The sequence below is a fragment of the Sinorhizobium sp. 22678 genome (assembly GCF_052044265.1).
Taxonomy (GTDB): domain Bacteria; phylum Pseudomonadota; class Alphaproteobacteria; order Rhizobiales; family Rhizobiaceae; genus Sinorhizobium; species Sinorhizobium meliloti_A.
The window spans coordinates 414923-471016 of sequence record NZ_JBQEMS010000001.1; the positions used below are offsets into that span (position 1 = coordinate 414923).

Below are 56094 nucleotides of genomic sequence, written 5' to 3' on the forward strand. Positions count from 1 at the left end.
TCATCCGCCATCAATACCGCCAGTGCAGCCGCCGTGGTACCGCCGGGCGAAGTGACGTTCTGGCGCAGGCGCGCTGCATCGTCGGGGGACTGATGGAGGAGTTCACCAGCCCCCGCGACGGTTTCCCGAGCAAGACGCATGGCTAGGTCCGCCTCGAGTCCGGCCTTGCGCCCGGCCTCCGCCATGCACTCGACGAGATAGAAGACATAGGCCGGGCCGCTGCCGGAGACGGCGGTCACGGCATCGATATCCGCTTCGCTCCCGACCCATTCGACGGGGCCGCTGACTTTCAGCAGATCATGCACAAGGGCGCGCTGAGCATCGCTGACGCGCGCATTCGCGAAGGCGCCGGTCACACCACGTCCGATCATGGCCGGCGTATTCGGCATGGCGCGCACCGTCGCCGCCTCACCCAGGTGCCGCTCGATGAAACCGAGAGTCTTGCCGGCGGCCACCGAAACGATCACGGTTTGCGGACCGACGAGCCCTTTCAGAGGAGGCAGCACTGTTTCCATCACCTGCGGCTTGACCGCGATGAAGATCGCGCCCGCCTCGGCGCCCGCCGGAGCGGAGGTCGCATGTTGCACACCGCTATCCGTGAGCAGCTTTGCCATCGCCGGTGACGGGCCCGGATCGATGACGAGAACGTCGTTGCCGCGCACTCCGCTCTTCAGCCAGCCCGCGAGCATGGCGCCGCCCATATTGCCGGCGCCGACGAGCACGATCGGACCCGAAACGGCAAAGCTCACTTCATGCCTCCCCAACGGTCTCGAACAATACCGCGTCGACCGCGCGCTGCGCGTCCATGCCCGACCAAACGACGAACTGGAACGCTTGGAAATAGGATTCGCAGGCGTCGAGCGCGTTCGACAGGAGCACCTCGACCTGCTGGTTCGTCGGTTCCGCTCCACCGGCGAGCAACAGAGATTGCCGGAAGATGATGACTTCTTCTTGGCGCCAAAGATCGAAATGACCCATCAGCACCTGGCCGTTGATATGGGACAGAAGTCGTATCACCTCGTTTGCGCGGCTGTCCGGCACCTTGATGTCGAAGGCACAGGCCAGATGCAGCGCCTCGAACTCCTCCATCCAGGAAAAGGAAACATGGTAGTCCGCCCACCTGCCTTCGACGGTCATGGCAATTTCGTCCTCGCCGGATCGCTCGAACGACCAGTCATTGTTCGCGGCAACGAACTCGATCATATCGACCGGGTTGGACTGGCGCTCGACTTCCATTTCCAAAAGGCTCATGCATCACCCTAAAGGCGCGGCTAAGGCGCGCAAAGTCACGCTCACAGGACGCAACACTGCAAACCCAATACCGGATACGAACACACTATGATTGCTGGACCTGCGACTATCCTGGCTTACTCACCCTGCCCGGAGCTTGCTTGGTCCGTGTCGAATCATCATTTAAAATCAGTGTATAACGGCAGAGTCAGCGTGCCAGCCCCTGAGCCTAAAAATTGCCGGGAAGAATTGCGCCCCGCGCTATGAATCTGATTCAGCGCGGCTGCTTAAACGACTCTGCGATAAAGGTTTTTTGCCAGTGTCCACAGGTGGAAAACTTTTCAGTTTTTGTTAACCGTGACGCTGACGAAGTGAAATGCGCCGGGCGACGGCGGGGTGGCCGATTGGCCCCGCGCCGCATTCGCATCCGTGAGAACCGGAAAGGCACACGGCTCGAGGGTAGACGGCGACCGAAGGCCAACCTGCGGCAGGTTTTTTACTTGCCCGTCGTGATGTCGCCGGCTGCCGGACCGGTCGCGGCCAAACGTGCTTCCAGCGCTTCGATACGAGTAAGGAGAGCGTCGTTTTCGTCCCGTGCCCGTGCGGCCATCTCCTTGACCGCCTCGAACTCCTCGCGCTTCACGACATCGAGCGAATTCAGCCAGTTTTCGGTTTGCGCCCGGAATGCCGCCTCGACCTCGCGCCGCACCCCTTGGGCCGCGCCCGCCGCATCCGTCATCAGCCGAGCGAGATCATCGAGAATACGGTTGGCGCCTGTGCTCATCTTTCTGGTCTCCATTTCCAACCCGCCACATGCGGCGGAGCTCATGATTTCAGGTAGGGTCCCCGGCGTGAGGATGCAAGGAAAATGACGTCCGTGACGCCGCTCAACGTTCTCCAGGGTCCTTGAATTTGCGATGGGGCGATGGGGCAGTATAGCGTACTGCGGGAACCTTTCTACGTTCGAAGAGGCGGGGGCGTCGCTGCGCGGCGGCAGCGGGTGCTTGACCGCGCCGGATTCGCTCGTCATGTTCCGCCGAAATCATCGGTCCGGCACGAGAGAAGACCTTGGAAACAATCGCGACCCGCCTCGCCATCCTGCCCTTCCCCGAAATCGACCCCGTCATCTTCACGATAGGGCCGCTCGCCGTGCGCTGGTACGGGCTCGCGTATGTCGCGGGGATACTCCTCGGATGGCTCTACGCGCGCCGCATAATCCAGAACGCTTCGCTCTGGCGCAACGGCATCGCCCCCCTCAACCTGGCGCAGCTTGACGACTTCCTGCTCTGGGCGGCCGGCGGCATCGTACTTGGCGGGCGCATCGGCTACATCCTTTTCTACGATCTCGGCTCCATCCTCGAGAATCCCGTCCGCGCGATCCAGATCTGGAACGGCGGCATGTCCTTCCATGGCGGCCTTCTCGGCACCACGCTGGCGATGATCATCTTTGCGCGCAGGAACGCCATCCCCCTCTGGAGCCTGTTCGACGTCGTGGCAGCAGTGGTGCCGATCGGGCTCTTCTTCGGGCGCATCGCCAATTTCATCAATGGAGAACTCTGGGGCCGCCTGTCCTCGATGCCCTGGGCGGTCGTCTTCCCGACCGGAGGCCCCTTCGCCCGTCATCCCAGTCAGCTTTACGAGGCGGCCCTCGAAGGCATTGTGCTTCTGGTCGTGCTCGCCTGGTTCGTCTATCGCCGGAGAGCCTTGAAAATACCCGGCCTTGTCACCGGCATCTTCGTCTGCGGCTATGCCGCGAGCCGCATTTTCGTGGAATTCTTCCGCGAACCGGACGCACAGATCGGCTATCTTGCGGGGGACTGGCTTACCATGGGCATGGTACTTTCACTGCCGATGCTACTGGTCGGAATCTGGGCCATTGCGCGGGCGCGCAGCGCGGCTGCCGCCGCTTGACTGGACAAGTCATGACGAATCCTCTCGCCGACAAGGTCAAGGCGCTGATCCGGACCAACGGACCGATCAGCGTGACCGACTATTTCTCCCTCTGCCTTGCCGATCCGCAGCATGGCTATTACCGCGTCCGCGAACCGTTCGGGCCGGCGGGAGATTTCACCACCGCGCCGGAGATCAGCCAGCTCTTCGGCGAGATGATCGGCATATTCCTCGTGCATGCATGGCAGCAGCACGGCACGCCTGAGGACGCGATTATCGCCGAGATCGGTCCGGGCCGCGGCACGATGATGTCCGACATGCTCCGCGTCATCCGGCGGCTGGCGCCGGCGCTGTACCGGACCGCAACCGTTCATCTCGTCGAAACCAGCGACCGGCTTCGCAAGCTGCAGGCCGAGACCTTGGCTGAACACGAAGGCAAGGTCCGCTGGCATGAGAGCTTCGACAGCCTTCCCTCCGGATTCCTGCTCCTGGCTGCGAACGAGCTTTTCGACGCAATTCCGATCCGTCAGTTCGTGCGGACCGCACTGGGCTTCCGTGAGCGCATGGTCGGCCTCGATGCGGAGGGCCGATTGACCTTTGCCGCAGGCATTGCCGGCATTGATCCCGCATTGCTGCCCTCTCCCGCGCCCACCGTCGCGGAAGGCACGGTCTTCGAAATCTCCCCCGCCCGCGACGCGGTGATGGCCGCGCTTTGCGAGCGCCTCCGGGCCGGCAGCGGCACGGCGATCATCATCGACTACGGCCATCTGGCGACCGGCTACGGCGACACGCTGCAGGCCGTCCGCAATCACGAATATGATCCGCCGCTTGCCAATCCCGGTCTCGCCGACCTGACCAGCCATGTCGATTTCGAGCAGTTGGCGAGCCGTGCGAAAGCGGAGGGTGTGCAGATCAACGGACTTGCCCGTCAGGGTGATTTCCTGGTCGGCCTCGGACTCCTGGAACGCGCTGCGGCACTCGGCCGGGACAAGGACGACACGACCCAGGAAAGCATCCGCGACGATGTCGAGCGGCTTGCGGGCTCCGGCGCGGGCAGGATGGGGGAGCTGTTCAAGGTGCTGGTGGTAAGCAGTCCGGAAGTCGCCTTGGCGCCCTTCCGGAAGAAGGCGTCTTAGCGCCGGCCGTGCACCGCCTCGGGTCTCTCGGCTCGGCAGGGCGATTGACAGTCCCCGCCTGCCGGGTCAACATCGCGCCGGCAAATCAGCTGCAAGTCGACGGGCCGCAACGCGCCCTCAATTCCAACGAAGCTTAGAAAATCACGAGGGCGAAAACACCGAATGCAGGATGATGCCTCGCTATCCCCTGTGCAGAGCCCGCTCTTCGCCGCAAAGGCAGGCCCGGCAATCGCACATGGTTATTTCACGCGCCAGGGAGGCGTTTCCGAGGGCATCTACCGCGGTTTGAATGTCGGTCTCGGCTCGAACGACGAGCGGGAACGGGTCGGCGAGAACCGAGCCCGGGTCGCCCGCTGGTTCGACGCGGAGCCACGACAACTTGCCACGGTGCACCAGGTCCATTCGCCGGACGCGATCATCGTCGACGCCGGTTACGACGGCGCGCGGCCGGATGCCGATGCGCTGGTAACGGCAACGCCCGGCATCGTCCTCGGCGTTCTCTCCGCCGACTGCGGTCCGGTCCTTTTCGCCGATCCGGAAGCAGGCGTCATCGGTGCCGCCCATGCCGGATGGAAGGGCGCGCTCGGCGGCGTGCTCGAAAGCACCGTCGAAGCGATGATCTCGCTCGGCGCCCGCCGCGAGCGCATCATCGCCTGTCTCGGACCGTCGATCAGCCGGAGCCACTACGAGGTCGGCCCCGAATTCGTAGCCCGCTTCGTCGCCACCGAGGCAAGCTATGCGTCGTTTTTCACGCCGTCGGGCCGCGACGGCCACGCCATGTTCGACCTTCCCGGATTGACGGTCCGGCGGCTGACCGAGGCCGGCGTGACGGCGGAACACCTCGGCATCTGCACCTATGCGGACGAAGACCGCTTCTTCTCCTATCGCCGCACGACGCACAGGCAGGAGCCTGATTACGGGCGGCAGATATCAGCGATTTCCATACGGGAGGTTTGAGATGGCGCTTCATTTCGCCGAAGAAGAATATGCGGCCCGCCTGGCGCGGCTCACGGCCAAGATGCAGGAAGAAAAGCTCGACGCGATACTGCTCTTCGCGCAGGAGAGCATGTACTGGCTGACCGGCTACGACACCTTCGGCTATTGCTTCTTCCAGTCGCTGGTGGTCAAGCGGGATGGTTCCATGGTCCTGCTCACCCGTTCGGCCGACCTGCGCCAGGCGCGTCATACGTCGAATATCGAGCGCATCGAAATATGGGTGGATCGAGTCAATGCCGATCCGGCCATGGACCTCAAGAACCTGCTCAGTGAACTCGATCTCCTCGGCCGCCGCATCGGCGTCGAATACGACACCCACGGCATGACGGGAAGAACGGCGCGCCTCGTCGACCACCAGCTCTCCACTTTCGGGGAACTGGTCGACGCGTCGCTGCTCGTCAGCCGCCTTCGTCTGATCAAGAGCCCGGCGGAGATCGCTTATGTCGAGAAGGCGGCGAGCCTTGCAGACGACGCGCTCGACGCGGCGCTGCCACTCATCCGCCCGGGCGGCAGCGAGGCGGATATCCTCGCGGCCATGCAGGGTGCCGTTTTCGCCGGCGGCGGCGACTATCCGGCCAATGAGTTCATCATCGGTTCCGGGGCCGACGCACTGCTCTGCCGCTACAAGGCCGGCCGGCGCAACCTCGACGCCAACGATCAGCTCACGCTCGAATGGGCCGGTGTCAGCGCCCATTACCATGCGGCGATGATGCGCACGGTCGTGATCGGCGAGCCCACCAACCGCCACCGCGAGCTTTACAGCGCCTGCAGGGAAACGATCCAGGCGATCGAAATGGTGCTTCGACCCGGCAATACCTTCGGGACCGTCTTCGACGTGCATGCAAAGATCATGGACGAGCGCGGCCTTGCCCGGCACCGTCTGAACGCCTGCGGCTATTCGCTCGGCGCACGCTTCTCGCCCTCCTGGATGGAACACCAGATGTTCCACATCGGCAATCCGCAGGAGATCGAGCCGGACATGTCCCTCTTCGTCCACATGATCATCATGGATTCGGACAGCGGCACCGCCATGACGCTCGGCCAGACCTATCTCACCACGGCCGACACCCCCCGCCCGCTCTCGCGCTACGGACTGGACTTCATATCTGCGTAAGGAAATCGCCCTATGATTTCCGTCGAAAGTGAAGAACGCGCCGGCGGCTGATCCTGCTGCAGCGACCTTTGCGCGTCCATAGGGCGCGCGGCGCTGCAGCCGGCGCCGGGATGTTCGAGGGCGGGATGAGGAAAAGTGCGTGCGGTTTTCCGCCCGCGTCCCGCTCTCGCTCTTTGGAAGCGATCACGGTCACGATTTTAGGTCGGCTCGACCTCAAATCATCGTGATCTAGCGGAGACGGTGGGAACGATGCGCAAGCAGATCAATCCGATCGCCAGCCTTGGCCTTGCCGCCGCCTTGGCCGGCTGCAACACGACCGACGCCCTGATCCCGCAGGTGGATGTGGGCGAAGGCACTTTCCGCTCCCCTCCGGTGACCCAGTCGGATCTCGACTCCATGTCGGCGCAGACCGCGGTGATGCCGGTGGAAAGCGTGCCGCCGGGCCGCTCCGCCGCCTTCGCGGCACAGCCGAACATTTCGAGCCCGCCTTCGCAGCACGCCGCCGACAATGTCGGCTATAGCGACTACACCGACCCGGCCGGCACGCTGGAAGGCCAGGCAAACCGTCTCGCCGGCGGTGAAGCACCGGTACAGACGATGCAGCCTCAGTCGGCGCCTGCCCGGATCGCCCGGCATCAGGCACCGCCCGTGGAAGACGCGACGCAAGACAATGGCGGCGAGGAGCAGCCCACACCGGTCGAAACGACGCAGGCGCCCGCGCCGACGCAGCAAGCCGCCGCATCGCCTGCGGCAGCTGCGACCGGCTCGGGCGGAATCCGTTTTCTGCCGATCATCGGCGCACCGGTCCAGGCGGTCACGCCGCTCTCGAAGCAGCTCGGAGCCTCGGCGCGCAGTCAGGGCCTCGCGATCAAGAGCTCGACCGACAAAACCAGCGACCATATCCTCAAGGGATATTTTTCAGCGCTCAACGACGGCGGCAAGACGACGGTCGTCTATGTCTGGGACATACTCGACGGCAGCGGCAATCGCCTGCACCGCATCCAGGGACAAGATTCCGTTGCAAACACAGCGGCCGACCCCTGGAGCGCGGTCCCGGCAGAAACGATGGAGGCGATCGCCAGCCAGACGATCGACGCCTACATCGAATGGCGTCGGTCGACTGCGGGATAGCGTCTCCGCTCGGGCTCCGCTTGCCGCGCTTTCCGATTTTCGGCCAATCGGCCCGGAATCGCCGTCATCTTGGGCGGCTGGCGCAAAGTTTTTCGGATATTGAGCGTTGCGCCGCAGCAATCCCCTTGCATTCACCTTCAAGGACGCTAAAAAGCGGCCGATCAGCTCTGACAGCGGCCGTCCGCAGTGATTGCCCGCAATCGGAATGGCTCACGGAATCTGCGCGGAGAACCCACCCCCCGGACGACCGGACGTGGCCGCGCCAGCTCAAGGCGGACCGTCAATGAAGGTTTTCGCAGGCAATTCGAACCGGCTGCTGGCCGAAGCGATCTGCAACTATCTCAACCTGCCGCTCGGCAAAGCCACAGTAAGGCGCTTCGCCGATCAGGAAATCTTCGTCGAGATCGGCGAGAACGTGCGCGGCGAGGACGTCTTCATCGTCCAGTCGACTTCCTTCCCGACCAACGATCATCTGATGGAACTCCTCATCATGATCGACGCGGTCCGGCGCTCCTCGGCTCGCCGCATCACCGCCGTCCTTCCCTATTTCGGCTATGCCCGGCAGGACCGAAAACCCGGTCCTCGCACGCCGATCTCCGCCAAGCTGGTCGCCAATCTCATTACCGAAGCCGGTGCGGACCGCGTTCTGACCCTCGACCTGCACGCCGGGCAGATCCAGGGCTTCTTCGATATCCCGACCGACAACCTCTACGCCGTTCCGATCCTCGCGCGAGACGTCAAGGAGAACTACAATCTCAAGAACGTCATGGTCGTTTCGCCGGATGTCGGCGGCGTCGTGCGTGCCCGGGCGCTCGCCAAGCGGCTGGACTGTCTGCTGGCGATCGTCGACAAGCGTCGCGACCGCCCCGGTGAATCGGAAGTCATGAACGTCATCGGCGAAGTCAACGGCAAGGACTGCCTTCTCATCGACGATATCGTCGATTCCGGCGGTACGCTCTGCAACGCCGCCGAGGCACTGCTGAAGAACGGCGCGACCAGCGTCACTGCCTATATCACCCACGGCGTCCTCTCCGGCGGCGCTGTCGCGCGCGTCACCTCCTCGATGCTGAAAGAACTGGTGATCACCGATTCGATCCAGCCGACGACGGCAGTGCAGTCCGCGCACAATATCCGTGTGATCTCGACCGCCGCGCTGCTCGGCGAGGCGATCAGCCGCACGAGCCAGGAAGAATCGGTATCGAGCCTGTTCGATTGACGTTTACGACGCCGCGCGTCTCATCAGACGCGGACGTCGTTCATCTCTTGACGTCCAGCATGTATGATGCCGCCTCGCGGGCCGGCATGGCACTTTTCGCATAGGTGAAAGTGCCGTGCTCCTTGACCTCTCGCGCCGCGCTCATGAGTGCGGCAAGGGCCGCCCGTGCAAAAGAGCCGCCGACACTGATGCGCTTCACGCCCGCCTCCTGCAGTTGTTCCACTGTGTAGACCTGCCCGGCGAGCCCCATGACCACATTGACCGGGCGCTTGACGGCGGAGCAGACCGTTCGGATCGCCTTGATGTCAGGCAGCCCCGGCGCATAGAGGACATCCGCACCGGCCTCCTCGAATGCGACGAGGCGCCGGATGGTATCGTCGAGGTCAGGCCGTCCGCACAGGAAGTTCTCGGCGCGCGCGGTGAGGACGAAGGGGTGCTTGCGGGCTTCCTCTGCGGCAGCGGCAACACGTTCCACGGCCAGGCCGAACTCGAAGACGGGATCGGCCGCATCACCGGTTGCGTCTTCGATCGAACCACCGACGAGCCCGACGCCTGCCGCAAGCGAAATCGTCTCGGCACAGCACAGCGGATCCTTACCGAAGCCGTCCTCCAGATCCGCGGACACCGGCAATTCGGTCGCCTCGACGATATCGCGGGCATTCTGCAATATGACGTCGCGCGAGAGAGCCGCCGCCGAATCCCTCCGGCCGATGGAAAACGCAAGCCCCGCGCTCGTCGTCGCCAGCGCCTCGAAGCCGACCGCCGCGAGAATGCGCGCAGAACCTGCATCCCAGGGATTGGGGATTACGAAAGCGCCCTCGCGATCGTGCAATGCGCGGAATTTCAGGTGCTTGTCTTGCTGCTTGTCCATGCCCGCCATCCATCGCTTGAAGATAACCAGCGATAGCATGAAACGAAAACACGCGAACAAATTTCCCGTGGTCAACCGCGGGGCTGCACCAGGCAAACCTCGCCCCCACCAAACAGGCGCGAGCGGGTGAGGAACCGCTTCTCCCGGCCGTTATCCAGCGAAAACATGCCGCCCCTGCCGGGCACGACGTCGATGATCAGCTGCGTGTGCTTCCAGACCTCGTACTGACTCGAGCTGATATAGACGGGCACGCCGTCGATCTCGCCGAGCTTCACGTCGTTGTCGCCGACGATGTAATCGTCCGCCGGGTAGCACATGGGCGACGAGCCGTCGCAGCAGCCGCCCGACTGGTGAAAGAGTATATCCGGATGATCGCGCCGGATTTCGCGGATGAGGTCGATCGCCGCATCCGTCGCAAGCACGCGCGACTCCGTTGCTCCGTCGCTCAATTTTCATCTCCTCATTCGCGGAAGCCGGAAGGCCCCCGATGAAGCATCGGGAGCCCGCCGCGGGGATCGGGCCGGCACGGGCCCGGCCGGATCAGAAGAAGCCGAGCGCTTTCGGGCTGTAGCTTACCAGCATGTTCTTCGTCTGCTGGTAGTGGTCGAGCATCATCTTGTGCGTCTCGCGCCCGATGCCGGATTGCTTGTAACCGCCGAAGGCGGCGTGCGCCGGATAGGCGTGGTAGCAATTGGTCCAGACACGGCCGGCCTCGATCGCGCGGCCGAAGCGGTAGCAGCGATTGGCATCGCGGCTCCACACGCCGGCGCCGAGCCCGTAGAGCGTGTCATTGGCGATTTCCAGCGCCTCGGCTTCCGTCTTGAAGGTCGTCACCGAAACGACCGGCCCGAAAATCTCCTCCTGAAAGATGCGCATCCTGTTGTGGCCGTGGAATACGGTCGGCTTGACGTAGTAGCCGCCCGAGAGATCGCCTTCGAGCACATTGCGCCCGCCGCCGGTCAGCACCTCGGCGCCTTCCTCCTTGCCGATTTCGATATAGGCGAGGATTTTCTCGAGCTGTTCGCTCGAAGCCTGCGCACCGATCATCGTTGCTTCATCGAGCGGATTGCCCTGCCGGATCGCCTCGACCCTCTTTACCGCCCGCTCCATGAAGCGGTCGTAGATGCTCTCCTGGACAAGCGCGCGGCTCGGGCAGGTGCAGACCTCGCCCTGGTTCAGCGCGAACATGGCGAAGCCCTCGAGCGCCTTGTCGAAGAAGTCGTCGTCCTCGCTGGCGACGTCCGCGAAGAAGATGTTCGGCGACTTTCCGCCGAGCTCCAGCGTGACCGGGATGAGGTTCTGGCTGGCATATTGCATGATAAGCCGCCCGGTCGTCGTCTCGCCGGTAAAAGCGATCTTGGCGATGCGCGGGCTGGTGGCGAGCGGCTTGCCCGCTTCGAGGCCGAAGCCGTTGACGATGTTGAGGACACCCGGCGGCAGGAGGTCGCCGATAAGTTCCGCCCAGACCAGGATCGACCCCGGCGTCTGCTCGGCCGGTTTGAGCACGACGCAGTTTCCGGCGGCAAGCGCCGGCGCAAGCTTCCAAGCGGCCATCAGGATCGGGAAGTTCCAAGGAATGATCTGGCCGACGACGCCGAGCGGCTCGTGGAAATGGTAGGCGACGGTGTCGTGGTCGATCTCGCCGATCGAACCCTCCTGCGCACGGATGCAGGCAGCGAAATAGCGAAAATGATCGATCGCCAACGGAATGTCGGCGGCCATCGTCTCGCGGATCGGCTTGCCGTTGTCCCAGGTTTCGGCCCGTGCCAGAAGCTCCAGATTGTCCTCCATGCGGGCGGCGATCTTCATCAGTATGTTGGACCGCTCCGTCGCCGAACTCCGGCCCCATTTCTCCCTTGCGGCGTGCGCCGCGTCGAGAGCAAGCTCGATGTCGGCGGCGTCTGAACGCGCGACCTGGCAAAGCGTGCCGCCGGTGATCGGCGTCGTGTTGTCGAAATAGCGGCCCGCAACGGGTTCGCGCCATTCGCCGCCGATGAAGTTTCCGTATTTCTGCTTGTAGGGGTTCTCGACGATCTTCTGATGCAGCATGGACTTCCTCCCTTGGATGACAGCGGTGCGGTTGCTGTGGAAGGAGAGTGAGGCCCAACGCGCTTTTCCGGTAGGGCGGCGCCGCGGTTGATGGCACCGACTGTTTCAGAATTGCGACAGGTCGACGTCCATATCGATCAGTTGAGAGAAAGCCGCTTCATCTTGCGGTAGAGGGTCGCGCGGCTGATGCCGAGGAGATCGGCCGCCATCGACACATTACCCTTCGCCCGAGAGAGCGCGCGGCGCAGCGCCGCACGTTCGGCGTCCGGCAATTCGCCGCCCTCGCCAGGCAGGTCTTCCTGAAGCAGGTCGGAAGCCGGGACGCCGGCGGCGATACGCTCGTCGTCGAGTCCGAGCCACAGCCGGGCAGCCCGCGTCGCGCCGAGAACGAGATCGTCACGGTCGACCGCAAGCAGTGCAGGTCCCGTCCGATCGACCGGGACGAGAACGATGCGAGCGCCGACGAAAGCGCGGCGGAAAAGATTGGCCTCGATTCGCGCTGCGGCATCGCGCACCGCCTGCGAGAGGATCGAGAGCGTCACCTCGGATGCGTCGTCGCGGCAGGTGGAGATGTCTATCGCTGCGGCGAGCTTGCCGCTCTCGTCGCGGATCGGTGCCGTCGCGCAGCTCAGGCCAATATTGCGGCTGAGAAAGTGTTGGTCGCGCTGGATGAGGACCGGACGCTCGTCCGCGATCGCCGTACCGATGCCATTGGTCCCGACGCTCGCCTCGCTCCACACGGTTCCCGACCACAACCCGATACCGCGAAAGTCCGCATCGTCGCCGCCGGCGCCGCGTCGTTCCAGCGCAACGCCCTTTCCGTCGGTCAGCAGCAGGCAGCACCCGGCCTTTCCGACCGTGGCGAACAGCCGGTCGAGCTCGCCTTTCGCCTCCGCGATCAGGACGCCGGAGCTTTCGCGCGCCAGCCGGAACTCGCTCTCGGAAAGCCGCCAGGGCGAACGCGCCTCCTCGGGCGCCAGGCCGTGCAGCGTCATGCAGCGGCGCCACGATGCAGCGACCGGCGAAGTCACCGCAGCGGAAGACTGATGTGCGATGCGGTAGACCCGCTCGGAGTGGTCCCTGATCGAAGGCATTCGCTCCCTCCCTGGATCGCGGCGATCGGGCCTGCCGGCCCGTGGACGTGATCAACGCTTGCAAGCAAGGCACACGGGCGAGACCCGCGCCCCCTCCTCCGCTTGGACAGCGTTCTTCGGCGGAACAGGCGCCGAACTCCCCCACGGCGCAATTCCCCCGGCCTGACTATAGGCATCGATGCTGCGGGAGGTCCAGCTAGACGAAGGTTTTTTCGTTCCGCCCTCGACGCGCGCCGTCAGATCGGTATCGACAGGCGGCGAGGATATGCTACTCGACACGGAACCTCGCTTATCGCAACACCCGGTTGTCCGCCATGCTCCGAGATTTCTCCGTCCAAAGCCTCTTCATGGGCGTGCTGATTGCATTCGTGGGCTTTGCCAGCTCCTTCGCCGTGGTCCTGCACGGGCTCGCCGGCGTCGGTGCGAACGAGACGCAGGCAGCCTCCGGACTGATGGCGCTGTCGGTCTCGATGGGCATCTGCGCTATCGTCATCAGCGCCGTCACGAGACTTCCCGTCAGCGTCGCCTGGTCGACACCGGGCGCGGCCCTGCTCGCGAGTTCCGGCGCAGTGGAAGGCGGCTTCAGCGCTGCCGTCGGCGCCTTCCTCGTCTGCGGAGTGCTGATCATCGTCGCCGGCCTGTGGAAGCCCCTCGGCCGGATGGTGTCCGCCATCCCCGCGGCATTGGCAAACGCGATGCTCGCCGGCGTACTCCTGAGCCTTTGCTTCGCTCCGGTCAAGGCGATCGCCTTCAACCCGCTCTTCGGCCTGCCTATCGTTCTTGCCTGGGCCGTCGTCGGCAGCTTCAGCAGGCTCTATGCCGTTCCCGCCGCGCTCGTCGCCTTCGTTCTCGTCGTCGCCTTCGGGATCGAGATGCCGGAGGGCGCCGTGGCCGGGCTCTCCGCCGCGCTCGTTCCGAAGCTCGAGTTCGTTCCGCCTTCCCTCAGCACCTCCGCCCTGGTCAGCATCGCTCTGCCGCTTTTCATCGTTACGATGGCATCGCAGAACATTCCCGGCATCGCGGTCCTGAAGGTGAATGACTACCACCCCGATCCGGGTCCCCTCTTCGCCACGACCGGGCTTTTCACGCTGCTGAGCGCCCCTTTCGGCGGACATGCAGTCAATCTCGCGGCGATCACCGCGGCGATGTGCGCCGGCTCCGATTCTCATCCCGACCGCGCCCGCCGCTACTGGTCGGCAATCAATGCCGGCATCGCCTACGTCGTCTTCGGCCTCCTGGCCGGAGCCGTCACGACCTTCGTCAGCCTTGCCCCATCGGTCCTCATCGAGGCCGTTGCCGGACTTGCGCTGATCGGCGCCTTTTCTGGTTCCGCAGTTGCCGCCTTCACGAATGCCGAGACCCGCGAAGCAGCCGCCATCACGTTTCTCGTCACCGCCTCGGGCGTCGGTTTCGCCGGCGTGTCGGGGGCCTTTTGGGGGCTTGTCGCGGGCGGCCTCATGCTGGCGCTCGCGCGTCTAGCCAAAAAGAGGGCCTGACGCCGCGCCTTGCATTCGCGCCGGTTCTCGGTTATGGACCCCGCGTCCGCGCAGACACCCTTGGAGGCAACGCGGATGAAGCCGCATGGCGGCTTCAGGTTTTTCCGCATTCTTGACGGACGAACTCTCCAAACAACATAGAAAGGTCTACCTATGAGCGAAACCTACGAGCTCAAGGCCGAGACGCGCGAACGGGTTGGTAAGGGGTCCTCCCGTGAACTTCGCCGCAACGGTCTTATCCCGGCTGTCATCTACGGTGACAAGCAGGCCCCGCTTGCCATCGCACTCTCCACCAAGGAAGTGACGATGAAGATCCACGGCGGCGGTTTCATGACCACCGTTGCGACGATCAACGTCAACGGCGAAAAGATCCGCGTCCTGCCGAAGGACTATCAGCTCGATCCGGTGCGTGACTTCACCATGCACGTCGATTTCCTGCGCGTCACCAAGGGCAGCCAGGTATCCGTACAGGTTCCGGTTCGCTTCGAGAACGAAGAGAAGTCGCCGGGCCTGAAGCAGGGCGGCGCGCTGAACATCGTCCGTCACGAGGTCGAACTCAACGTTTCCGCCGACAACATCCCGGAATTCCTGACGGTCGACCTCACCGGCCTCAAGATCGGCGACACCGTTCACATTTCGAACGTCGCGCTTCCCGCAGGTGCGACCCCGGTCATCACCGACCGCGACTTCACGGTTGCCACGATCGCCGGCCGCACGCAGGAAGTCGAACCGACTGAAGAAGAAGCTGAAGGCGGCGAAGAAGAGGCTTGATCTCTGTTTCCGGCGGACGCCCTGTTCCACGCCGGATCGCCCCCGAGTGAAAGAACCCGTCCCATTTTCGTGGGGCGGGTTTTCTTTTGCCCGTCAAATGCTGCCCCCCGCCCGCGAACCGGATAAGGTGGTATCGGAAAAAGGCCGTTGACTTTGGGTGATGGCGGTGATTTTGGGCTGAGGGAACTGGGCGTGGCGATTGCCACTCAAATATATCGCCACAGGGCGAATGCAGGAGTTTGGCCGCATGCTGATCATCGCGGGACTTGGCAACCCCGGCCCGAAATATGCCGGCAACCGCCACAATATCGGCTTCATGGCCGTCGACGCCATTCAGCGGCGCCAGGGCTTTTCCGCCTGGTCGAGGAAATTCAAGTCGGAGATCTCCGAAGGCGAGATCGACGGCGAACGCGTTCTGCTGATGAAGCCGCAGACCTTCATGAATCTCTCCGGCGAAGCGCTCGGCGAAGCGATGCGCTTCTACAAGCTCGCGCCGAAGGACATCGTCGTCATCTATGACGAACTGGACCTTCCCGCCGGCAAGGCCCGGATCAAGACCGGCGGCGGCCACGGCGGGCACAACGGCATCAAGTCGATCGATGCCCATTGCGGCAAGGAATACCGCCGCCTGCGCCTCGGCATCGGCCACCCCGGAGTCAAGGATCTGGTCCACGCACATGTCCTCGGCGATTTCGCCAAGGCCGACCAGACCTGGCTGTCACCGCTGCTCGAAGCGATCGCCGACAATGCGGACATGCTGGTGAAGGGCGAGGATTCGCAAATCATGAACAAGATCGCCCTGGCAACCGGCGGCAAGCCGGAGGCGGAAAAACCCGTCGCTGCGAAGAAGCAGGCGGGGCAATCCCATATCCATCAGGCGCGTGTCACGGCCCAGCCGAAGAAGCTGCCGGCGACCGGGCCGATGGCCGACATGCTGAAGAAGATGTTCGGGCCGAAGGGGGATTAAGGCCTGTTGAGATCCGTCTTGAGTTTATGACAACTGCTGCGAGATGGATAATGGCGTTGAAGCTCTCGTCGGTTTGTCGGCACGCATGGCGATGCGCTTGAATTCCTCGAGTACCGACCGTGCGCCGCTGCGACCTCTGCGCGTCTCATAAGACGGGCGGCGCTGTAGGAACGTATCGGAGGACTGCAATCTCTCCTCCCCTCATCCCTGTGCTTGTCACAGGGATCCAGCAGCGCCGCGTCTGCGGCGCGGGAAGAGTTCTTTCAGCCCAAGGACTTGGTCTGGCTGGATTCCTGTGACAAGCACAGAAATGAGCGGACCGGGATGCGCGGTTTCGCTCCAACCGGGCAGGCCGCCGCCTCACTCCTCGGGCTCTGCGGTGAACAGCAGCGGAAAGCCCGCCTCCTTGCCGAGGTCGGTCGCTTCCTTGGCTTTGGTCTCCGCAACGTCCTTTGCACACACCACCACGACCGAAGTGCCCATCTTGTGGGCCGTCATCATCACCCGGTAGCCTGCCTCCTCGCTCATCCGGAAAACCGCCTTCAGCACCATGACCACGAATTCGCGCGGCGTGTAGTCGTCATTGACCAGCAGCACCTTGTAGAGCTTCGGCCGCTCCAGCTTCGGCTTGGTCAGGCGCTTTGCGGCTACATCATTGTCGCTCATGGGTAATCCGCCGTCGATGGCATGAGAAAAGCGTTGGCGATCAAGCGGGCGAAGGTGGCAAACCGCCCACCTTTTTCCTCGCTCCGCTACCGCCAATATCGCGCTCCGTCCCCCGGCATTCAAGTGAAACCCGGCTGCCGGAGCAAGCGGACCGGCGCGAAAAGCTTGACCGCCTCTCTCCTTTATCCCATAGCCACGCTCAAGAAATCAGGAACGACGGATTATAGCCATGGGCTTCAAATGCGGTATCGTCGGGCTGCCGAATGTCGGCAAGTCCACACTCTTCAACGCGCTGACCAAGACGGCGGCGGCGCAGGCGGCGAACTATCCTTTCTGCACGATCGAACCGAACACCGGCGAAGTCGCCGTGCCCGACCCGCGCATGCGCAAACTCGCCGACATCGCCAAGTCGAAGGAAATCATCCCGACCCGCATCTCCTTCGTCGACATCGCCGGGCTGGTGCGCGGTGCGTCCAAGGGCGAGGGCCTCGGCAACCAGTTCCTCGCCAACATCCGCGAGGTGGATGCCGTCGTGCACGTGCTGCGCTGTTTCGAGGACGACGACATCACCCATGTCGAAGGCCGCATCCATCCGGTCGAAGACGCCGACACCATCGAGACCGAGCTGATGCTCGCCGATCTCGACAGCCTCGAGCGGCGTGCCGAACAGACGCGCAAGCGTGCGACCGGCAAAGACAAGGAGTCGATGGCGCAGCTTCCGATCATGGAAGCATCGTTGAAGCTGCTGCAGGAAGGCAAGCCCGTGCGCACCCTGCTTTCCAAGCTAGACGCCGACGAGCTTCGCATTCTCCAGAGCCTCAACCTGCTCACCTCGCACCCGGTTCTTTACGTCTGCAACGTCGCCGAAAGCGACGCGGCGACCGGCAACGAGCACACCCGCGCCGTCGAGAAGATGGCCAGGGAACAGGGCGCCGAAACGGTCGTCATTTCGGCGGCGATCGAATCCGAAGTCGCGCAGCTTCCGGAAGAGGAAGCGAAGGAATTCCTCGCGGCGATCGGTCTCGAGGAAGCCGGCCTCGACCGTCTGATCCGCGCCGGCTACAAGCTCCTCGATCTCATCACCTATTTCACGGTTGGACCGAAGGAGACCCGCGCCTGGACGATCCCGCGCGGCACCAAGGCCCCGCAGGCCGCCGGCGTCATCCATTCGGATTTCGAGCGCGGCTTCATTCGCGCCAACACGATCGCCTATGACGACTATATCGCCTATGGCGGCGAAAACGGCGCGAAGGAGGCCGGCAAGGCTCGCGACGAAGGCAAGGAATACGTCGTCCAGGACGGCGACGTCATCCATTTCCGGTTCAATACGTAAGCGCGGAACCGTTGCGAGCCAGGATCACCGCACGGCATGCAGGCGCGCGGTGATCGCGACGGGCAGCAGGCTCATCGCTGCGCGGCGCAGCGGCTGCCAGAAAATGCCGATCACGAGTACCGTCAGCCCAACCACCGCGGAGGCGATGAAGACGTAGGTATCGAGCGAGGCGCCGCTTTTCTGGAGGATCGTCCAAATGGCTGCGCCCAGCGACAAAAGGCCCGACGTCACGAATGCGCGGCGATCGATCACCAGACCGATCGTCATGAAAAGCGCCACGAGGAAAATAACGGCGGCTGACTGACCCAGGCCCCCCTCTCCTGTCCACCAAACGTCGCCCTGACTGGATAAGACGATGAAACCGAGCATCGCATGGAGTAAGGCCGGTGCCGCCGCGAGATGCAGCCAGAAGGCTATGTCGGAGCGCAAGGTCAGACGATGCGGGTCCGAGATGTCGTAGCGCATGGCAAGCGCAAAAATCGCCAGCGCCGCCACGAGAAGAATCGCTGCGACCAGATGGGGATACGCTTCCAGAACGAAGTCGACCCCGAAGGCTTTGTCCAGAGCGAGGAAAACGAAGGCGACCGCCACGGCTGCTATCGACAGCAGGAACAGGGCGAAAGACAGGGGAATTCTGTAGCGCCAGTAAAACAGCCCCAGAGGGACTGGAAAAGCGCAGACATAGGCCAACATCAAATAGGTCTCGTCCGTCCACGCAGGCTGTCCGGCCGCCATGACGTTGTACATTCCCTGCCCGACCCAATGAACGAGCGCCAGGGTCAGCGCAACCGCGGGCAAGGCCAGCCTCTGCCGGCGCACGAGTATTTCCGCCAGAACGATGATTAGCGGCAGCACGGCGATCGTGCCGCCGATGCCCCAGAGCCCCACAAGCACGACCACCACGCCGATCGTGATAAGAATGTCGTGGAATCCGCGCAGGAAGCGCGGCTGCTCGCTCTCTTCTGCCGCTTGCGCATCGTGGCGTGTCTCGTCAGGGCGGCTTGCTGCGGCCATTGCGGGGCCTGCACTCACCCCCCGCGCCGAAAGAAAAGCATCAAGATCATTGACACGATCGGCTGATATGAGTCCCTTTTCGGCGGCTGCCGCCAGGGCCTTGTTCAAATCTGTCACGGGCGGATCCTTGCGGGAAAAAGCTGCAACGCGCAACTTTCGGTAAGGTGATCGCATGAACAATCGACATGCGCAACCTGGAAAATCAGCCGGACGGAAGCCACGTAAGGTCGGCCCTTTGTGCGTTCTCTTGGAACGCGCGTCGCCGTAAGGAGAGAATGAGGCATGCTTTATTTCGAGGATTTCACTCAGGGCCGGCGTTTCGACTACAGCCCGGTCCTGATGCAGGCCAACGACATGATCGCCTTCGCCAGCGAATTCGATCCGCAGCCCATGCATCTGGATGAAGAGGTCGGCAAGAGCAGCATTCTCGGCGGCCTCGCCGCTTCCGGTTGGCACACGAGCGCGGTCGGCATGCGGATGATGATCGAGGCCTTTCTCGGCGATTCATCCTCGCAAGGGTCACCGGGCATCGACTTCATGGAGTGGAAGAAGCCGGTCCTTGCCGGAGATATCCTTTCAGGCTTCAGCCTTGTCCTGGAGGCGCGCCCGTCGAAATCCAAGCCGGCAATCGGCTTCGTCAAATTTCGCAACGAGATCGAGAACCAGAGCGGTGAAGCCGTGGCGGTTTCGGAATGCTCCGTCATGTTCAGGCGCCGCAATGGGGAGGCGCGCGCATGATGACGCTGGAGGAGCTCTACCAGGCCGGGCGCAAGGTGGTCACCGGCAGCCTGACATTCACCGCGGAGGACATCATCCGCTTCGCCCGCGATTTCGACCCGCAGCCCTTCCACGTCGACGAGCAGCAGGCGAGACAGTCGCTTTTCGGCGGTCTTTGCGCCTCCGGATGGCATACCAGCGCCGGCTGGATGCAGTGCTTCCTGCGGTTCTGGAAAGAGGAGATCCGCCGCCTTGCAGCCGAGGGACTGCATGCGCCGACGCTCGGCCCCTCGCCCGGGTTCAAGGAACTCAGGTGGCTGAAGCCGGTCTATGCCGGCGACACGATCACCTATGCGGTCACGTTACTGGAGGCCCGGATCGTCGCCTCGCGACCCGGCTGGCGGATCAACACGATCCTCTGCGAGGGCGAGAACCAGCACGGCGAGCCGGTCATCCGCTTCGAGAGCAAGGTCATCGAATTCGCTTGAATGGCCGAGGCCAGCTGTTCGATCCTGGCCTAAAAGCCTGTGGGCTCAATGCCCCTCGAATTCGATGAGCGTGCGCACACTGACGCCGAGCGCTTCGAGCTTCTTGCGCCCGCCGAGCTCAGGCAGATCGATGATGAAGCAGGCTGCGACGATGTCCGCACCCATCTGCTTCAGGAGCTTGGCGGCGCCCTCGGCGGTGCCGCCCGTGGCGATCAGGTCATCGACGAGGATCACCTTATCGCCGGGAGCGACCGCGTCCCTGTGCATTTCCATCTCGTCCACGCCGTATTCCAGACTGTAGGCGATCCGCACCGTGTCGTGCGGCAACTTTCCCTTCTTGCGAATGGGTATGAAGCCGGCCGAAAGCTGGTGCGCAATCGCCCCGCCAAGGATAAAGCCCCGCGCCTCGATGCCGGCGATCTTGTCGACCTTGGTACCGGCATAGGGATGGACGAGCTCGTCTATCGCCCGGCGGAAGGCCCGCGGATTGCCGAGCAGGGTCGTGATGTCACGGAACATGACGCCGGGCTTCGGATAGTCCGGAATGCTTCGAATGGCGGAAATCAGTTCCGATTGAACAGCGGTCATGTGTGAATGCGGCCTTTGCTGGATCCTCGATTGCCACAGGCATAGCACCAACAAAGCGCCCGTTTACAGGATTTTCTTCGCTCGGGGTCCGGGCCGGAACAATTTGGCGAGAGCGCGGGTTGATGCTAGGCTTTTCAAGGGGAGGCTTGCCGATTGTAGGAAGGAGGAACACCATGCGCCTATTCGAATGCGGTTCGCTCGTCCCGGGTTGCGCTTGGCACACCCGCGCTGACAATGATGCGGAAATCGTGCGCCGGGTCGTCGAGCATATGCGCGAGACCCATGGCGAGACGATCATCCGCGAAAACATGGTCGACAACATCAAGGCCCGCATCGTCGACGAAACCAAGGTCGCCTGACCGCGGCTCGAACCGGTCTCAGCCCGACCGCACCATCGACTCGAGCCGGGCGACGAGGGTCGCCCGCTCGACCTTGAAGTTGCGCTCGACCCAGAAGGCTTCGAGCTCTGCCAACACTTCCCCCACCTTGGGACCGGCGGGAACCCCCAGCTTGAGGACATCGGCACCGTTCAACGGGAAGACAGGCCGCTGCCATTTCTCCGCCCGTGCAAGGAGTCGGTGAAAGGACGCGCTGTCGGCAAGGAATGCCGGATCGGTTTCGGCCTTGCGGCGTGCCGAGGCAAGCGCAAGCCTCAGTCGGACGACGATGCCTTCTGCGCCATGGCGATAGAGCCTGCGCTCGAGCGCCGCATCCGCAAGAGTAGCGGCGATTTCCGGCGCTTCGGCGAACCGGTCGAGGTAAGCGCTCTCCGCCTTGGACAGCCGCAGACGTTTGGCCATGGCTTCGAGCCGGTCGGCGTCGGGCGGGACCATCGCCGCAAGCCTCAGAAGCGGGTCCGCCTGCCAGGAAAAACCCTTCTCCGCCGCGATCAGCGCGGGGATAGCGTCGATGCCCCATTTTTCGGTCTCGGGCAGGATCTCGCTCAGCACACCTGCCTGCCGCATCCACAGGAGCGCACGGCCGGGGTCGTCGGCCGAAAGCAGCTTCTTCGTCTCCGTCCACACGCGTTCGGCGGAAAGCGTCGCGAGCTTCGCGCGGGCCTGGGCGCAGGCCCGCAGGCCCTCGGCGTCCGGACGGCCGCTGCCATAATGGGCGAAGAAGCGGAAGAAGCGAAGAATACGGAGGTAATCTTCGGCCACGCGTTCGGCCGCGCTGCCGATGAAACGCACCGTCCGCGTCTCGATGTCCCCGAGGCCCCCGACATGGTCGATGATCTCGCCGTCCGCACCGGCATAGAGGGCGTTGATGGTGAAGTCGCGGCGTTCCGCATCCGCTTTCCAGTCGGTCCCGAAGGCCACTTCGGCGCGACGCCCATCGGTCGCGACGTCACGGCGCAGAGTCGTTATCTCATAGGGAACACCTTCTATGACGAGCGTCACGGTGCCATGGTCGATTCCCGTCGGCACCGCCTTGATGCCGGCGCGCCCCGCCCGCTCGGTCACCTCCTCGGGACGCCAGGTGGTTGCCAGGTCGACGTCGCCGGCCGGCAAACCCATGAGGCTGTTGCGGATCGCGCCTCCGACGACCCGAACCTCGCCGCCATCGGCGTTCAACAGGTCGAAAATGCGGCGAAGATGAGGAGCCTGAAACCAGCGCTCGGCGACAATGGAAGTCATGCATAGAGCCTTTCATAGAGCATGCGGACGATCCCCGCGGTGATCCCCCAGATGTTCCTTTCGCCATAGGGCATACGATAGAAATGGCGCTCAGCGCCCTGCCAGTGACTGCTTCCCCGTCCATGATTTCGCGGATTCATCAGGAACGACAACGGCACCTCGAACACGCTCTCCACTTCCTCCGGGTTCGGCTCAAGCACGAAGCCGGGCTGAACCACCGCAAGCACCGGAGTGATGCGGAAGCCGGACATGGCCATGTAATGCGGCAGCCGCGCGACCGTCTCGACGAAACGCGGATCGAGCCCGATCTCCTCCTCAGCCTCGCGCAGTGCGGCGACTTCGATGGAGTGATCTTCCGGATCCACCGCACCGCCCGGAAAGGCGACCTGACCGGAATGCTTGCGCAAATTCGAGGTGCGCTGGGTGAAGATGACGTTGGCGTCTTCGCCGTCGTCGACGACGGGGACGAGGACTGCGGCGTCCTTCAGATGCAGGGACTCGAGATAGGATACGATGCCCGGGTTCAGCAGGAAATCGCCGTGATCGCGCCAGGCAGTCTCGATCGGCCCCCCCGCCTGCTGCAGCGCGCGGCGACGGAATTCGTCGGCGGAGTATGGGCGACCGTTCATCGGCACAAAGCTTCCAGCTCGGCCGCGGGCATGATCGGGAAGATCGCTCCGGCCGATCTGACGCAGAACATCTCCACCCCTTGCACCGCGATGGTCTCGCCGAGCTCGACGATGTCGTACATCACCGGTCGCGAGACGAGCGCTTCAAGCCGCCCGCGCACATGCAGATAGGGTTTGAGTTCACGATTGTCGCCGTGGATAACGAAGCGCAAGGGATGCTCCGGGCCCGCCTCGACCACGTCGCCGACATTGGTGCGGAAGGTCAGCACATTCTCGCCTTCCTTCTCGGTCACGCTCATCTCCACGGCGATGAACGGCGCGTCGGCGACCCGGATGCCGACCTTTTCCACAGGCGTGACGAGATAGGTCTTGCCGTCCTCGTCCTTGCGAAGCACGGTCGAGAACAGCCTCACCAGCGGCTGCCGGCCGATCGGCGTGCCCATGTAGAACCAGGTTCCATCGCCGCGGATCTCCATGTCGATGTCGCCGCAGAACGGCGGATTCCAGCGGTCAACCGGCGGCAACCCTCTCGCCTCGCCGCCCGTCTGCCCGGCAGCGCGTGCGATAAGCGCCGCGAGGCCGGCCGCATCGCCCATTTGCTGAATCTTGGCTTCTGCCATTGTTCCGTCCCGTTTGGTCTCGATCTTGCATCCGAAGCATGACGCCGTGGCCTGCTGCATGTTTCCTTGTTCGTGACCGATCGAGGACAAACGCATGCAGCAGTTAAAAGTGCTACAGCAAGCCTTGCGCGTCTGATAAGACGCGGCGCTGTAGCGGGTATGCACCACAAGCTCGCTTCGGCGCATATGTCCGCATTCGCGCCTGGAACGCAATGCTTCAGGCTTTGGTGTCAAGCTCACGAGATAGTGCGACGGCGGCGGCTTGTCAGCCGCCCCGCGGGGTCTAAATTGAAAAACAGGAACTGGACAGCCGGCATCGGCGATCGATCCAGAAGCGGACGACCGGGAGACTTGCAATGAGTGTAATGAAAGGCGCGACCGAACTGGCCGACGAAAAGGCGATCGTCGCCGCAGCCGAGGCGGCGCTCGGAGAGGTCGCGCTGGTCCGCGCCGAGATCGGCAAGGTCATTTTCGGTCAGGAGAGCGTCGTCGAACAAACGCTGCTCGCGGTACTTTCCGGCGGGCACGCGCTGCTTGTCGGCGTTCCGGGGCTTGCCAAGACCAAGCTCGTCGCCACGCTCGGTATCGTTCTCGGGCTCGACAACAGCCGCATTCAGTTCACGCCCGACCTCATGCCCTCCGATATCCTGGGTTCGGAGGTCATGGACCAGGACGCGGCAGGTCATCGCTCCTTCCGCTTCATTCCCGGCCCGATCTTCACGCAGCTCCTGATGGCCGACGAGATCAACCGCGCCTCGCCGCGCACGCAGTCGGCCCTGCTGCAGGCGATGCAGGAATATCACATCACCATCGCGGGCGACCGTAAGGACCTGCCACAGCCGTTCCACGTGCTCGCAACCCAGAACCCGCTGGAGCAGGAAGGCACCTATCCGCTGCCCGAAGCCCAACTCGACCGCTTCCTGATGCAGGTCGATGTCGGCTACCCCGAGCTTGCCGCCGAAAGACAGATCCTGCTCGAGACGACCGGACTCGCAGAAACAGAGGCGCGGCCCGTCATCGATGCAGGCCGCCTGCAGCAGATCCAGGGGCTGATCCGTCAGATGCCTGTCGGCGAGAAGGTGGTCGACGCCATCCTGGCGCTCGTTCGTTCCGCACGCCCCGGCAACGGCAATGCCGACACCGACAAGAACGTTGCCTGGGGGCCGGGGCCGCGCGCCGGACAGGCGCTCATGCTGTGCGCCCGCGCCCGCGCGCTCTACGACGGGCGGCTTGCCCCTTCGATCGACGACGTCCTTGCGCTCGCCGAGCCGGTTCTCCAGCACCGCATGGCGCTGACCTTCGCCGCCCGCGCCGAGGGCATGTCGGTGCGCGACGTCATCGCCGACCTGGTGAAGCGGGCCAAGGGCTGACGCATGGCCTCGATCGGGCACATTGTCGCGCGTACCCCTTCCGGTGAGGTCCTGTCGCGCGCGCAGCAGCGCGCGATGCTGGTGCCCGACTGTCTTGTCGAGGCCCGCAGGATCGCCAACACGGTCATCACCGGTTGGCACGGCCGGCGCAAGCGCGGTATCGGCGAGAACTTCTGGCAGTTCCGCCCCTACAGCGACGGGGAAAGCTTCTCGCGTATCGACTGGCGCCGTTCCGCCAAGGACGACCACACCTATGTCCGCGACCGCGAATGGGAGGCAGCGCACACGATCTGGCTCTGGGCCGATCTCTCGCCCTCGATGATGTACAAATCGACGCTCGGCGCCGTTTCGAAGGAGAGCCGCGCTCTGGTGCTGATGCTGGCGCTCGCCGAAATTCTCGCCCGTTCCGGCGAGCGGATCGGCTGCCCGGGCGTGATGGAGCCGGTTTCGGCACGCAACGCCGCCGAGCGGCTGGCAACCGCAATCATGCATAGTCCGCTTTCGGAGGGCCTGCCCGATACCGGAATGATCCGCGGCGCCAGCGACCTGGTGCTGATCGGCGATTTTCTCGACCCCGCCGACCGGGTGATGGAACGACTTGGACCGCTCGCCCGCCGGGGCCTGCGCGGCCATGTCGTGGAGATCGCCGATCCGGCGGAGGAAGTCTTCCCCTATGCCGGCAGAACCGAGTTCACCGATCCTGAAACCGGCGAGAAGCTGACCGCGGGACGTGCCGAGATCCTGCGCGAAGGCTACCAGCGTGCCTATCGCGCCCGCCGCGACAGCCTCGGCACGAGCCTGCGCCATCTCGGCTGGACCTTCATTCCGCACAGAACGGATCGGGCGGCGTCGGAAGCTCTGGTCACGGTGCATATGCATCTTTCAGGCATGCCGGGCCGAGCGGCCCATGGGGGGCTTGCATGATCGGCGGCCTCTCCTTCATTTTTGCCAACCCCGCCATTCTGGCAGCACTCGTGGCACTGCCGGTGATCTGGTGGCTGCTGCGCATGACGCCGCCAAGACCTGCGGCCGAAATCTTTCCGCCGCTGCGCATCCTGGCTTCGGTGATGAAGCGCGAGGAGACACCCTCGAAAAGCCCCTGGTGGCTGACCCTTCTCAGGATGCTGATGGCCGCGGCTGTCATCTTCGCGATCGCCGACCCCGTCTTCAACCCGCGCAGCAATACGCTCGCGACCTCCGGGCCGCTGGCGCTGCTGATCGACAACAGTTGGGCAACGGCGCCCGACTGGGAGCGGCGTGTCGAAGCCGCCTCGGCGCTGATCGACGACGCCGAGGCGAAGGATGTCGCGATTTCGATCGTCTTCACCGGAGAGCGCCAGCACGACGCGACGCCCGGATCGGCGAGCACTGCGCGCAACCGGCTGGCGGCGGCCAGACCCGAGCCGCTGCCCGCCGACCGTGGTTCCGCAATCGCGGCCTTGCAGGCGGCCTTCGAAGACGCTCCTCCCGGAACGGTCGCCTTCATCACCGACGGCATCGAAGGGGGCGACGGCAAGACGATGGAGGCGCTGGCCGGGATCGGCGCGGCCGGTCTCAAGGTGATCGAAGCGGACGGCAGCGAGGCCATGGCACTCACTGCGACGAGCAACGAGTCCGGCGGCATGTCGGTGACGGCGAGCCGGCTGAAGACCGACGACGGCCGTTCCCTGCCCATCATTGCCTTCGATACCCGCGGCCGGGCGATCGCCGGCGGGGCGATCGATTTCGCACCCGGCGCAGCAACCGCCAAGGGGATGATCGAGGCCCCGTTCGAACTGCGCAACGACTTCGCCCGCATCGGCATCGAAGGAGCCGCGACCGCCGGCGCCCAGCATCTCCTCGACGACGGCTTTCGCCGCCGTCGCGTGGCTCTACTGAGCGGCGAGGCACGTGACCTGTCGCAGCCGCTGCTCTCGCCGCTCTACTATATCAATCGGGCGCTCGCCCCCTATGCCGATATCGTCGAGCCCCGCCAGAACGATCTTGCCGTTGCGATTCCGGAGCTTCTCGAGCAGCGCCCCTCGGTTCTGATCATGGCCGACATCGGACGGCTGCCGGAAGAGACCTATCCCCTGCTTGCGAAATGGATCGACAACGGCGGCACGCTGATCCGCTTCGCCGGCCCCCGCCTGGCCGCCGCACCTGCGGACGATCCGCTCGTCCCGGTCACGCTTCGCCAGGGCGAACGGGCGCTCGGCGGCGCGCTCTCCTGGTCCGAACCGCAGCCGCTCGCCGATTATCCCGGCAACAGTCCCTTCGCCGGCATGGCCCGCCCAACCGACATTCTCGTCAAGCGTCAGGTTCTGGCCGAACCGACAGCCGATCTGGCGGAACGCACATGGGCAAACCTCGCCGACGGCACACCGCTGGTCACGACTGCGACACGCGGGGCGGGCCGCATCGTGCTTTTTCACGTCAGCGCCGAGGCCACATGGTCGAACCTGCCGATCTCGGGCCATTTCGTTGAAATGCTTCGCCGCAGTGTCCAACTCTCGCGCGGCGGCGGTATCGCCAGCGACGGCAAGGCCGTGAAGGCGCAGACCTTGCCGCCCTACCGGCTTCTGAACGCCGATGGCGTGCTCGTCGCCGAGACGGGCAATGCCCGTCCCCTCGACATCGTGCCCGGCAAGGCACCGGTCGCGACAGCCGACAATCCTCCGGGGCTCTACGGCTCCGAGGACGGCTTCACGGCGCTCAACCTCTTGCCGCGCGACGCCGAGCTCAAGCGGATCGACATGACCGCCGCCGGCCCTCATACCTCCGAGCGGCTGGCCGGTACGGAAAGCTGGTCGCTGAAGCCGGCGCTGATGACGCTCGCCCTCCTGCTGCTGCTCGCGGACGCTCTGATCGTGCTCTTCATGGGTGGCGTATTTTCACGCGCCCGGATGGCAAGGGCCGCTTCGGCAATCATCATAGTCCTCGCCGGAACCGTCTTCCTCGCCCCGCCGCAGGCCTTTGCCGACGACACGCGCCCGGACGACCAGCGCATCCTCGAGCGGCTGGACACCACGCATCTCGCCTATGTGGTCACCGGCGAGGAAGAGGTGGACCGCCTTTCCGAAGACGGGCTGAGAGGCCTCACCGACTTCCTGACCTATCGCACCACGCTCGAGCCCGGCGCGCCCGTCGGCCTTGACATCTCCAAGGACGAATTGAGCCTCTACCCCATCATCTACTGGCCGATTTCCGCCAGCGCGCCCATGCCGAGCCCGCAAGCCGTCAGCCGAATCGATGCCTATATGCGGGCGGGCGGCACGGTCCTGTTCGACACGCGTGATCAGTTTTCCTCGCTCGGCTCTTCCTCGAACGGAACCAGCGCGAACACCGAACGTCTACAGGCGATCCTCGGCAATCTCGACATTCCGCCGCTGGAGCCGGTTCCGGCCGACCATGTCCTGACCAAGGCCTTCTATCTGCTGACGAATTTTCCCGGCCGCTATACCGGCAGCCCGCTATGGATCGAATCCCAGCTCGATAGTCGCGAGGAACCGAGCAACCGGCCGGCGCGGCCTGGCGACGGGGTGACGCCGATCATCATCACCGGCAACGACTTTGCCGGTGCATGGGCCGTGGATTCGAATGGAGTCGCACTGCTACCGACCGTGCCGCCGGACGAAATGCAGCGCGAATACGCCTTTCGCTCCGGTGTCAACATCATGATGTACATGCTGACCGGCAACTACAAGGCCGACCAGGTGCACGTGCCCGCCCTGCTCGAGCGGCTCGGACAATGAGGACCCGGCGATGACAATCGATTTCTCGCCGCTTCTCGCCTGGCCGTATCTCGGGGCACTGGCGCTTGTCGCAGTTGTTCTGGCGGCACTCGGTATCTGGCGCGGCGTTCGGGGAGCCTGGATCAGGGCGGCGGCGCTGGCTGCATTCTGCCTCGCGCTTGCAAATCCCGTCCTCTTCCAGGAGGAGCGCGAACCCCTCTCCACCATCGTCGCCGTCGTTGTCGACCGCAGCCAGAGCCAGGAGAACGGTGACCGCCGCGCGCAGACCGACCAGGCGCTCGAGGGGCTCAAGGAACGCCTTTCCCGCTTCCCCCAGATCGAGGCGCGTATTGTCGAAGCCGCCGACGGCGAGGAAACCGAGGCGCCCTCGACCAGGCTCTTCGGCGCCCTGACAACGGCACTCGCAGACGTGCCGCCCGCCCGTGTCGGCGGCGCCATCTTCATTACCGACGGCCAGATCCACGACGTGCCGGACGTCAACCAGAAGCTCGGCTTCGATGCACCCGTCCATGCCCTGATCAGCGGCAAGCCGGACGAGTTCGACCGGCGCATCGAAATCGTCAGCGCCCCCCGCTTCGGCATCGTCGGCGAACAGCAGAGAATGACCTTTCGGGTCGTGGATGACGGCGCGGCTCCCGGCGGCAGCGCCGAGGTGACGATCCGCCTGAACGGCAACGAGATCGCCACGGAGCAGGCGGAGCCCGGCACAGACGTTCCGTTCAGCTTCACCGTTCCGCGCGGCGGCAACAACATCCTGGAATTCGCCGTCAATCCGGTTGCCGGCGAGGTGACGGAGACGAACAACCGCGCCGTGCATGTGCTCGACGGCATCCGCGAAAATCTTCGCGTGCTCCTCGTTTCGGGAGAGCCGCATGCGGGCGAGCGCGCCTGGCGCAACCTCTTGAAATCCGATGCCGCGGTCGACCTCGTCCATTTCACCATTCTCCGGCCGCCGGAGAAACAGGACGGCACGCCGATCAACGAACTCTCGCTCATCGCCTTCCCGACGCGGGAGCTTTTCGTCGACAAGATCAGCGAGTTCGACCTCATCATTTTCGATCGCTACCAGCATCGTGGCGTGCTGCCGATCCTCTATTACGACAACATCGCCCAGTACGTGCAGAACGGTGGAGCGCTGCTGATCGCCGCCGGGCCGGAGCACGCCGGCGACGATTCGATCGCCGCGACCCCGCTTGCGGCGGTGCTGCCGGCAACGCCGACCGGCGTCATGAACGAGAAGGCGTTCTTCCCCCGGCTCTCGGAGGAAGGAAAGAAGCACCCGGTCACCCGCGGGCTCGAAGGGGCAGCGGACGAACCGCCGGCCTGGGGCCGCTGGTTCCGTACCGTCGACGTGGACAGGCCGCTCGGGCAGACGGTAATGGAAGCTGCTGACGGCAAGCCGCTGCTGGTCCTCAATCGCGTCGGCAAAGGGCGTGTCGCCATGCTGCTCTCCGACCAGGGTTGGCTGTGGGCGCGCGGCTTCGAAGGGGGTGGGCCGCATGTCTCGCTCTATCGCCGCACGGCGCATTGGCTGATGCAGGAGCCGGCGCTCGAAGAGGAGGCGCTCACCGCCCGCGCGATGGGCCGGACTCTCGAAATCACGCGCCAGACGATCGAAGGAGATCCCGGCCAGGCGACCCTCACCTATCCTTCCGGCCGGACCCAGGAAGTCACGCTCACGGAAGGCGAGCCGGGGCTCTACAAGGCTGAGGTCGAGACCAATGAAATCGGCCTTTTCGAAGTTGCCAACGACGAATTGACGACGCTCGTCCATGTCGGCAACGTCGATGCGCCCGAATTCAAGGCGGCGATTTCCACGGAAGAGAAGATCAAACCCTGGGCGGAGAAGACGAAGGGCCTGGTCCGCCGTCTGGCGAGCGCCGACGGACCCGTCGACCTCCCGTCTATCCTCCCGGTTCGCGGCGCCGTCCGCGTGGCCGACGATCAGCGCCTGTCGCTGCGCATGACCGACGAGACGGTGTTGAAGGGCATCGATTCCCTTTCGCTATTCGCGGGGCTCTTCGGCCTGGCGGCACTGCTCTTCCTCATCTCCGCTACCTGGTATCGCGAGGGGCGGTGAACGCCGACGAGGCCACGGCTTCGCCATTCTCGGGCCGAGGACGACGAATAGGCCGACGTCCAGAGATCAGGCAGCCGCCCCTTGCGCCTCCGTGCGCGCAGTGAGGCAGGTGGCGCCGTCATCCCGCCAGGCGATCACGCCTTCAAGCCGGGCGTGAACGTCCGGCGCGACCGGCACGACGAGAACCCTCGCGGGATCGACGGGACCCGGGAATTGGAGCGCGCCGTGGCGTACCTTCTCGAAACCGAGCGGCTGGTAATAAGGCGGATCGCCGACGAGGATAACCGCTTCGGTGCCCTTGCGGCGCGCCGCTTCGACTGCAATACGGACGAGTTCCCGGCCGATGCCCTGGTTCTTGTGCGAGGGCCGGACGGCAAGCGGGCCGAGCAGATGTCCTTTCACCGAACCGGCCGTTACCGGCGTCATCCGGACCGACGCGATCGTTTCGCCGTTATCGGCGCAGATGAAGGAGAGCGCCCGGTCATGGGGCCCCTGCTCGCGAATCCGCGCGGCGGCGCGGGTGAAGCGACCCGGCCCGAACGCCTCTTCATTGATGATTTCGATGGCTGCGTCGTGGGATGCGTCTTCGGTCAGATAGACGAGATCGTGCTTTTTCATGTGTCGAGAACCGGCATGCGAACGGACATGGAGGATGGCTCGCCCCGAATGGGCGTTTGCAGCATCAGCGTCGTCGCAGGCTTCCCGACAGGATCATTGTTGTGATCGTTTCCCAGATGAAAGAGCTACCGTTTCGCCGATAGCAGAAAAATGCTGCCAGTCAAAGGGTAAAACGCACTGTTCGGAATTTCACATCTATCGGCCGCGGTTCTCAGCACTAATTATGACGTCAGCAAACGATCGAAAGGAGTTGGCCTATGGGTAGGCTCGTGAATGGCGTCTGGCAGGATGTCTGGTACGACACGCGTGCGACGAACGGTCATTTCAAGCGCAGCGAATCGCAGTTCCGCAACTGGATCACGGCAGATGGATCGCCCGGCCCTTCCGGCGAAGGCGGCTTCGAGGCCGAAGCGGGCCGCTATCATCTCTATGTGTCCCTTGCCTGCCCCTGGGCGCACCGCACGCTGATCTTCCGCAAGCTCAAGAAGCTCGAAGACCTCATCTCGCTTTCCATCGTCGACCCGCTGATGCTGGCCAACGGCTGGGAATTCAAGGGAGAGGATCGGGAGGGCGAGGAACGCAAGGGCGAGAACGGCGGCACCGCCGATCACCTCTTCGGCTCGCGCATGCTCTGGGAAGTCTATCTGCGCGCCGACTCGGTCTATTCCGGCCGGGTGACGGTGCCGGTCCTCTGGGATAAGCGGAAGAACACGATCGTCTCGAACGAGTCCGCCGAAATCATCCGCATGTTCAACTCGGCCTTCGATCGTCTGACCGGCTCGACGGCAGATTTCTGCCCGCAAGATCTGCGTCCCGAAATCGACGCGCTCAATGCGCGTATCTACGACGCGGTCAACAACGGGGTCTACAAGGCCGGCTTCGCAACCAGCCAGGCGGCCTATGAGGAGAGCGTCGCCGCCCTCTTCTCCATGCTGGACGAACTGGAGAACCGCCTCGCGTCGAAGCGCTATCTCACGGGAGACCGCCTGACCGAAGCCGATTGGCGGCTCTTCACGACACTCGTCCGTTTCGATCCGGTCTATGTCGGTCATTTCAAATGCAACATCCGCCGCATTGCGGACTATCCGAATCTCTACGGCTATCTGCGCGAGCTCTACCAGGTGCCGGGCGTCGCCGAGACGGTCAATATGCACCACATCAAGCAGCACTATTACCGCAGCCATACGACGATCAATCCGACGGGCATCGTGCCGGTGGGTCCGGTGCTCGACCTTGGAGCGCCGCACGGGCGGGATAACCTCTGAAAAAGGATGAGAGAAAATGGGCGCCAGCCGCTTGTCCCTTCGTCCGCTTGCTGGGGAGAAGGGACAAGCAGGCGGCTAAGGGGGCGATCCGACGCGATCGGTCGCCTACCAGAACGTATCGGGCGCCGCGCTTCCAGCGAGCTCCGCCAGCCGGCGCCGGGTCGCAGGCGTCGTGTCCGCCGGAAGGTCGTCGAGCGGAAAGAAGCCCGCCGCGGCGATTTCGAGATCCGCACGCTTCGGCCGCTCCTGGCGGACATTATCGCAGCGGAAGAAGATGACGTGATCGCGCTTGCTGGTGCGCCGGTTGTAGTAGACCTGAAAGAGCAGCGGTGCCGTCGTCAGCACGAGGTTGCCCTCCTCCCTGAGTTCGCGGGCCAGGCCCTCCACCGCAGTCTCGTTGCGGTCGAGTCCGCCGCCGGGAAGATGCCAGCCCGGCAGATAGGAATGCCTTACGAGAAAGACCCGCCCCTCACCATCGAAACAGGCAGCCCGCACGCCGAGCGTCATGCCGCGGGCCAGGGCGAAATAAACATGGGCAAACCGCGTCAGAAAGCGGAGCCGCCAGGAGGGTATCTCCGGCCCGCGGCTCTCGTCCATACGCCTTCTCCTCACATTCACGCTTTCCGGGAATAGTCCATTACTGATTCCCCTTCCCGGGAATATGCGCTAGACGAGATTAATGTTCAAACTTGCGCATATATCCGATGTCCACCTGGGGCCTTTGCCCGATCTCTCCCTCCGCGAACTCGCTTCCAAGCGGATCACCGGATTCGTCAACTGGCACAGGAACAGGGTGCGCCATCTCTTTCCCGGGACGCTCGACTGCCTGATGCAGGACATCGAGGTGCGCAATCCGGATCACCTGGCGATCACCGGAGATCTCGTCAACCTCGCCTCTTCGCTGGAGATCGAGGCGGTTACCGAATGGCTCGCGGAAGCGGGCGACCCCAATGAAATCTCGGTGGTTCCAGGCAACCACGACGCCTATGTGCCCGGCGCATACGAGAAGATCACGCATGCATGGTATCCCTTCATGCGCGGCGACGACGGCCCCAGCGGCTGGATGAAGAAGCATGCCTGCTTTCCCTATATGCGGGTGCGCGGCAGGGTGGCGCTCATCGGCTGCTCGACGGCCGTGGCCACGCCCCCTTTCGCCGCGAGCGGCTATTTCGGGCCGCGACAGGCGCGCGCGACGGTCAACCTCCTTCGCCAGGCCGGCGAAGCCGGATTGTTCCGCATCGTCATGATCCATCACCCGCCGATTCGCGGCGCGACCTCGATGCACAAGCGCATGATCGGCATCCGCCGTTTCGCTGCCACCATCTCCGCCGGCGGGGCCGAGCTGGTTCTGCACGGCCACACGCATCTCAATACGCTCCACTGGCTCAAGGGGCATACGGGGCCGGTGCCGGTCGTCGGCATTGCATCCGCTTCGCAGGGTCCCGGAGGCAGCAAGCCCGTCGCCGCCTATAATCTCTTTTCCGTCGACGGCGAGCCCGGAGACTGGCGGCTGACCCGGGAGCGCTACGCGATCAACCCGGACGCGACCGGCGTGGTGCTCGCCGAAACGACGTATTTCTGAAACGCCGGAAGCCTCTCGGTGCCGGCCGATTCAAGGACCCGCGCCGGCGTGGGGAAAACCGGTTGCCGGGGCGCAAAAACCTCTTTCCGTTCCGGCTCGTCCCTTGCAGACTTAGGACCAAATGTTCCATATCATTGATGGTGCGTCCGCATGGCGAATGGACGCGCGATCCGGCACGTTTTACTGGAAGAGCAATGCGCCCAGCGGCAGAAATGAAGGATTTCAGACGGGATTTGGTCAGCCTGCTGCCCAAACTGCGCCGCTTCGCGATCACGCTGGCCCGCAATGCCAATGATGCCGACGATCTCGTCCAGGAAGTTTGCGAGCGGGCAATCGCGCGCGGTCACCTATGGAATGGCGAGGGCCGGCTGGAAAGCTGGGTCTATGCGATGACCCGCAATCTCTGGGTGGACGAAATCCGCAAGCGCAAGGTGCGCAGCGCCGGTGCGGTCGACGTTTTCGAGCGGGAAGAACCGCACGTCGAAGCAACAGCCGAAAAGGCCGCCTATGCCAATCAGGTGCAGAAGATGATCCTGTCGATGCCGGAGGGACTGGCAAGCGTCTTCCTCCTCGTCAATGTCGAAGGCCACAGCTACCGGGAAACGGCGGAGATCCTCGGCATCCCCGTCGGTACGGTCATGAGCAGGCTGTCGACGGCGCGGCTCAGGCTCGCGGCCATGTTGTCCGAAAATACGGAAAGGAGGGCCTGACCGTTGCTGCAAACGAAGGGCCTGGCGCTCGAGGTGCGGTTGTCCGCCTATATCGACGGCGAACTCGCAGAAAGCGAGAAATCCGAGCTTGACGCTCTTCTCGCCCGCGACGACGAGGCGAGGGCATTGCTCGACAAGCTCAAGTCGGGCAGTGCCTTCGGCAACGGGGCCTTCGAAAACTTCCTCCATGATCCGGTGCCGCTGGCGCTGGTGCGCCAGATAAAGCAAGGCCCCGGCATCAACCCGAAATCGGAGCGGGTAACGACGGCCAGCCTTCCAAGACGAAGCGCTCGCATCTGGCCGCGCATCCTCGCCGCTTCCACCGCCCTTTTCCTGCTCGGCGGAGCCGCCGGCTTCATTCTCGGCAGCGCCACGGACTTCGCCGAGCCGATGAACCAGGCCGATGACCGCCCCTGGATCGACGATATCGTCGGGTCTCACCGCATCTATTCGCGCCAGAAGGAGCATCTGGTCGAGGTGCCGGGAACGCAGGCGGCCGAGATCGAGACCTGGCTTGCCGCAAGCGTCGGCGTGAGCTTCGCTGTCCCCGATCTCGACCGCAAGGGATTATCCTTCGAAGGGGCGAGGCTCCTTGCCGCCAACGGCAGGCCGGTTGCCCAGCTCGTCTATCGCGACCGGGAGGGAGAAGTCTTCACCATCTGCTTTCTCAAGCAAGGCGACGGGCAACAATCCGGCGAATTCACCGAGACCATCCGCGGCGACCTCGGCCTGATATCGTGGCAACGGGAAAGCGCCTCATTCGTGATGATCGGTCCGTCTTCCGACCCCGCTCTGCAGGACCTTGCCGAAACGGTGGCGGCGAATATTTGACGCTGATCAAGACCGAGTATCTGCCCCGCACAGAGCCATCGCGACCTTCTGCTCATGGGAGGCAGAGCCATCGCATATGAGCCAGGGTCGGAAGCGTTTCCGCGACCCTATCGAAGATCAACCTAAATGAGCGCTGCCCAATACCATTCCCCTCTCTCCGCGCGCGGAGAGAGGGTCGGGGCAAGGGGCACCTACCAGGGCAAGCGCGTCACTTCCCCATCACGTCCAGAACGCGGTTGGCAGCCGAGACGATCGCCTCCAGTGAGGCGGCCACGATATTGGTGTTGATGCCGACGCCGAAGAGCTTGCCGCCCGGATACTCGACCTCGACATAAGCGATCGCAGCGGCGTTCGAACCATGCTGCAGCGAATGCTCGGAGTAATCCGCCACCGAGAGTTCGACGCCGAGATAGATCGACAGTGCATTTATGAAGCCGTCGATCGGGCCCGTACCCTTGCCCTCGATCTGTCTGGTCTCGCCGCCGTCCGTGATCTCGGCGGCAACGACGCGCAAGCCTTTGTGCTCGCCTACAGGGTAGGTGTGATGGTCGACGAACTTGATGCGCGCGCCCGGCTGCTCGACATAGCTTTCGATGAAGCGCTGATGGATGCGCTTCGAGGGCAGCTCCTTGCCTTCCTCGTCGGTGATGCGCTGGACTTCCTCACGGAACTCGATCTGCAGATTGCGCGGCAGATTGATCCCGTAGTCCTCCTGCAGGATATAGGCGATACCGCCCTTGCCCGACTGCGAGTTGATGCGGATGATCGCTTCGTAGCTGCGTCCGACATCGCGCGGATCGATCGGCAGATAGGGTACCTCCCAGGTCGGCTTGTTCGCCTGTTTGATCGCCTTCATGCCCTTGTTGATGGCATCCTGATGCGAGCCCGAGAAAGCCGTGTAAACCAGTTCGCCGACATAGGGGTGGCGTTCCGGAATGACCATCTGGTTGGAATATTCGTAGACTTCCTTGATCCGTTCGATGTCCGAGCAGTCGAGCTTGGGATCGACGCCCTGTGTGAACATGTTGAGCGCCAGCGTCACCACATCGACGTTGCCGGTGCGCTCGCCATTGCCGAAGAGCGTCCCCTCGACACGGTCGGCGCCGGCCATCAGCCCCAGCTCGGTTGCGGCAATGCCGGTGCCGCGGTCATTGTGCGGATGCAGCGAGACGATCAGGTTCTCGCGATTGTCGAGATTGCGGCACATCCATTCGATCTGGTCGGCATAGATGTTCGGCGTCGCCATCTCCACGGTCGAGGGCAGGTTGATGATGAGCTTGTTGTCCGCCGTCGGCCGGACGATCTCGATCACGGCGTTGCAAATCTCCAATGCCACTTCGAGTTCGGTGCCCGTGAAGCTTTCCGGCGAGTACTCGAAGCGATAGCCGCCGCCCGCTTTCGCGGCCATATCGGTGATCATCTTGGCGGCGTCGGTCGCGATCTGCTTGATGCCGGCCACGTCCTTGCCGAAGACGACGCGGCGCTGCAGCTCGCTCGTCGAATTGTAGAAATGCACGATCGGCCGGTGCGCACCTTCAAGCGCCTCGAAGGTCCGCGCGATCAATTCCGGCCGGCACTGGACCAGCACCTGCAGCGACACGTCTTCGGAGACGTTGCCTTCCTCGACGCACCAGCGGGCGAAATCGAAATCCGTCTGCGACGCGGAGGGGAAGCCGATCTCGATCTCCTTGAAGCCCATGTCCAGGAGGAGGTGGAACATGCGCGCCTTCCGGTCGTGACCCATCGGATCGACGAGTGCCTGGTTGCCGTCGCGAAGATCCACGGAACACCAGATAGGCGCCTCGGTGATCGCCTTTGACGGCCACGTGCGATCCGGCAGCGCGATCTGCGGATAGGGCTGATATTTCACAGCCGCTTCGGGCATGCCGGTCTTGATGGAATGCGATTTCAAAATCATGTGCAGCTTCTCTTCGTCACTGGAGCGTAGCCTGCCGCATGCAATAGCCGATCATTCGGGACATTGCGATGGCGATGCCGCGGGGGCCGCGCGATTTGGTTCAGCTTTTCTGGATTTCGAGGAGCAGGTGCCGGCAAGGCTTTTCGGCCGCCGGGCGCTCCTCAGCGAACCCGGCAACCGCGGATAAGGCCGAGAAGAAGAAGGGAGGCGAAGGCGCGCGCAGGAGCACGATTGGCATCGTGTCCCGAAAAGATCGCTGCGATCTTGTGTGCGTCGGCCTCAGTCATGGAAAAGCCTATACACGGCTTGGTAATGCGGAGCAAGAGTGCCCTTTCCTCGGGTTTGGTCCGAGGACTAGCCCTTTCCCCGCGCGTGGGGGAAAGGGGTCTGAGGCGGCGCCTCGCGTCCCTTCGCCCCGCTTGCGGGAGAAGGTGCCGGCAGGCGGATGAGGGGCGGACGCTCTAGATTTCCGCGATGGAGGTGACGATGCGCGAAACGAGACCGTAGGCCTTCGCCTCTTCCGCACCGAGCCAGTAATCGCGATCCGTGTCTTTGGCGATCTTGTCGACCGGCTGTCCGGTCGCTTCGGAGAAGATCCGGTTCAGACGCTCGTTCATCTTGATGATCTCGCGTGCCTGGATCTCGATGTCGGAAGCCATGCCGCGCGTTCCGCCCGAGGGTTGGTGCAAAAGGAAGCGGGTGTTCGGCAGGCACAGGCGCTGCTCCTTGGGCGCAGCGACATAGATGAGCGCGCCGGCGGACGCGACCCAGCCGGTGCCGATAGTCCAGACCTTCGGCTTCACGAACTTGATCATGTCGTGGATGCTGTCGCCGGATTCGACATGGCCGCCGGGCGAGTTGACGAAGAGGCGGATATCGTCGTCGCTGGCCGCGGCAAGCGCCACGAGCTGCGAGCAGACCTTCTGCGCGAGTTCCTGGGTGATGGTCCCGTAAATGAAAATCGAACGCGACTTGAAAAGGTTCGCCTCCGTCTCCTTGCCCAAGGGCAATTCGGTCTTCTTTTCTTCCTGGTCGTCGTCGTTCCGCATTCTTCGGACTCCTCATGAAATGTCTTCCAACCAGATAATGCGACTCGACGGCGAAAACAATGCAAACGGCGGCGTTAACACGGTTCGAATCGCCCGCCTCGGCGCGATGGTAAACAGGGTCCGCCAAATGACGTATGGACAGCCGGCGGGAGCCCAATAAGATCAGCGGATCATCAATGTCTGTATCGGGGCCCAGAATGAAGAAACCCGTCCTTCTCGCAGCCGCGCTCTTCGCCGGCTCCTCCGCGCCTGCCTTCGCCCATCTCGATCCAGCCGAACACGGGTCGGTGATGGCGGGCCTTTCCCATCCGCTGTTCGGAGCCGACCACGTTCTTGCGATGATCGCCGTCGGCCTTTGGGCGGCTCAGATCGGCGGCAGGGCGCTGTGGAGCGTGCCGGCTGCCTTTGTCGCGACGATGGTGCTCGGCTTCGTCCTCGCCCACACCGGCGCTCCCCTGCCCCTTGTCGAACCGGCCATCCTCGCCTCCGTCGTGGCGCTCGGCCTGGTCGTCGCCATAGCCGTCCGGCTTGACGCGGCAACGGCTGCAGCCATCGTCGCGGCCTTCGCGCTCTTCCATGGCCATGCCCACGGCGGAGAGTTGGGCTCGGCCGGCACCTGGTCGTTTGCAGCAGGATTCGTGATCGCAACCGCTCTTCTGCACATTGCCGGCATCGGTCTCGGCATGGGGCTCGCCCGGCTTGCGGACCGCGGCGTCGTCACCCGTATCGTCGGCGGCGCCACCGCCATAGCCGGCGCAGCCTTGATCTTCGGATGATACTGGTTCGCTCCGCGCTGCCGCAGGAGGCGGACTTTCTCGCTCAAATCGGCCTTGAAGCCTGGCGCAAAGGCATAAAGCCGCTTGTGCCGGCGCATGTTGCGGCGGCCACCGAACAGAACAATCCGTTTCTGCCGTTCGTGCGAGAACTGGGGCCTCGCATTCTCGTCGCTGAAGTCGATGGAGAAGCTGCCGGCCTCGGCGCCCGCGAGCACGATGACGATGTCATCAGCGATATCTGGGTGGCTCCCGCCTTCGAAGGACGGGGCGCCGGATCGGCCCTCATAAAGGCGCTCGAAGCGCAAATCGCCGAGCGTGGATACAGGCAAGCCGCAATCCAGGTGGCGGCCCAAAACGAGCGGGCGCTTCAGCTCTACCAGCGTCTCGGCTACCGAGTGCTTTGGAGGAAGGTCGCTTTCGACCCGATCCTCCAGACCGAACTGGAAAAGATCGGCCTGTCAAAACCACTTCGGCTCGATCGATAGGGCAATCCGTCCGAACCGGCGGGCGGCTCATCCCCAGGTCAGCGGATCCAGCCGAAGATAGAAAGCGAGACGATCTTCGTCCGGTGCCGAGATCCCGTGAATGGCGAAGAGGCAGTCCCGGGCGGTCTCCGCATCGCCCTGTCCGGTCCAGCTTTCGCGAGCGTTGCCAAGGAGGAGCGAAAAATCGACGTATCGATCCGCCGTTCCCAGCCGACTCAGATCGATAACGCCCGTGCAGCGGTGTGTATCCGGATCAATCATGAAGTTGGGCAGGCATGCGTCGCCATGGCAGACTACGAGACCGGAAGGCTCATCGATCAGGTGCCTCGGCAGTTCAGCCCGCAGAGCGTCGAACAGTTCGCCCGGCGGAGTGTTCTGATCCTCCGGGGCCAGGAAATCCGGATTGACGGCATCGCGCCGGACGACATCCGCGGCCCGGTCGAACATCGACGCGAGTCGCCGCTCGAAGGGGCAGGATTCCGTTGGCAGTCCATGCAGCAGCTTCAATTGCCGCACGATCGACGGCCAGGCCTTCTTGAGGTCGACCGCGGAGAGCTCGCTTGCCGGCACGCCCGGCAGCGCGCTGATGACGACACATGCTTCATTCTCTGCCGCGATCCACTCGCAGACGGAGGGCGAGCCCACGCGGAACGGCGCCAGCCACGCGACACGATCGCGCTCGCCCTCGAGCAGTGCCATGGCCTTACCGCTCGCAATCTTCGCATAGGCGCTACCGTCGCTGCGACGATAGACGCGGTCACCGGATTCGCCGTGACGAACCGGTATCCATTCCCGACCTACGGGCAGTTTCGGGAGTAGCGTTTCGTCACCGGCGTCGCGCCTGCTCATGAAACCCGCCATTGCAAGTCGGCAACCGCCATCATCCCCGTCCGCGATAGGTCGGCACGCCCTGATCCGGCAGCCAGACGCCCTCCGGCGGGTTTCCCGTCTGCCAGAAAACGTCGATCGGGATGCCGCCGCGGGGATACCAGTAGGCGCCGATCCGTAGCCACTTCGGCGAAAGCAGCGAAACCAGCCGCTTGGCGATCTCGATCGTGCAATCCTCGTGGAAAGCGCCGTGGTTGCGGAACGAATGCAGGAACAGCTTGAGCGATTTCGATTCGACCAGCCAGCCGTCCGGCACATAGTCGATGACGATATGCGCGAAGTCGGGCTGCCCGGTCATCGGGCAAAGCGAGGTGAACTCGGGCGCCGTAAAGCGCACGACGAAGTCCGTGCCGCCGTGCCCGCTCGGCACCCTTTCGAGAACCGCTTCTTCCGGGCTCTGGGGCAGATCGACCTTCGTCCCCAGTTGTGAAAGTCCCGATACGTCAGTCTTGGTCATTTCCGTGATGCTCCACTAACTTTAACGCGCACCCCGTGCGCCTTTTCGCCTTCCGGTTCGACGTGGATGGCGATCTCCGCGCCCGAGTGCACGACGCGAATCGCCTCCTCGATCCGGTCGCAGATATCGTGCGCGTCACCGACCGCCATCGCCTCCGGCACGACCATGTGAAAATCCACGAAAATCGCCGGGCCCGCCTGACGCGTTTTCAGATCATGGACCCCGAGAGACCCGCCGGCATTAGCCGCGATCGCCGCCTTGATCGCCTCCTCCTCGTCCGCCGGCACCGCCTTGTCCATCAGCCCGTCGACGGAGCGCGAAATCACCTTCCAGCCCTGGAAGAGGATGTTGCCCGCGACGATCACGGCGAGCAGCGGATCGAGGATCGCGTAGCCGGTGGCGATGGCGAGAAGAAGGCCGACGAGCACGCCCACGGAGGTCACGACATCGGAGAGAATATGCTGGCCGTCCGCACTCAACGCGGGCGAGCGATGGCGGCTGCCCGCCCGGATAAGCACATAGGCCCAGACCGCATTGACGACGCCGGCAGCAAAATTGATGGCGAGGCCTAGCGTCGGTGCATTCAGAAGCACCGGTGCCATCATTTCGGGGATGGCTTCCCAGATAATCAGCAACGCCGCCAGGACGATCAGTACGCCTTCGATGACCGCGGAGAAGTATTCTGCCTTGTGATGCCCGAAGGGGTGATCGGCATCGGCCGGCTTTGCCGCATAGCCGATCATCGCATAGGCAATAACCGCGGCGACCACGTTGACGGAGGATTCCAGCCCGTCGGACAGGAGCGCCACCGAGCCCGTCACCCACCAGGCGAGCATTTTAAGACCCATCACGGCCAGCGACAGGGGGATGCCCCAGAAGGCGAGTCGCAGGACGGTTCTATTGTCGGTTCCGGTCATCGTCATTCCTCCTGCAGATGCAAACGAGTTGCAGATGCAAGGCCATTCAAATGCAAAACCGCCCGCGCGGGTTTTCGCGCAGGCGGATCATGGGCGCCATATGGGCGATTACAGGCCGCTTGTCAAACGGTCGAATGCCTCGAGCCGATACAGCCGACGCGCAAGAGGTCAGGCTGCCTTGGTCTTCGCCCGTTTGGCGAGATGGGCAACCACGTTCTCGATCATCCGCATGCCGGCGTCGCCGCCGAGCGTCATGATCGATTCCGGATGGAACTGTACGGCCGCCACCGGCTCCTTGCTGTGTTCGATGCCCATGATCGTACCATCTTCGCTTTCGGCCGTGATCACGAATTCGCGCGGCAGGTTGGACGGATCGGCGAAAATCGAATGATAGCGCCCGACCGTCACCTCCTTGCCGAGGCCGGAGAAGACGATGCCGGGTTCGAGCACGCGGATGCGCGAGGGTTTCCCGTGCATCGGGATCGCCAGTTGACGAAGATCGCCGCCATAAGCCTCCGCGAGCGCCTGCAGCCCCAGGCAGACGCCGAAGATCGGCAGGTCCCGCGCCCGCGCCTTCTTGATCGTCGCCTTGCAGTCGAAGTCCTTGGGGGTGCCGGGACCGGGCGAAAGCACGACGAGGTCGGGCTTGACCCGGTCGAAGATTTCCTCGGCCACGGGCGTGCGCACGGTGGTGACAGTCGCGCCCGTCTGGCGGAAGTAGTTCGCCAGGGTATGGACGAAGCTGTCCTCGTGATCGACGAGCAGGATGCTCACTCCGGCGCCAACGGCAGCGACGTCGCGCGCGGCCTTGGCGCTGTTTGCGGATTTGGCGTCGCGGATGGCTGCAATCATGGCAGAGGCCTTCAGTTCGGTTTCGGCTTCTTCTTCTTCCGGATTGGAATCATAGAGGAGCGTCGCACCCGCCCTCACCTCGGCGATCCCGTCCTTGATGCGGATGGTACGCAAGGTCAGCCCGGTGTTCATGTCGCCGTTGAAGCCGACCATGCCGATCGCGCCCCCGTACCAGGCACGCGGGCTCTTCTCGTGGCTCTCGATGAAGCGCATGGCCCAGAGCTTCGGCGCGCCGGTAACGGTCACCGCCCAGGCGTGGCTGAGGAACCCGTCGAAGGCGTCCATATCGTCGCGCAGGCGCCCCTCGATGTGATCGACCGTGTGGATCAGCCGCGAATACATCTCGATCTGACGGCGACCGATCACCTTGACCGAGCCCGGCACGCAGACCCGGCTCTTGTCGTTGCGGTCGACGTCCGAGCACATGGTGAGTTCGGACTCGTCCTTCTTCGAGTTCAAGAGCTTCAGGATCTGCTCGCTGTCTGCGATCGGATCGTCGCCGCGCTTGATCGTGCCGGAAATCGGGCAGGTCTCGATGCGCCGGCCGGAAACGCGCACGAACATCTCCGGCGAAGCACCCACCAGGTATTCCTGGTTGCCGAGATTGATGAAGAAGGAATAGGGCGACGGATTGATCGCCTTCAGCCGATTGGAAATCTCGGACGGGCGGCTTTCGCAGCGCTCGTAGAATTTCTGCCCCGGCACCACTTCGAAAAGATCGCCGCGACGGAAGCTTTCCTTCGCCTTGACGACCAGTTCGGCATATTCGCCCGGGCGGTGATCCCCGTGCGGCGGAATGCTGTCGACGCTCAGGAACGGCTCGGGAGCGATGTCCGCTGCCTTGCCCTCGGTCGAAAGGTCCTCCCTGGCGAAATCGTAGCGGTCGATCCAGGCCTTTGCCGCATAGTGATCGACCACCAGGATTTCGTCCGGCAGGAACAGAACCATGTCGCGCTGGTCGTCCGGACGCGTAAGCTTCAGTTCGATCGCATCGAACTGGAATGCGAGGTCGTAGCCGAAGGCGCCATAGAGGCCGAGGTTCGAGTCCTCCTCCGAGTGGAAGAGGTTCGTCACCGCGCGAAGAACCGTAAAGACCGTCGGCACCTTCGACCGCTCTTCCTCGGTGAAGACACGATCGGGCTCATTGATTGTGAGGTCGAGACGACGGGGCGCAAGCGCGCCGAGCGTAATGTCGGCAACGGACTTCAGATCCTCGGCGATCAGCGCCAGCAGCACTTCGCCGCGTTCGTTATAGGCTTCGATCCAGAGCGAGCGACCGAAGGAGGAGATGGCAAGCGGCGGGTCGACCACCGCAGTGTCCCAACGGGTATAACGGCCGGGATATTCGTAGTTCGAGGAGAAGACCGCGCCGCGCCGCTCGTCGAGCCTGTCGACATAGCCGGCGATCGCGTCGCTGTAGGATGCCTCGCGCCGCTTGCGGGTGACGACGATGCCACCCTTCGTGGTATAACTCTCCGCGCCGTCTTCCAGAATTACCGCTGCCATTCGTCTCGCTCCGTAAAAGCCCGGTCTTTCCACGCGGCCAGAATACGAAAAAAGCCGCCTCGAAATCTCCGGGCGGCTCCATCTCTCAATCACGCATGACTGGTCAAGGCCGCCTCAGCGAGCCCACCACCAGATCGAAATGTTCTGCGTGTTTGCCATGGGCGGAAGTGTTAGCGCGGCTTGCAGTGGCGCGCAAGCGGGAAAACCGCGGACCCAATCTGTCCCTTAAAAAAGAAGGCGGCCACAGCGGCCGCGCTCTCTATGTGTGCCGCCGGATCCTCAGAACCGCTGCGTCATCGAAATCTTGAAGGTTCGCCCCGGCTCCGAATAGAATTCGGCAGGCTGCGTGAACGCATTCTGCGTGTTCACCGCATCCCAATAGGTCTTGTCGAAGACGTTGTAGACCCCTGCATTCACCCTCAGACCCGGCAACTGCTCCGGCTCCCACCAGCCGGTGACATCGACGATGCCGTAACCCGGTGCCTTGAAAGTGTTCGTCGATTTGTCCGAAACGTCCATCGCCGCCGTCAGGATGACGTCAGTCCCCCAGGTTTCGGCGGCGTAACCGACATTGAGGACCCCCTTCAGCGGGGCAACGGAGCCAAGCACCTCGTCGGTATCGAGATCTCGGCCATAGGCATAGGCGAGTGCGGTGCGGACATGGACGCCATTGCCGAAGACTTTATGGCCCGATACCTCGACTCCATGAATAGAGACATTGGCACGGTTGATCGCCTCCGTGATGCCGATCGGGTAGATGCCGGTCGGATCGCGAGAAAAGCGTTCGTCAATGAAGTTCTTATAGCGGTTGTAGAAGGCGCTGACTCGGCCGCCGAACTCGTCGTCACCAAGATTCGCGCCGATTTCGAAACCATGGCTCGTTTCGGGCTTGAGATCGGGATTGCCAATGCTCAGATAGCTGCCCGGCGCGCCGTAATTCAGATAGAGTTCCTCGGCCGTCGGCGGCCGGAAAGCCATCGCCCACTGCGCGAAGAGCTCGACCTCTTGCGCTGCCTGATAGGTTGCAAGAAGCTTCGGCGACAGCGCCAGATCGCTCTGTCCCGGCGGCAAGCCGTCATAATTGGGGTTGCGCATATAGGCGGCGGTATTCTCCGGCGAATAATCGTACCAGTCGAAGCGCAGGCCCGGCGTCAGCGCGAAGGGACCATCGCCGATCGAGATGCGATCCTGCAGGTAGATGCCGATCTTCCTGCTGTCGACGTCGGGGCTGTCCGACTGGTTTGTGTGCAGGAAGTTGCAGGAAGGACTCGGCGCCGTGTCGCAGCTATCCTCGCCCGAGGAATATTGGTGCAGCTTGCCGATGGCAAAGTCGCCGCCGAGCGTGACCTTATGCTGCAGGGAGCCAGTGTCGAAGTACTTGTCGACATAACCGCTGGCGCCGAAGCTCGCTTCTTCGGCCTCGTTGAGACGGGAATAATCCCCGATCACCGAGGTGCTGCGATAGGCGTCGCTACCGTTCTCGCGAAGCAGGCGCTGCCAGTAGATCGTGGCCGAGGCGCTGTCGAACCAGGCGTTGTCGTCGGTGGCCTCGAATTCGTAATCGAGCGACAGGCGCTCGCGCCGGGTGTTGTCGAGCTTGTCGTAGTTACCTGGCTGATAATTGCCGGTAGGGCTCTGGCCGGACATGAAATCGATGTCCTTGTCACGGTCGAAGCGCTCGGCCGTAAAGCCGAAGGTGTGGCCGCTCTCGGTATATTGCCTTACTTTGAAGAGGAGATTGTTCTGATCGTAGTCGGCAGGGTCGGCCTCGGTGCGCGTTGTGGAATAGCCGCCAATGTTGCCGTTGCTTTCCTGCTCATGCCCTTTCTTGTAGCCGCCCTGGAAAAGGACCGCCGTATCGTCGTAGCGCGCGGCAACTGCAGCGGACCCGCCGAGACTTTCGTCCTCGCCGTCATAGGCGAATTTGAAGATACCACCCCAGGTCTTGCCCTCGCCGATCAGGTCCTCCGGCTCGAGTGTGCGCAGCACCACGGCTCCCCCGAGCGCGCCGCCGCCTGCACGGCTGGAATCGGCGCTGCGAACGATGTCGATCGTCGAAAGGGCGGCAAAATCGAAGCTGTCGATGCCTCCATCGGCGTCGCGCGCCCCATCGTCGATAAAGGGGATGGGAATACCGTCGATCGTCGTCAGCACGCGCGGCCCTTCGAGGCCCCGTATATTGACGCTGCCATTCGTGCGGTTGAAGTTCACCCCTGGCTCGAGGCTCCTGCCCAGATCCTCGAAGCTCGAAATCTGGTTGTTGTTCAGTTCCTCTTCCGTCACCTGCTCTGCAAGCGGTGTGTCCGCCACGCCCTCTTTCTCTCCCCCCCTGACGGAAAGTTTCTTTAAGACCGTTACGCGCCCCTGCTTTTCGGCGGCGCCCGCCGCCTCTTCGATGGATTGCGCATGAGAAATTGTTGCTCCGGCGAGGGTAGCGAATGCCGTGCAAGCCAAAAGCGCCAGGCGATGATGCCGGTTGAGCATGGACCAGTCCTTTGAAAGTGTTGGCCGGGCTTGCTGTTGAGCGGCGAACTCAAGGGCTGGCTGGGCAGTGCGGAAATCGAACAAGGCGGCAATTTCCGCCTTATTTCAGCCACATACGAAAACATGAGTATAATTGTCAATATAAATATGGGGGTTCTTCCTCATCTTCATGCCTGCGGCGCGAACTTCGTCCTCAGTTTCAGCACAATTTGAAACAGGATCGTTCCCGGTGCGTTTCGCCGTCTGGGGCTGCAGAAAAGCCTGGGGCTGCAGAAAAGATGGAGAGGACCTCATGCGCCACGCCGGAATCATTCTGATCTCCGCGTTTCTCCTTTCAGGAGCGGCCTTGCCGAAGACCGGACCGGTACCCGCGCCGCGTCCCTCCGCCGGCAGCGGCCAGCCGACGCCCACGCCCAAGCCCGGCACGCCACCCCCGGGTGATGCTGACAGCCTGGAAAAATCCGGCGGAGAAAAGAAGGACGGTGCGCGGGCGGCGCAGGAATTGCCTCCGAGCTGGAAGGACGACGCCCTCGACGTCGGCCCTGTGCTGACGATCGAAAAAGAGAACCCTAAGGAATATGCATCCTGTCTCTCGGAATTGAAATCGCTCGGCGCCGCCTTTGCCGAGATCGATGGCATCGATGACGGCAAGGGCTGCGGCATCGACAAGCCGATCCGGGTCAGTGCGATACTGCCCGATGTGACGCTGAAGCCCGGGGGGGTGATGCGCTGCAAGGCGGCGCTGGCGCTCGCGCGCTGGACGAAGGAAACGGCTGCACCGGCTACCAGAAGCGCCTTCGGGGCCGAGACCCGCATCGTCGCCTTGAACCAGGCATCAACCTATATCTGCCGCCTGAGGAACAATGCGGAGACCGGCAAGATATCCGAACATGCGCGCGGCAACGCGGTCGACATCGCCTCGTTCACGCTCAGCAACGACAAGACGATCGAGATCCAGCCCCGCGACGAGGACGGCACACTCACCGGCGCGTTCCAGCGGGCGGTCACGGCTTCGGCCTGCCTGTATTTCACGACCGTCCTCGACCCCGGCAGTGACGCGGCGCATGAAGATCATCTGCATCTGGACGTTATCGAAAGAAAGAACGGATACCGCTATTGCCGCTGAGGAGGCGCGGTCGCCCCTCAATCCGCTGCCGCGACCTTCTCCCCGCATGCGGGGAGAAGGGAATTGCGGCGAGCGCCCGCGCGGCAGAGCCGCCTCAAAACAACCCCTCGATATAACCCTGCTCGTTCAGCCGTATCCGTTCCGAAGAAGGCACCTTCGGCAGGCCGGGCATCGTCATGATCTCGCCGGTGATGACGACGATGAAGCCGGCGCCGGCCGCCAGCCGGACCTCGCGAATTGGCACGGTGTGACCGGTCGGCGCTCCGCGCAGGTTCGGGTCGGTGGAAAAGGAATACTGCGTTTTAGCCATGCAGATCGGCAGATGGCCGTAGCCCTGATCTTCCCAGGTGCGCAGTTGATCGCGAACCACCTTGTCGGCGATCACCTCGCTCGCATGATAAATATCCTTGGCGATCGTTTCGATCTTTTCGAAGAGAGGCATCTCGTCCGCGTAGAGCGGTGAGAACTGCGAATGGCCGGCATTGGCGAGGTCCACGACCTTGTAAGCGAGCTCCTCGATGCCCGCCGAACCCTCGGCCCAGTGCTTGCAGAGAACCGCTTCGGAGCCGAGCGTGCGGACATAGTCCTTGATCGCACGGATCTCGGCCTCGGTATCGGAGGTGAAGTGGTTGATCGCGACGAGCACGGGGACGCCGAATTTCTTGACGTTCTGGATGTGACGGCCGAGGTTCGGGCATCCCTTCCTCAGCGCCTCGACGTTCTCCCTGGCGAGATCCTCTCTCTTGACGCCTCCGTTCATCTTGATCGCCCGGACGGTGGCGACGATCACCGCTGCATCCGGCTTGAGACCTGCCTTGCGACACTTGATATCGAAGAATTTCTCTGCGCCGAGATCCGCTCCGAAACCGGCCTCGGTCACGACGTAGTCGGCGAGCTTCAACGCCGTCGTGGTGGCCACGACCGAATTGCAGCCATGCGCGATGTTGGCGAAGGGGCCGCCGTGTACGAAGGCGGGATTGTTCTCGAGCGTCTGCACCAGATTGGGCTGCATCGCGTCCTTGAGCAGCACCGCCATCGCCCCGTCGGCCTTGATGTCGCGTGCAAAGACGGGGCTCTTGTCGCGGCGGTAGCCGATGATGATGTTGCCGAGCCGCCTTTCGAGGTCCTTGATGTCCATAGCCAGACACAGGATCGCCATGACTTCCGAGGCGACGGTGATGTCGAAGCCGGTCTCTCTTGGATAGCCGTTGGCGACGCCGCCGAGCGAGCCGACGATCTGGCGAAGCGCCCGGTCGTTCATGTCCATGACCCGCCGCCAGGCGATGCGGCGAATGTCTATCGCCTGTTCGTTGCCCCAATAGATGTGGTTGTCGATCAGGGCGGCGAGAAGATTATGCGCCGACGTAATGGCATGGAAATCGCCGGTGAAATGAAGGTTGATGTCCTCCATCGGCACCACCTGGGCGTAACCGCCGCCCGCCGCCCCGCCCTTGATGCCGAAACAGGGGCCGAGCGACGCCTCGCGAATGCAGACGATCGTCTTCTTGCCGATCCGGTTCAGGCCGTCGCCGAGACCGACGGTGGTCGTCGTCTTGCCCTCGCCCGCCGGAGTCGGATTGATGGCGGTCACCAGGATGAGCCGGCCGTCCCTTTTTTCCTGCTGCGCCGCAATGAACTCGGCGCTTACCTTGGCCTTGTCATGGCCATAGGGAAGCAGATGCTCCGGCGGAATGCCTAGTTTGGCGCCCACCTCCATAATCGGTTGCTTGCGCGCGGCACGCGCGATCTCGATGTCGGACTTTACCTCTCCCACGGCTTCCCCCCAGTTTGCCTCGCGCATCCCGCCTCCTCCGCGGGGTGCGCAGGTCCGTTCCTTTGCCTAGGCTCGCACGTCGCCCGTCAACGGGCAAGAATGTCGCGCATTTCCACGAGGTTCGACCGGACGCGGAGAATGTAGAAGCCCATCGTCGCGAGATGGGTCGGCATGATCCAGCCGTCCTCGCGGCCGTTCGAAATGATGAGCGGCTGGATTCTGAGCGCAGCGCGAAGCTGCTTCATCGTCTCGGTATAGATCGGCCCCAGGCCACGCTGGGTGACGACATTCTCGAAATCGGCACCGGCAGCCGAGAGAATGCCGTAATAGCCGTAGAGCTGGCCGAAGGCGAACCAGAAGCGGTCGTCGGCCCGCGTGTCGAACCAGCCGCCATTGTGGAACTCCGATCGTTCGCGGATGATCGCCGAGGTGTTGCCGAGATCATTGGCGACGCGATCGAGGAACTCGACCATGTTGTCGGACCGTCCGTCGAAGATCGCCTCGCACTTGCCGAGCGAGACGTTGAACTTCCTGAGGTCGCGCATCGCCGAGCGATAGAAGCTGGGCGTCGGGGTCTTCGGACCAAAGGGGTTAAGGCCGAAATACCAGGTTTCCTCGTCGAACTGGATATTGCCGCGCGCGCTCTGCAGGTCCGCATTGACTCCCGATGTACCGCGGACACGGCCGAGCGAATCCACCAGTTCCACCGCTGTGCGCCGGACCGCCTGATTGATGCCGCGCTGGAAGGACGCCTTGTTGTCCAGCCAGGGCGTATCGTCCCAGTCCAGTCCGAAAAAGCCGAGCTTGTAGCCGAGCATCGACGAGATCCAGGCATTCTGATTGACATTGAGATCGATGAGATCGGCCGCCACCTCGACGACGGCCGAGGTCTGGCAAACCGTTCCGGCCGGAAGCTCCGCCACTGCGAGAGCCTCGGTCGTGCTGTCCGCAGCGGAGGGTGCGACCGTAGCTCGGTTCGCGTCAGCCGCAGAACCGGACTGGCCCGTCGTCGTTCCAGGTCCGCTGACGGGCGAACCGGCCGGAGTCCTGCGGTCGGCGAGCTTGTAGCGGTCGACATAGTCCGGGTCGAAATTCGTCCAGGCTTGCGTCTGCCAGACAAAGTAGGCGTAGAAGAGCACGAGGCAGAGGAGGATCAGGCCGATCGGCCCCTTGATGATCCAGCTTCGTCCCCGGTACCAGTTGCCGAGCGCGACGAACGGCCACAGAAGCCAAGCCACCGCCAATCCGATGCCACGGCCGATCGCCGTGAATACACGCTGGAAGAACGCAACGATCGGATCGAACATGTTTTATTCCTCTTTGAGACCGTAGAGCTTATGACGGAAGGCGGCCTTGTCCTTGAGATATGTGCCGGTCAGTGTCGCAACAACATATTCGCGGAACTTTTCGCTGTAGCCCTCATAGGCTTTGTAGAAGCCTTGCTTGTCGAACACGAATCGCGAGACGAAATCGCGAGGGACCAGTTCGGAGATCAGGCGGTTGACGAGCCATTGATCGGGATGCTGCGGGGCGGCCCGGACGAGCAGAAACCGGTTCTCCGGGGCGACGTCCTGCATCCTGATCGTACCCGTCGCGGCGATCGCCCGCGCCATTTCCTGGAGGAAGGGATAAATCCCGTCGCGCGCCACCAGCGCGGCATTGCGGTGGATCCAGGTCTGGAGCCATATCCGGTCGACACTTGTCAGATCGGCCTGCGGATCGGCATCGTTGACGAGCCCACGGATCACCATGTCCGCGCGATGCTGGAAGAGGCCGGACTCCTGCACCCAGGATGCCTGCGGCAATTGCAGCCGGTTGGTCGTCGCCAGAAAGTCATAGATGCGGGCGTGGTCGGTTATGGCGATGTAGCTGACCTGCCAGGGCCGCGAACGGCGAAAACCGGGCACGGAAGGGTCGCAGATGACCGTCGTCGTCTTCTCGTCGAGAAAGACGTAGACGCCGCCGAAGTGATTTGCCCAGAAGGCCTCGTGGCGGAAGACGAGTTCGTCCGGCACGAGCACGTTCTGCCTTATGTCGCCGGTCGTCCTGGCGAGTTCGACCATCCGATCGAGCATCGCGTCGTCCGCCCACGCGTTCGGCACCTTTTTCAGCCGGTCGACGAGCTCGCGCAGTTCGGTCGCCTTGCCGAGCATGTCCTCGGCCGAGAGCACCCGGAAGCGGACTTCGTTGATGGAAAGCAGATCGTCAATGTCCTCGACGACCGAGACCGAATCCTCGATCTCGCCGTAGAGCGCATCCTTGATGGTGATCGCATTGATCGCGCGGCCATTGGCGTTGAAGAATTCGTGCATCAGCGCCGCGGTGTTTGAGAAGCTCGTGTGCACGACCGGAAGCTCCGCCTGCGCCGGCGTCAGGATGATGAAGCGCCGGTTGACCCGGTTCGGATCCAGATAGTCGCGGTCGCCGATTTCCTCGGCGATTTCGGGTGAGAAGCCGGTCATGTCGATGCTGAACCGCTGAAGAGCCGTCGGTTTCAGCCCGAAGCCTTTGAGAGCCTTGTTATAGCGCGAGACGAGATGCGGTTCGGAAATGTCGAGCAGCCGTCCATAGATGAGCTCCGCTTCCAAAAGGCGCTTCATGCGGCGATGCTCCTCAGCATTCTGCCCCTCACCCTAGCCCTCTCCCCGCGCGCGGGGAGAGGGGACACCGTCGTGGCCTGCTTCAACCTCCCCGGCCAGAAGCAAGTTCGTCCCCTTCCCCCGCCTGCGGGGAAAGGGTTAGGGTGAGGGGCGGACCGAGACGCCGATTTCGACGCCCGACTCATCTCTTCTCCCCCGGAATGAAGGTCAAATCAGCACTCCTCATTGCTCCCACCATCCGCTTTTCCAGGACCGCCACGATCGTCTCCAGCACCGCCGCGCGGTCATTGAAGACGTCCGTATTCCAGAAGCGGAGCACACTCCAGCCATTCGTGATCATGAACGCGTCGCACCTCTCATCGCCGCTGCCGATCTGATGCTGACTGCCGTCGACCTCGACGACCAGCCGCTCATCACGGCAGGCGAAATCAGCATAGTAACGACCGATGGGGACCTGCCGGACGAACTTGAAGCCGTTTAGTCGCCGGCCTCTCAGTTCCGACCAAAGGAGCGCTTCTGCTTCATTGTCGCTTTGCCGCAGACCTCTCGCGCGTTCTGTCTGACGTTCGTTCGCTCCTCTCATGCTTGCGGTTTGCCCCTCATGCTTGCGGGTTGCCCCTCACCCTAGCCCTCTCCCCGCGCGCGGGGAGAGGGCTAGGGTGAGGGGCAAATGCCGCGAACACAACCTTCATCCCTGCCACCTGCCCTCGCGCTTCATCGTCTCGATCTCTCGGATCGCCCTCTCGCGCTGACGCCCGCGGCGGATGATCTCGCCGACGGCCGCGTCGTCGGATTTGTCGGTGTAGCGGAACTCGCTGTCCGCATAGCGGTTGATTTCCTGCAGCACCATGTCGATGGTGATCGGGCTTCGCAGTTGCTCGATCATCGCCTTCTTCTCGTCGTAGGGCCTGTGCATGAACGTGCCGGCGTCCCGGAACCAGTCGTCGGGCAGTTCGACGTCCATGGCCCTCAGCTTGACGGCATCAGTGATGTTCCTGATGGCGCGCCCGGTGAAGCGGGGTTCCGCCTCCTTGATCATGTGCAGATAGGCGCCCACATCGGCGAGCGTGGCGATCTTGCCCTTCTCCTTCTGATAGCGCTCCCAGACGGCGGCAAGCCCCTCCTCCTGCGGTCGCGCATGCGCGGCATAGGATTGCGAGACGGCGCGCTTGATCTCCTGACCGGCATAGAGGTCGTGCTCGCCGAGCGGGATCTTGTGGTTCTTGCCGACGAGCAGCGCGAAGATGTCGATGTAGTCGTCCTCCGTCTGCGGCCCGTCGACCAGCCAGCGCGCACCGGCCCGCTGGCGCAGCGCGTCGTCGACATTCTCGGGATAGTTGGAGAACATGCCGAAGGTGCAGTTGCCGCGCACCACCGTCGAGGCGCCGGCGAAGCTCTCCATCAGCACCGCCGTCACCTCGTGCTGACCGGCCGAGGCACGGTCGTCGGAGCGCTTTGCCGCCACCTGATCGACATCGTCGATCGTGCCGAAGCCGATCGCCCGCGGGTTCACGACGTTGTTGACGAATTCCTTGCAATTCTGGCCCGATTTGCCCTGATAGGAGGAAATCTGGTCGACGCCGAAATTCTCGTAATGGAAGGGATAACCGGCGATGCCGCAATATTCGTGCAGCATGCCGGCGAGCATCTGAATCAGGATCGTCTTGCCGGTGCCCGGCATGCCGTCGCCGATGAAGGTGAAGAGAAAGCCGCCGAGTTCGACGAAAGGGTTCATTTGCCGGTCGAAGTCGTAGGCCATCAGCATCTTGGCGAGCTTCAGCGCCTGGTACTTGGCGATGTGGTTGCCGATGATCTCCTCGGGCTTCTTGAAGGTCATCACCAGCGGCTTGCGCTTCTGCCCGGGCGCGACGTCGAAACCGTTGAGCGTAAAATCGTCCTGGTCGAGCCGGATATGCACGCTCTCGAAATTCTGCAGACCGGTGAAACGCGCCCTGCGCGCAATCAGACCCTCGATCGCGATGCGGGAAAAGGCCCGGGCTCGGGCGACCAGCGCGAGCTCGTCCGGCGCACCGGCGATGCTGCGGTCGAGACCGGCGACCATGGTTTTCAGCGCATCCTGCGGCGTGTCGAAAAGGAAATCCGGCTCCGCGGCATCGTCCACCGGCTCGCCCTCTTCCTGCAGCGTCGCGCCGAGATAGGCGGCAAGCGTGAAGGCGGCGATATAGGCCGAAGCGGAGAGCAGCGCTTTGAAATGAGCCGCATCCTCGCCGGTAAGCGGCGCGGTGGCGTTACGCGCCTGCAATTGTTCAAGGTTCGTCTGCCGCGCGAAGACATCGGCAACAGCCAGCGCCACCTGGATGCCGCGACGGGTGCGATAGAGCACCGAATGCTGCGCCGGCGACAGGAGCGGGTCGGCGCTGCGAACCGCCTGGATGGTGCGTGCGAGTTCGACCTCGCGGCTGCGGCGCTGACCGCCGGTCGATACCGTCGAGACGAAACGGCGCCCCGTCCCTGCCAGCGGCGTGGCGGCCGCGCCATCGTCCCGCTCGATAACGGCAAGCTTGGTGACCAGGCTCTGCGCCACCGCCTGATGTCTGGCGATCTCGTCCTCATGCAGTGTCGTCAGCCCTGTGTTCAATGCCATGGCTCAGACCTCGCTCACCACCTGGTTGCCGGATATGACATGCACCTTGTAATCGCCGAAGACCTGGGCGGCCTCGCCGGAGGCATAGAGCGCCTGGTACGCGTCGTGCGGCACCAATGCATGCTTCTCATATGCGCTGACCCCCATGCGCGCCGCCTCCAGATCGGCGGTGTCGATGTGGAACTCTTCCTGCGCCTGGGTGGAGGACCAGAAGCCACGCGTTGCCGGCCGCTCCGCCTTCGAGAAGACCTCCTGCACCGTCCAGGTGAGCAGCCACGCATTCTCGGTCTTGCGCACCCTGGAGAGAATGTCGTTGACCCTCGCATTGTTCTCGGTGATGCCCGCCGAATAGAAGGGGCCGAGCACGATCCGGCGAAGCTGCTTCGGATGCAGTTCGGGGAAGTCCCTGTCGAGATTTGTGGCGATCGTTGCCGGCGTCAGCGAATAGGCGCTGTTCTTGGAGGCGAAATCGTCGAAACGGCTTGCGAGCTCCGGATTGAGCAGGCCACCGACCGGCAGCGGAATCTCGACTCCCGGATTGAGCTTGCCATCCTCGGTCACCAGCATCTCGACGATATTCTCCGAGGAATCCTCGATCGTCGCCATATAGATCATCGGCAGCGTCTGACTGCCGTCGAACGCGCCCCAGGAAACGACGTAATAGGGCCGCATCGTCTTCGGATTGACCGCGACCCGGATCGTCTCCGGCAGGATGAACGGCGAAAAGATATCCCCCTTGCCGATCTGCTCCAGATAGAGCCTTTCGGCCATGCGAACCTGAAGCGCCTCGGGGAACGCCCTCTGCCTCAGGATG

At 63.3% G+C, this 56094-nt stretch carries 54 protein-coding genes (2 of these 54 only partly in view); 25 read left to right on the top strand and 29 right to left on the bottom strand.

Annotated elements, in window-relative coordinates:
- From proC to ACTJKL_RS02145, 3 genes are all read right to left on the bottom strand, one after another.
- Nucleotides 1-749, bottom strand: the 5' portion of a protein-coding gene (gene proC, locus ACTJKL_RS02135) for a pyrroline-5-carboxylate reductase (RefSeq protein ID WP_440852052.1). The gene continues 70 nt to the left of window position 1, outside the view; only the first 749 of its 819 coding nucleotides appear in the window; its start codon is at nt 747-749; its stop codon lies beyond the left edge, outside the window.
- Between the two features lies 1 nt (nt 750).
- Nucleotides 751-1251, bottom strand: a complete 501-nt coding sequence (locus ACTJKL_RS02140) for a type III secretion system chaperone family protein (RefSeq protein WP_018095638.1) — start codon at nt 1249-1251, stop codon at nt 751-753.
- Nucleotides 1252-1726: 475 nt separating this feature from the next.
- Nucleotides 1727-2014, bottom strand: a complete 288-nt coding sequence (locus ACTJKL_RS02145; protein WP_275597556.1) for an accessory factor UbiK family protein — start codon at nt 2012-2014, stop codon at nt 1727-1729.
- A gap of 284 nt (nt 2015-2298) precedes the next feature.
- On the opposite strand from ACTJKL_RS02145, the gene lgt reads away from it, so the two are divergent.
- The 6 genes from lgt (at nt 2299) to ACTJKL_RS02175 (ending at nt 8713) form a co-directional block, all read left to right on the top strand.
- On the top strand, nt 2299-3141 hold the full coding sequence (gene lgt / locus ACTJKL_RS02150) for a prolipoprotein diacylglyceryl transferase (protein WP_440852053.1): 843 nt from the start codon (nt 2299-2301) through the stop codon (nt 3139-3141).
- A gap of 11 nt (nt 3142-3152) precedes the next feature.
- Nucleotides 3153-4256 (top strand): class I SAM-dependent methyltransferase, encoded by a 1104-nt coding sequence (locus tag ACTJKL_RS02155; RefSeq protein WP_275597554.1) that lies wholly within the window; start codon nt 3153-3155, stop codon nt 4254-4256.
- Between the two features lie 162 nt (nt 4257-4418).
- A complete protein-coding gene (gene pgeF / locus ACTJKL_RS02160; protein ID WP_275597553.1) occupies nt 4419-5213 on the top strand; it encodes a peptidoglycan editing factor PgeF in 795 nt (264 codons plus the stop codon).
- A 1-nt stretch (nt 5214) separates the two neighbouring features.
- A complete protein-coding gene (locus ACTJKL_RS02165) occupies nt 5215-6366 on the top strand; it encodes a M24 family metallopeptidase (RefSeq protein WP_018095643.1) in 1152 nt (383 codons plus the stop codon).
- A 249-nt stretch (nt 6367-6615) separates the two neighbouring features.
- Nucleotides 6616-7497, top strand: coding sequence for a hypothetical protein (locus ACTJKL_RS02170; protein WP_411933841.1), 882 nt, complete (start codon nt 6616-6618; stop codon nt 7495-7497).
- Between the two features lie 283 nt (nt 7498-7780).
- On the top strand, nt 7781-8713 hold the full coding sequence (locus tag ACTJKL_RS02175; protein ID WP_018095645.1) for a ribose-phosphate pyrophosphokinase: 933 nt from the start codon (nt 7781-7783) through the stop codon (nt 8711-8713).
- A 40-nt stretch (nt 8714-8753) separates the two neighbouring features.
- Here ACTJKL_RS02175 and ACTJKL_RS02180 read toward each other — a convergent pair whose 3' ends face one another.
- The 4 genes from ACTJKL_RS02180 to ACTJKL_RS02195 all read right to left on the bottom strand — a co-directional run bounded on the left by ACTJKL_RS02180 (nt 8754) and on the right by ACTJKL_RS02195 (nt 12727).
- Nucleotides 8754-9584 (bottom strand): isocitrate lyase/PEP mutase family protein, encoded by an 831-nt coding sequence (locus ACTJKL_RS02180; RefSeq protein ID WP_440852054.1) that lies wholly within the window; start codon nt 9582-9584, stop codon nt 8754-8756.
- A 71-nt stretch (nt 9585-9655) separates the two neighbouring features.
- Nucleotides 9656-10033 (bottom strand): DUF779 domain-containing protein, encoded by a 378-nt coding sequence (locus ACTJKL_RS02185; protein ID WP_440852055.1) that lies wholly within the window; start codon nt 10031-10033, stop codon nt 9656-9658.
- Nucleotides 10034-10124: 91 nt separating this feature from the next.
- A complete protein-coding gene (adh, locus tag ACTJKL_RS02190) occupies nt 10125-11633 on the bottom strand; it encodes an aldehyde dehydrogenase (RefSeq protein WP_100671828.1) in 1509 nt (502 codons plus the stop codon).
- A gap of 137 nt (nt 11634-11770) precedes the next feature.
- Complete coding sequence (locus tag ACTJKL_RS02195) at nt 11771-12727, bottom strand: helix-turn-helix domain-containing protein (protein WP_275597549.1); 957 nt, start codon at nt 12725-12727, stop codon at nt 11771-11773.
- A 314-nt stretch (nt 12728-13041) separates the two neighbouring features.
- On the opposite strand from ACTJKL_RS02195, the gene ACTJKL_RS02200 reads away from it, so the two are divergent.
- From ACTJKL_RS02200 to pth, 3 genes are all read left to right on the top strand, one after another.
- Complete coding sequence (locus ACTJKL_RS02200; protein WP_440852056.1) at nt 13042-14223, top strand: benzoate/H(+) symporter BenE family transporter; 1182 nt, start codon at nt 13042-13044, stop codon at nt 14221-14223.
- Nucleotides 14224-14376: 153 nt separating this feature from the next.
- Nucleotides 14377-14994, top strand: a complete 618-nt coding sequence (locus tag ACTJKL_RS02205; protein ID WP_018095651.1) for a 50S ribosomal protein L25/general stress protein Ctc — start codon at nt 14377-14379, stop codon at nt 14992-14994.
- Between the two features lie 247 nt (nt 14995-15241).
- On the top strand, nt 15242-15961 hold the full coding sequence (pth, locus tag ACTJKL_RS02210) for an aminoacyl-tRNA hydrolase (RefSeq protein ID WP_440852057.1): 720 nt from the start codon (nt 15242-15244) through the stop codon (nt 15959-15961).
- A gap of 360 nt (nt 15962-16321) precedes the next feature.
- Here pth and clpS read toward each other — a convergent pair whose 3' ends face one another.
- A complete protein-coding gene (clpS, locus tag ACTJKL_RS02215; RefSeq protein WP_028001145.1) occupies nt 16322-16627 on the bottom strand; it encodes an ATP-dependent Clp protease adapter ClpS in 306 nt (101 codons plus the stop codon).
- A 229-nt stretch (nt 16628-16856) separates the two neighbouring features.
- On the opposite strand from clpS, the gene ychF reads away from it, so the two are divergent.
- Entirely contained in the window at nt 16857-17960 is a 1104-nt protein-coding gene (ychF, locus tag ACTJKL_RS02220; RefSeq protein ID WP_440852058.1) for a redox-regulated ATPase YchF, read from the top strand.
- A 24-nt stretch (nt 17961-17984) separates the two neighbouring features.
- On the opposite strand, the gene ACTJKL_RS02225 is transcribed toward ychF, so the two are convergent.
- Nucleotides 17985-19091 carry a hypothetical protein gene (locus tag ACTJKL_RS02225; protein ID WP_440852059.1) on the bottom strand — a complete coding sequence of 369 codons (1107 nt, stop codon included), beginning with the start codon at nt 19089-19091 and terminating at the stop codon, nt 17985-17987.
- 165 nt (nt 19092-19256) lie between these two features.
- Between ACTJKL_RS02225 and ACTJKL_RS02230 the strand changes: the two genes are divergently transcribed.
- Both ACTJKL_RS02230 and ACTJKL_RS02235 read left to right on the top strand, forming a co-directional pair.
- Nucleotides 19257-19712: a MaoC family dehydratase gene (locus tag ACTJKL_RS02230; RefSeq protein WP_440852060.1), complete on the top strand. Its 456-nt coding sequence runs from the start codon at nt 19257-19259 to the stop codon at nt 19710-19712.
- Nucleotides 19709-20179: a MaoC family dehydratase gene (locus ACTJKL_RS02235; protein WP_127710104.1), complete on the top strand. Its 471-nt coding sequence runs from the start codon at nt 19709-19711 to the stop codon at nt 20177-20179. Before ACTJKL_RS02230 ends, ACTJKL_RS02235 begins: the two co-directional genes overlap by 4 nt.
- Before the next feature lie 45 nt (nt 20180-20224).
- Here ACTJKL_RS02235 and ACTJKL_RS02240 read toward each other — a convergent pair whose 3' ends face one another.
- On the bottom strand, nt 20225-20767 hold the full coding sequence (locus ACTJKL_RS02240; RefSeq protein WP_440852061.1) for an adenine phosphoribosyltransferase: 543 nt from the start codon (nt 20765-20767) through the stop codon (nt 20225-20227).
- A 173-nt stretch (nt 20768-20940) separates the two neighbouring features.
- On the opposite strand from ACTJKL_RS02240, the gene ACTJKL_RS02245 reads away from it, so the two are divergent.
- Nucleotides 20941-21126 (top strand): DUF1059 domain-containing protein, encoded by a 186-nt coding sequence (locus ACTJKL_RS02245; protein ID WP_003534500.1) that lies wholly within the window; start codon nt 20941-20943, stop codon nt 21124-21126.
- 18 nt (nt 21127-21144) lie between these two features.
- Here ACTJKL_RS02245 and ACTJKL_RS02250 read toward each other — a convergent pair whose 3' ends face one another.
- The 3 genes from ACTJKL_RS02250 to ACTJKL_RS02260 are packed head-to-tail and all read right to left on the bottom strand — an operon-like array spanning nt 21145 to nt 23653.
- A complete protein-coding gene (locus tag ACTJKL_RS02250) occupies nt 21145-22404 on the bottom strand; it encodes a CCA tRNA nucleotidyltransferase (RefSeq protein ID WP_440852062.1) in 1260 nt (419 codons plus the stop codon).
- A complete protein-coding gene (locus ACTJKL_RS02255; RefSeq protein WP_440852063.1) occupies nt 22401-23033 on the bottom strand; it encodes a CoA pyrophosphatase in 633 nt (210 codons plus the stop codon). The genes ACTJKL_RS02250 and ACTJKL_RS02255 overlap by 4 nt, the downstream gene beginning before the upstream one ends.
- Complete coding sequence (locus tag ACTJKL_RS02260; RefSeq protein ID WP_440852064.1) at nt 23030-23653, bottom strand: DUF1285 domain-containing protein; 624 nt, start codon at nt 23651-23653, stop codon at nt 23030-23032. The genes ACTJKL_RS02255 and ACTJKL_RS02260 overlap by 4 nt, the downstream gene beginning before the upstream one ends.
- A gap of 356 nt (nt 23654-24009) precedes the next feature.
- Between ACTJKL_RS02260 and ACTJKL_RS02265 the strand changes: the two genes are divergently transcribed.
- The 4 genes from ACTJKL_RS02265 to ACTJKL_RS02280 are packed head-to-tail and all read left to right on the top strand — an operon-like array spanning nt 24010 to nt 30837.
- Nucleotides 24010-25023, top strand: a complete 1014-nt coding sequence (locus tag ACTJKL_RS02265; RefSeq protein ID WP_379938081.1) for an AAA family ATPase — start codon at nt 24010-24012, stop codon at nt 25021-25023.
- 3 nt (nt 25024-25026) lie between these two features.
- Nucleotides 25027-25947: a DUF58 domain-containing protein gene (locus ACTJKL_RS02270; RefSeq protein ID WP_440852065.1), complete on the top strand. Its 921-nt coding sequence runs from the start codon at nt 25027-25029 to the stop codon at nt 25945-25947.
- A complete protein-coding gene (locus ACTJKL_RS02275; RefSeq protein ID WP_440852066.1) occupies nt 25944-28757 on the top strand; it encodes a DUF4159 domain-containing protein in 2814 nt (937 codons plus the stop codon). Before ACTJKL_RS02270 ends, ACTJKL_RS02275 begins: the two co-directional genes overlap by 4 nt.
- A 10-nt stretch (nt 28758-28767) precedes the next feature.
- Entirely contained in the window at nt 28768-30837 is a 2070-nt protein-coding gene (locus ACTJKL_RS02280) for a hypothetical protein (RefSeq protein ID WP_440852067.1), read from the top strand.
- 66 nt (nt 30838-30903) lie between these two features.
- On the opposite strand, the gene ACTJKL_RS02285 is transcribed toward ACTJKL_RS02280, so the two are convergent.
- The gene (locus ACTJKL_RS02285; RefSeq protein WP_018095665.1) at nt 30904-31455 is read right to left on the bottom strand and encodes a GNAT family N-acetyltransferase; all 552 of its coding nucleotides are present in this window, start codon (nt 31453-31455) and stop codon (nt 30904-30906) included.
- Nucleotides 31456-31712: 257 nt separating this feature from the next.
- Between ACTJKL_RS02285 and ACTJKL_RS02290 the strand changes: the two genes are divergently transcribed.
- A complete protein-coding gene (locus ACTJKL_RS02290) occupies nt 31713-32720 on the top strand; it encodes a glutathione S-transferase family protein (RefSeq protein WP_324762127.1) in 1008 nt (335 codons plus the stop codon).
- A gap of 105 nt (nt 32721-32825) precedes the next feature.
- Here ACTJKL_RS02290 and ACTJKL_RS02295 read toward each other — a convergent pair whose 3' ends face one another.
- Nucleotides 32826-33317, bottom strand: coding sequence for an NUDIX domain-containing protein (locus tag ACTJKL_RS02295; RefSeq protein WP_100671842.1), 492 nt, complete (start codon nt 33315-33317; stop codon nt 32826-32828).
- A gap of 82 nt (nt 33318-33399) precedes the next feature.
- Between ACTJKL_RS02295 and ACTJKL_RS02300 the strand changes: the two genes are divergently transcribed.
- The 3 genes from ACTJKL_RS02300 (at nt 33400) to ACTJKL_RS02310 (ending at nt 35843) form a co-directional block, all read left to right on the top strand.
- A complete protein-coding gene (locus tag ACTJKL_RS02300) occupies nt 33400-34302 on the top strand; it encodes a metallophosphoesterase family protein (RefSeq protein WP_018095668.1) in 903 nt (300 codons plus the stop codon).
- A 194-nt stretch (nt 34303-34496) separates the two neighbouring features.
- The gene (locus ACTJKL_RS02305; protein ID WP_127710125.1) at nt 34497-35012 is read left to right on the top strand and encodes an RNA polymerase sigma factor; all 516 of its coding nucleotides are present in this window, start codon (nt 34497-34499) and stop codon (nt 35010-35012) included.
- A gap of 3 nt (nt 35013-35015) precedes the next feature.
- Complete coding sequence (locus ACTJKL_RS02310; protein WP_440852068.1) at nt 35016-35843, top strand: anti-sigma factor family protein; 828 nt, start codon at nt 35016-35018, stop codon at nt 35841-35843.
- Between the two features lie 208 nt (nt 35844-36051).
- On the opposite strand, the gene leuA is transcribed toward ACTJKL_RS02310, so the two are convergent.
- Both leuA and ACTJKL_RS02320 read right to left on the bottom strand, forming a co-directional pair.
- Nucleotides 36052-37761: a 2-isopropylmalate synthase gene (gene leuA, locus ACTJKL_RS02315; RefSeq protein WP_127710129.1), complete on the bottom strand. Its 1710-nt coding sequence runs from the start codon at nt 37759-37761 to the stop codon at nt 36052-36054.
- Between the two features lie 461 nt (nt 37762-38222).
- Nucleotides 38223-38810 carry an ATP-dependent Clp protease proteolytic subunit gene (locus ACTJKL_RS02320; RefSeq protein WP_003534438.1) on the bottom strand — a complete coding sequence of 196 codons (588 nt, stop codon included), beginning with the start codon at nt 38808-38810 and terminating at the stop codon, nt 38223-38225.
- Nucleotides 38811-39007: 197 nt separating this feature from the next.
- Here ACTJKL_RS02320 and ACTJKL_RS02325 point away from each other — a divergent pair, with 197 nt between their 5' ends.
- Together ACTJKL_RS02325 and ACTJKL_RS02330 are read left to right on the top strand one after the other, a co-directional pair.
- Complete coding sequence (locus ACTJKL_RS02325) at nt 39008-39586, top strand: HupE/UreJ family protein (RefSeq protein WP_440852069.1); 579 nt, start codon at nt 39008-39010, stop codon at nt 39584-39586.
- A complete protein-coding gene (locus ACTJKL_RS02330; protein ID WP_275597536.1) occupies nt 39583-40071 on the top strand; it encodes a GNAT family N-acetyltransferase in 489 nt (162 codons plus the stop codon). The genes ACTJKL_RS02325 and ACTJKL_RS02330 overlap by 4 nt, the downstream gene beginning before the upstream one ends.
- 27 nt (nt 40072-40098) lie before the next feature.
- Here ACTJKL_RS02330 and ACTJKL_RS02335 read toward each other — a convergent pair whose 3' ends face one another.
- The 6 genes from ACTJKL_RS02335 to ACTJKL_RS02360 all read right to left on the bottom strand — a co-directional run bounded on the left by ACTJKL_RS02335 (nt 40099) and on the right by ACTJKL_RS02360 (nt 47175).
- Nucleotides 40099-40920 (bottom strand): APH(3'') family aminoglycoside O-phosphotransferase, encoded by an 822-nt coding sequence (locus ACTJKL_RS02335; protein ID WP_440852070.1) that lies wholly within the window; start codon nt 40918-40920, stop codon nt 40099-40101.
- Nucleotides 40921-40951: 31 nt separating this feature from the next.
- Complete coding sequence (queF, locus tag ACTJKL_RS02340; protein ID WP_018095676.1) at nt 40952-41416, bottom strand: preQ(1) synthase; 465 nt, start codon at nt 41414-41416, stop codon at nt 40952-40954.
- Nucleotides 41413-42333 (bottom strand): cation diffusion facilitator family transporter YiiP, encoded by a 921-nt coding sequence (gene yiiP / locus ACTJKL_RS02345; RefSeq protein ID WP_411921620.1) that lies wholly within the window; start codon nt 42331-42333, stop codon nt 41413-41415. Before yiiP ends, queF begins: the two co-directional genes overlap by 4 nt.
- A 168-nt stretch (nt 42334-42501) precedes the next feature.
- Nucleotides 42502-44691: an anthranilate synthase gene (locus tag ACTJKL_RS02350; RefSeq protein WP_440852071.1), complete on the bottom strand. Its 2190-nt coding sequence runs from the start codon at nt 44689-44691 to the stop codon at nt 42502-42504.
- Nucleotides 44692-44805: 114 nt separating this feature from the next.
- On the bottom strand, nt 44806-44850 hold the full coding sequence (trpLE, locus tag ACTJKL_RS02355; protein WP_178385068.1) for a trpE operon leader peptide TrpLE: 45 nt from the start codon (nt 44848-44850) through the stop codon (nt 44806-44808).
- Nucleotides 44851-44970: 120 nt separating this feature from the next.
- Entirely contained in the window at nt 44971-47175 is a 2205-nt protein-coding gene (locus ACTJKL_RS02360; RefSeq protein ID WP_440852072.1) for a TonB-dependent receptor, heme/hemoglobin family, read from the bottom strand.
- A gap of 36 nt (nt 47176-47211) precedes the next feature.
- Between ACTJKL_RS02360 and ACTJKL_RS02365 the strand changes: the two genes are divergently transcribed.
- Both ACTJKL_RS02365 and ACTJKL_RS02370 read left to right on the top strand, forming a co-directional pair.
- Nucleotides 47212-47388 (top strand): hypothetical protein, encoded by a 177-nt coding sequence (locus ACTJKL_RS02365; RefSeq protein WP_440852073.1) that lies wholly within the window; start codon nt 47212-47214, stop codon nt 47386-47388.
- 79 nt (nt 47389-47467) lie between these two features.
- On the top strand, nt 47468-48301 hold the full coding sequence (locus tag ACTJKL_RS02370) for an extensin-like domain-containing protein (RefSeq protein WP_440852074.1): 834 nt from the start codon (nt 47468-47470) through the stop codon (nt 48299-48301).
- A 94-nt stretch (nt 48302-48395) separates the two neighbouring features.
- On the opposite strand, the gene ACTJKL_RS02375 is transcribed toward ACTJKL_RS02370, so the two are convergent.
- The 6 genes from ACTJKL_RS02375 to ACTJKL_RS02400 all read right to left on the bottom strand — a co-directional run.
- On the bottom strand, nt 48396-50102 hold the full coding sequence (locus ACTJKL_RS02375; RefSeq protein WP_440852075.1) for a formate--tetrahydrofolate ligase: 1707 nt from the start codon (nt 50100-50102) through the stop codon (nt 48396-48398).
- A 59-nt stretch (nt 50103-50161) separates the two neighbouring features.
- Nucleotides 50162-51382 (bottom strand): DUF2333 family protein, encoded by a 1221-nt coding sequence (locus tag ACTJKL_RS02380; protein ID WP_275599891.1) that lies wholly within the window; start codon nt 51380-51382, stop codon nt 50162-50164.
- 3 nt (nt 51383-51385) lie between these two features.
- Entirely contained in the window at nt 51386-52675 is a 1290-nt protein-coding gene (locus ACTJKL_RS02385; RefSeq protein WP_275597530.1) for a DUF6638 family protein, read from the bottom strand.
- 181 nt (nt 52676-52856) lie between these two features.
- The gene (locus ACTJKL_RS02390; RefSeq protein WP_440852076.1) at nt 52857-53258 is read right to left on the bottom strand and encodes an endonuclease domain-containing protein; all 402 of its coding nucleotides are present in this window, start codon (nt 53256-53258) and stop codon (nt 52857-52859) included.
- 105 nt (nt 53259-53363) lie between these two features.
- On the bottom strand, nt 53364-55280 hold the full coding sequence (locus ACTJKL_RS02395; RefSeq protein WP_440852077.1) for an AAA family ATPase: 1917 nt from the start codon (nt 55278-55280) through the stop codon (nt 53364-53366).
- Nucleotides 55281-55283: 3 nt separating this feature from the next.
- A protein-coding gene (locus ACTJKL_RS02400) for a hypothetical protein (RefSeq protein ID WP_440852078.1) crosses the window boundary here: on the bottom strand, nt 55284-56094 show its 3' portion. Its footprint extends 338 nt past the window's final position; the window shows 811 of its 1149 coding nt (coding positions 339-1149); its start codon lies off the right edge, out of view; the stop codon is at nt 55284-55286.

Bases quoted from the DNA above. Each gene is read 5' to 3' on its own strand.
- ACTJKL_RS02140 (WP_018095638.1), bottom strand. From the start codon at position 1,251: ATGAGCCTTTTGGAAATGGAAGTCGAGCGCCAGTCCAACCCGGTCGAT.
- ACTJKL_RS02145 (WP_275597556.1), bottom strand. From the start codon at position 2,014: ATGAGCACAGGCGCCAACCGTATTCTCGATGATCTCGCTCGGCTGATG.
- ACTJKL_RS02155 (WP_275597554.1), top strand. From the start codon at position 3,153: ATGACGAATCCTCTCGCCGACAAGGTCAAGGCGCTGATCCGGACCAAC.
- pgeF (WP_275597553.1), top strand. From the start codon at position 4,419: ATGCAGGATGATGCCTCGCTATCCCCTGTGCAGAGCCCGCTCTTCGCC.
- ACTJKL_RS02165 (WP_018095643.1), top strand. From the start codon at position 5,215: ATGGCGCTTCATTTCGCCGAAGAAGAATATGCGGCCCGCCTGGCGCGG.
- ACTJKL_RS02170 (WP_411933841.1), top strand. From the start codon at position 6,616: ATGCGCAAGCAGATCAATCCGATCGCCAGCCTTGGCCTTGCCGCCGCC.
- ACTJKL_RS02175 (WP_018095645.1), top strand. From the start codon at position 7,781: ATGAAGGTTTTCGCAGGCAATTCGAACCGGCTGCTGGCCGAAGCGATC.
- ACTJKL_RS02180 (WP_440852054.1), bottom strand. From the start codon at position 9,584: ATGGACAAGCAGCAAGACAAGCACCTGAAATTCCGCGCATTGCACGAT.
- adh (WP_100671828.1), bottom strand. From the start codon at position 11,633: ATGCTGCATCAGAAGATCGTCGAGAACCCCTACAAGCAGAAATACGGA.
- ACTJKL_RS02195 (WP_275597549.1), bottom strand. From the start codon at position 12,727: ATGCCTTCGATCAGGGACCACTCCGAGCGGGTCTACCGCATCGCACAT.
- ACTJKL_RS02200 (WP_440852056.1), top strand. From the start codon at position 13,042: ATGCTCCGAGATTTCTCCGTCCAAAGCCTCTTCATGGGCGTGCTGATT.
- ACTJKL_RS02205 (WP_018095651.1), top strand. From the start codon at position 14,377: ATGAGCGAAACCTACGAGCTCAAGGCCGAGACGCGCGAACGGGTTGGT.
- pth (WP_440852057.1), top strand. From the start codon at position 15,242: ATGCTGATCATCGCGGGACTTGGCAACCCCGGCCCGAAATATGCCGGC.
- clpS (WP_028001145.1), bottom strand. From the start codon at position 16,627: ATGAGCGACAATGATGTAGCCGCAAAGCGCCTGACCAAGCCGAAGCTG.
- ychF (WP_440852058.1), top strand. From the start codon at position 16,857: ATGGGCTTCAAATGCGGTATCGTCGGGCTGCCGAATGTCGGCAAGTCC.
- ACTJKL_RS02230 (WP_440852060.1), top strand. From the start codon at position 19,257: ATGCTTTATTTCGAGGATTTCACTCAGGGCCGGCGTTTCGACTACAGC.
- ACTJKL_RS02235 (WP_127710104.1), top strand. From the start codon at position 19,709: ATGATGACGCTGGAGGAGCTCTACCAGGCCGGGCGCAAGGTGGTCACC.
- ACTJKL_RS02240 (WP_440852061.1), bottom strand. From the start codon at position 20,767: ATGACCGCTGTTCAATCGGAACTGATTTCCGCCATTCGAAGCATTCCG.
- ACTJKL_RS02245 (WP_003534500.1), top strand. From the start codon at position 20,941: ATGCGCCTATTCGAATGCGGTTCGCTCGTCCCGGGTTGCGCTTGGCAC.
- ACTJKL_RS02250 (WP_440852062.1), bottom strand. From the start codon at position 22,404: ATGACTTCCATTGTCGCCGAGCGCTGGTTTCAGGCTCCTCATCTTCGC.
- ACTJKL_RS02255 (WP_440852063.1), bottom strand. From the start codon at position 23,033: ATGAACGGTCGCCCATACTCCGCCGACGAATTCCGTCGCCGCGCGCTG.
- ACTJKL_RS02260 (WP_440852064.1), bottom strand. From the start codon at position 23,653: ATGGCAGAAGCCAAGATTCAGCAAATGGGCGATGCGGCCGGCCTCGCG.
- ACTJKL_RS02265 (WP_379938081.1), top strand. From the start codon at position 24,010: ATGAGTGTAATGAAAGGCGCGACCGAACTGGCCGACGAAAAGGCGATC.
- ACTJKL_RS02270 (WP_440852065.1), top strand. From the start codon at position 25,027: ATGGCCTCGATCGGGCACATTGTCGCGCGTACCCCTTCCGGTGAGGTC.
- ACTJKL_RS02275 (WP_440852066.1), top strand. From the start codon at position 25,944: ATGATCGGCGGCCTCTCCTTCATTTTTGCCAACCCCGCCATTCTGGCA.
- ACTJKL_RS02280 (WP_440852067.1), top strand. From the start codon at position 28,768: ATGACAATCGATTTCTCGCCGCTTCTCGCCTGGCCGTATCTCGGGGCA.
- ACTJKL_RS02285 (WP_018095665.1), bottom strand. From the start codon at position 31,455: ATGAAAAAGCACGATCTCGTCTATCTGACCGAAGACGCATCCCACGAC.
- ACTJKL_RS02290 (WP_324762127.1), top strand. From the start codon at position 31,713: ATGGGTAGGCTCGTGAATGGCGTCTGGCAGGATGTCTGGTACGACACG.
- ACTJKL_RS02295 (WP_100671842.1), bottom strand. From the start codon at position 33,317: ATGGACGAGAGCCGCGGGCCGGAGATACCCTCCTGGCGGCTCCGCTTT.
- ACTJKL_RS02300 (WP_018095668.1), top strand. From the start codon at position 33,400: ATGTTCAAACTTGCGCATATATCCGATGTCCACCTGGGGCCTTTGCCC.
- ACTJKL_RS02305 (WP_127710125.1), top strand. From the start codon at position 34,497: ATGCGCCCAGCGGCAGAAATGAAGGATTTCAGACGGGATTTGGTCAGC.
- leuA (WP_127710129.1), bottom strand. From the start codon at position 37,761: ATGATTTTGAAATCGCATTCCATCAAGACCGGCATGCCCGAAGCGGCT.
- ACTJKL_RS02320 (WP_003534438.1), bottom strand. From the start codon at position 38,810: ATGCGGAACGACGACGACCAGGAAGAAAAGAAGACCGAATTGCCCTTG.
- ACTJKL_RS02325 (WP_440852069.1), top strand. From the start codon at position 39,008: ATGAAGAAACCCGTCCTTCTCGCAGCCGCGCTCTTCGCCGGCTCCTCC.
- ACTJKL_RS02330 (WP_275597536.1), top strand. From the start codon at position 39,583: ATGATACTGGTTCGCTCCGCGCTGCCGCAGGAGGCGGACTTTCTCGCT.
- ACTJKL_RS02335 (WP_440852070.1), bottom strand. From the start codon at position 40,920: ATGAGCAGGCGCGACGCCGGTGACGAAACGCTACTCCCGAAACTGCCC.
- queF (WP_018095676.1), bottom strand. From the start codon at position 41,416: ATGACCAAGACTGACGTATCGGGACTTTCACAACTGGGGACGAAGGTC.
- yiiP (WP_411921620.1), bottom strand. From the start codon at position 42,333: ATGACCGGAACCGACAATAGAACCGTCCTGCGACTCGCCTTCTGGGGC.
- ACTJKL_RS02350 (WP_440852071.1), bottom strand. From the start codon at position 44,691: ATGGCAGCGGTAATTCTGGAAGACGGCGCGGAGAGTTATACCACGAAG.
- ACTJKL_RS02360 (WP_440852072.1), bottom strand. From the start codon at position 47,175: ATGCTCAACCGGCATCATCGCCTGGCGCTTTTGGCTTGCACGGCATTC.
- ACTJKL_RS02370 (WP_440852074.1), top strand. From the start codon at position 47,468: ATGCGCCACGCCGGAATCATTCTGATCTCCGCGTTTCTCCTTTCAGGA.
- ACTJKL_RS02375 (WP_440852075.1), bottom strand. From the start codon at position 50,102: ATGCGCGAGGCAAACTGGGGGGAAGCCGTGGGAGAGGTAAAGTCCGAC.
- ACTJKL_RS02380 (WP_275599891.1), bottom strand. From the start codon at position 51,382: ATGTTCGATCCGATCGTTGCGTTCTTCCAGCGTGTATTCACGGCGATC.
- ACTJKL_RS02385 (WP_275597530.1), bottom strand. From the start codon at position 52,675: ATGAAGCGCCTTTTGGAAGCGGAGCTCATCTATGGACGGCTGCTCGAC.
- ACTJKL_RS02390 (WP_440852076.1), bottom strand. From the start codon at position 53,258: ATGAGAGGAGCGAACGAACGTCAGACAGAACGCGCGAGAGGTCTGCGG.
- ACTJKL_RS02395 (WP_440852077.1), bottom strand. From the start codon at position 55,280: ATGGCATTGAACACAGGGCTGACGACACTGCATGAGGACGAGATCGCC.